The 47,548-nt window shown below is 63.4% G+C and carries 42 protein-coding genes (1 of these 42 cut by a window edge); 28 read left to right on the top strand and 14 right to left on the bottom strand.

Annotated features, from left to right (window positions below; genetic code table 11):
- Positions 1 to 304: 304 nt before the first annotated feature.
- Positions 305 to 1,522 carry an MFS transporter gene (locus PJL15_RS15025; RefSeq protein WP_281451948.1) on the top strand — a complete coding sequence of 406 codons (1,218 nt, stop codon included), beginning with the start codon at positions 305 to 307 and terminating at the stop codon, positions 1,520 to 1,522.
- Positions 1,523 to 1,619: 97 nt separating this feature from the next.
- On the opposite strand, the gene PJL15_RS15020 is transcribed toward PJL15_RS15025, so the two are convergent.
- On the bottom strand, positions 1,620 to 2,978 hold the full coding sequence (locus tag PJL15_RS15020) for an acyltransferase family protein (protein WP_281451947.1): 1,359 nt from the start codon (positions 2,976 to 2,978) through the stop codon (positions 1,620 to 1,622).
- A 224-nt stretch (positions 2,979 to 3,202) separates the two neighbouring features.
- Here PJL15_RS15020 and PJL15_RS15015 point away from each other — a divergent pair, with 224 nt between their 5' ends.
- Complete coding sequence (locus tag PJL15_RS15015; RefSeq protein WP_281451946.1) at positions 3,203 to 3,430, top strand: hypothetical protein; 228 nt, start codon at positions 3,203 to 3,205, stop codon at positions 3,428 to 3,430.
- 30 nt (positions 3,431 to 3,460) lie between these two features.
- Here the strand turns inward: PJL15_RS15015 and PJL15_RS15010 are convergent, their stop codons facing one another.
- Positions 3,461 to 4,372 carry a phosphatase PAP2 family protein gene (locus tag PJL15_RS15010; RefSeq protein ID WP_281451945.1) on the bottom strand — a complete coding sequence of 304 codons (912 nt, stop codon included), beginning with the start codon at positions 4,370 to 4,372 and terminating at the stop codon, positions 3,461 to 3,463.
- Positions 4,373 to 4,526: 154 nt separating this feature from the next.
- Between PJL15_RS15010 and PJL15_RS15005 the strand changes: the two genes are divergently transcribed.
- From PJL15_RS15005 to PJL15_RS14990, 4 genes are read left to right on the top strand one after another with little or no spacing between them, the layout of a single operon-like run.
- Complete coding sequence (locus PJL15_RS15005) at positions 4,527 to 5,945, top strand: ABC transporter substrate-binding protein (RefSeq protein WP_281451944.1); 1,419 nt, start codon at positions 4,527 to 4,529, stop codon at positions 5,943 to 5,945.
- The gene (locus tag PJL15_RS15000) at positions 5,942 to 6,907 is read left to right on the top strand and encodes a carbohydrate ABC transporter permease (RefSeq protein WP_281451943.1); all 966 of its coding nucleotides are present in this window, start codon (positions 5,942 to 5,944) and stop codon (positions 6,905 to 6,907) included. Before PJL15_RS15005 ends, PJL15_RS15000 begins: the two co-directional genes overlap by 4 nt.
- A gap of 8 nt (positions 6,908 to 6,915) precedes the next feature.
- Positions 6,916 to 7,788: a carbohydrate ABC transporter permease gene (locus PJL15_RS14995; RefSeq protein ID WP_281451942.1), complete on the top strand. Its 873-nt coding sequence runs from the start codon at positions 6,916 to 6,918 to the stop codon at positions 7,786 to 7,788.
- A gap of 24 nt (positions 7,789 to 7,812) precedes the next feature.
- Positions 7,813 to 9,210 carry a glycoside hydrolase family 32 protein gene (locus PJL15_RS14990; protein ID WP_281451941.1) on the top strand — a complete coding sequence of 466 codons (1,398 nt, stop codon included), beginning with the start codon at positions 7,813 to 7,815 and terminating at the stop codon, positions 9,208 to 9,210.
- Between the two features lie 96 nt (positions 9,211 to 9,306).
- Here the strand turns inward: PJL15_RS14990 and PJL15_RS14985 are convergent, their stop codons facing one another.
- Entirely contained in the window at positions 9,307 to 10,356 is a 1,050-nt protein-coding gene (locus PJL15_RS14985; RefSeq protein ID WP_281451940.1) for a LacI family DNA-binding transcriptional regulator, read from the bottom strand.
- 62 nt (positions 10,357 to 10,418) lie between these two features.
- Positions 10,419 to 11,039 (bottom strand): DUF2510 domain-containing protein, encoded by a 621-nt coding sequence (locus tag PJL15_RS14980; protein ID WP_281451939.1) that lies wholly within the window; start codon positions 11,037 to 11,039, stop codon positions 10,419 to 10,421.
- A 104-nt stretch (positions 11,040 to 11,143) separates the two neighbouring features.
- On the opposite strand from PJL15_RS14980, the gene PJL15_RS14975 reads away from it, so the two are divergent.
- From PJL15_RS14975 to menD, 5 genes are all read left to right on the top strand, one after another.
- Positions 11,144 to 11,737, top strand: coding sequence for a hypothetical protein (locus PJL15_RS14975; protein ID WP_281451938.1), 594 nt, complete (start codon positions 11,144 to 11,146; stop codon positions 11,735 to 11,737).
- Positions 11,738 to 11,797: 60 nt separating this feature from the next.
- The gene (locus PJL15_RS14970) at positions 11,798 to 12,817 is read left to right on the top strand and encodes an o-succinylbenzoate synthase (RefSeq protein ID WP_281451937.1); all 1,020 of its coding nucleotides are present in this window, start codon (positions 11,798 to 11,800) and stop codon (positions 12,815 to 12,817) included.
- 75 nt (positions 12,818 to 12,892) lie between these two features.
- Positions 12,893 to 14,983: a PhoX family protein gene (locus PJL15_RS14965; protein WP_281451936.1), complete on the top strand. Its 2,091-nt coding sequence runs from the start codon at positions 12,893 to 12,895 to the stop codon at positions 14,981 to 14,983.
- Positions 14,984 to 15,103: 120 nt separating this feature from the next.
- On the top strand, positions 15,104 to 15,679 hold the full coding sequence (locus PJL15_RS14960; RefSeq protein ID WP_281451935.1) for an SOUL family heme-binding protein: 576 nt from the start codon (positions 15,104 to 15,106) through the stop codon (positions 15,677 to 15,679).
- Between the two features lie 176 nt (positions 15,680 to 15,855).
- On the top strand, positions 15,856 to 17,565 hold the full coding sequence (gene menD, locus PJL15_RS14955; RefSeq protein ID WP_281451934.1) for a 2-succinyl-5-enolpyruvyl-6-hydroxy-3-cyclohexene-1-carboxylic-acid synthase: 1,710 nt from the start codon (positions 15,856 to 15,858) through the stop codon (positions 17,563 to 17,565).
- An 85-nt stretch (positions 17,566 to 17,650) separates the two neighbouring features.
- Here the strand turns inward: menD and PJL15_RS14950 are convergent, their stop codons facing one another.
- From PJL15_RS14950 to PJL15_RS14935, 4 genes are all read right to left on the bottom strand, one after another.
- Positions 17,651 to 18,445 carry an amino acid ABC transporter ATP-binding protein gene (locus PJL15_RS14950; RefSeq protein WP_281451933.1) on the bottom strand — a complete coding sequence of 265 codons (795 nt, stop codon included), beginning with the start codon at positions 18,443 to 18,445 and terminating at the stop codon, positions 17,651 to 17,653.
- 11 nt (positions 18,446 to 18,456) lie between these two features.
- On the bottom strand, positions 18,457 to 19,248 hold the full coding sequence (locus PJL15_RS14945; protein ID WP_018776841.1) for an amino acid ABC transporter permease: 792 nt from the start codon (positions 19,246 to 19,248) through the stop codon (positions 18,457 to 18,459).
- Positions 19,249 to 19,342: 94 nt separating this feature from the next.
- Complete coding sequence (locus tag PJL15_RS14940) at positions 19,343 to 20,140, bottom strand: ABC transporter substrate-binding protein (RefSeq protein ID WP_281451932.1); 798 nt, start codon at positions 20,138 to 20,140, stop codon at positions 19,343 to 19,345.
- A gap of 158 nt (positions 20,141 to 20,298) precedes the next feature.
- On the bottom strand, positions 20,299 to 21,654 hold the full coding sequence (locus PJL15_RS14935; RefSeq protein WP_281451931.1) for an isochorismate synthase: 1,356 nt from the start codon (positions 21,652 to 21,654) through the stop codon (positions 20,299 to 20,301).
- Between the two features lie 91 nt (positions 21,655 to 21,745).
- Between PJL15_RS14935 and PJL15_RS14930 the strand changes: the two genes are divergently transcribed.
- The 4 genes from PJL15_RS14930 to PJL15_RS14915 all read left to right on the top strand — a co-directional run bounded on the left by PJL15_RS14930 (position 21,746) and on the right by PJL15_RS14915 (position 26,417).
- Positions 21,746 to 22,507 carry a demethylmenaquinone methyltransferase gene (locus PJL15_RS14930; RefSeq protein WP_281451930.1) on the top strand — a complete coding sequence of 254 codons (762 nt, stop codon included), beginning with the start codon at positions 21,746 to 21,748 and terminating at the stop codon, positions 22,505 to 22,507.
- 29 nt (positions 22,508 to 22,536) lie between these two features.
- The gene (locus PJL15_RS14925; protein WP_281451929.1) at positions 22,537 to 23,880 is read left to right on the top strand and encodes a geranylgeranyl reductase family protein; all 1,344 of its coding nucleotides are present in this window, start codon (positions 22,537 to 22,539) and stop codon (positions 23,878 to 23,880) included.
- 9 nt (positions 23,881 to 23,889) lie between these two features.
- Positions 23,890 to 24,993: a polyprenyl synthetase family protein gene (locus PJL15_RS14920; protein ID WP_281451928.1), complete on the top strand. Its 1,104-nt coding sequence runs from the start codon at positions 23,890 to 23,892 to the stop codon at positions 24,991 to 24,993.
- A gap of 557 nt (positions 24,994 to 25,550) precedes the next feature.
- Positions 25,551 to 26,417, top strand: coding sequence for a type IV toxin-antitoxin system AbiEi family antitoxin domain-containing protein (locus tag PJL15_RS14915; protein ID WP_281451927.1), 867 nt, complete (start codon positions 25,551 to 25,553; stop codon positions 26,415 to 26,417).
- A 180-nt stretch (positions 26,418 to 26,597) separates the two neighbouring features.
- On the opposite strand, the gene PJL15_RS14910 is transcribed toward PJL15_RS14915, so the two are convergent.
- Together PJL15_RS14910 and PJL15_RS14905 are read right to left on the bottom strand one after the other, a co-directional pair.
- Positions 26,598 to 27,020 carry a hypothetical protein gene (locus tag PJL15_RS14910; RefSeq protein ID WP_281451926.1) on the bottom strand — a complete coding sequence of 141 codons (423 nt, stop codon included), beginning with the start codon at positions 27,018 to 27,020 and terminating at the stop codon, positions 26,598 to 26,600.
- Positions 27,021 to 27,033: 13 nt separating this feature from the next.
- On the bottom strand, positions 27,034 to 27,705 hold the full coding sequence (locus PJL15_RS14905) for a trimeric intracellular cation channel family protein (RefSeq protein ID WP_281451925.1): 672 nt from the start codon (positions 27,703 to 27,705) through the stop codon (positions 27,034 to 27,036).
- 63 nt (positions 27,706 to 27,768) lie between these two features.
- Here PJL15_RS14905 and PJL15_RS14900 point away from each other — a divergent pair, with 63 nt between their 5' ends.
- The 9 genes from PJL15_RS14900 (at position 27,769) to PJL15_RS14860 (ending at position 37,577) form a co-directional block, all read left to right on the top strand.
- A complete protein-coding gene (locus PJL15_RS14900) occupies positions 27,769 to 28,473 on the top strand; it encodes a sirohydrochlorin chelatase (RefSeq protein WP_281451924.1) in 705 nt (234 codons plus the stop codon).
- 153 nt (positions 28,474 to 28,626) lie between these two features.
- Entirely contained in the window at positions 28,627 to 30,369 is a 1,743-nt protein-coding gene (locus PJL15_RS14895; RefSeq protein ID WP_281451923.1) for a nitrite/sulfite reductase, read from the top strand.
- Entirely contained in the window at positions 30,366 to 31,100 is a 735-nt protein-coding gene (locus PJL15_RS14890) for a phosphoadenylyl-sulfate reductase (protein WP_281451922.1), read from the top strand. The genes PJL15_RS14895 and PJL15_RS14890 overlap by 4 nt, the downstream gene beginning before the upstream one ends.
- Positions 31,097 to 32,056: a sulfate adenylyltransferase subunit CysD gene (gene cysD, locus PJL15_RS14885; RefSeq protein WP_281451921.1), complete on the top strand. Its 960-nt coding sequence runs from the start codon at positions 31,097 to 31,099 to the stop codon at positions 32,054 to 32,056. The genes PJL15_RS14890 and cysD overlap by 4 nt, the downstream gene beginning before the upstream one ends.
- Complete coding sequence (locus PJL15_RS14880; RefSeq protein WP_281451920.1) at positions 32,057 to 33,460, top strand: sulfate adenylyltransferase subunit 1; 1,404 nt, start codon at positions 32,057 to 32,059, stop codon at positions 33,458 to 33,460.
- 99 nt (positions 33,461 to 33,559) lie between these two features.
- A complete protein-coding gene (gene mmuM, locus PJL15_RS14875) occupies positions 33,560 to 34,513 on the top strand; it encodes a homocysteine S-methyltransferase (protein WP_281451919.1) in 954 nt (317 codons plus the stop codon).
- A gap of 154 nt (positions 34,514 to 34,667) precedes the next feature.
- A complete protein-coding gene (locus tag PJL15_RS14870) occupies positions 34,668 to 35,816 on the top strand; it encodes an ABC transporter substrate-binding protein (RefSeq protein WP_281451918.1) in 1,149 nt (382 codons plus the stop codon).
- A gap of 95 nt (positions 35,817 to 35,911) precedes the next feature.
- A complete protein-coding gene (locus tag PJL15_RS14865; protein ID WP_281451917.1) occupies positions 35,912 to 36,643 on the top strand; it encodes an ABC transporter ATP-binding protein in 732 nt (243 codons plus the stop codon).
- Positions 36,633 to 37,577: an ABC transporter permease gene (locus PJL15_RS14860; protein ID WP_281451916.1), complete on the top strand. Its 945-nt coding sequence runs from the start codon at positions 36,633 to 36,635 to the stop codon at positions 37,575 to 37,577. The genes PJL15_RS14865 and PJL15_RS14860 overlap by 11 nt, the downstream gene beginning before the upstream one ends.
- Positions 37,578 to 37,705: 128 nt before the next feature.
- On the opposite strand, the gene PJL15_RS14855 is transcribed toward PJL15_RS14860, so the two are convergent.
- Positions 37,706 to 38,323, bottom strand: a complete 618-nt coding sequence (locus PJL15_RS14855) for a DUF305 domain-containing protein (protein WP_281451915.1) — start codon at positions 38,321 to 38,323, stop codon at positions 37,706 to 37,708.
- 130 nt (positions 38,324 to 38,453) lie between these two features.
- On the bottom strand, positions 38,454 to 38,885 hold the full coding sequence (locus tag PJL15_RS14850) for a DUF6153 family protein (RefSeq protein WP_281451914.1): 432 nt from the start codon (positions 38,883 to 38,885) through the stop codon (positions 38,454 to 38,456).
- 171 nt (positions 38,886 to 39,056) lie between these two features.
- Here PJL15_RS14850 and PJL15_RS14845 point away from each other — a divergent pair, with 171 nt between their 5' ends.
- Both PJL15_RS14845 and PJL15_RS14840 read left to right on the top strand, forming a co-directional pair.
- Complete coding sequence (locus tag PJL15_RS14845; RefSeq protein ID WP_281451913.1) at positions 39,057 to 39,614, top strand: dihydrofolate reductase family protein; 558 nt, start codon at positions 39,057 to 39,059, stop codon at positions 39,612 to 39,614.
- A 35-nt stretch (positions 39,615 to 39,649) separates the two neighbouring features.
- The gene (locus PJL15_RS14840) at positions 39,650 to 40,693 is read left to right on the top strand and encodes an LLM class flavin-dependent oxidoreductase (RefSeq protein WP_281451951.1); all 1,044 of its coding nucleotides are present in this window, start codon (positions 39,650 to 39,652) and stop codon (positions 40,691 to 40,693) included.
- Between the two features lie 16 nt (positions 40,694 to 40,709).
- Here PJL15_RS14840 and PJL15_RS14835 read toward each other — a convergent pair whose 3' ends face one another.
- Positions 40,710 to 43,430 (bottom strand): aminotransferase class I/II-fold pyridoxal phosphate-dependent enzyme, encoded by a 2,721-nt coding sequence (locus tag PJL15_RS14835; RefSeq protein ID WP_281451912.1) that lies wholly within the window; start codon positions 43,428 to 43,430, stop codon positions 40,710 to 40,712.
- A 27-nt stretch (positions 43,431 to 43,457) separates the two neighbouring features.
- Positions 43,458 to 44,945, bottom strand: coding sequence for an amino acid permease (locus tag PJL15_RS14830; RefSeq protein WP_281451911.1), 1,488 nt, complete (start codon positions 44,943 to 44,945; stop codon positions 43,458 to 43,460).
- A 312-nt stretch (positions 44,946 to 45,257) separates the two neighbouring features.
- On the opposite strand from PJL15_RS14830, the gene PJL15_RS14825 reads away from it, so the two are divergent.
- Both PJL15_RS14825 and PJL15_RS14820 read left to right on the top strand, forming a co-directional pair.
- A complete protein-coding gene (locus PJL15_RS14825; RefSeq protein ID WP_281451910.1) occupies positions 45,258 to 46,883 on the top strand; it encodes a PucR family transcriptional regulator in 1,626 nt (541 codons plus the stop codon).
- Positions 46,884 to 46,887: 4 nt separating this feature from the next.
- Positions 46,888 to 47,548 carry the 5' portion of a glutaminase gene (locus PJL15_RS14820; protein ID WP_281451909.1) on the top strand. 251 nt of this gene lie beyond the right edge of the window, so 661 of the gene's 912 nt are visible here — the first part of the coding sequence; it begins with the start codon at positions 46,888 to 46,890; its stop codon lies off the right edge, out of view.

The following is a 47,548-nucleotide window of genomic DNA, read 5'->3' as shown; positions in this document are numbered from 1 at the left end:
CGCCAGCCCCGCGCACCCGTTGCCGCCGATCGCGCCCGTAACCTCTGGTGCGTCGGGCGCGTAAGGGTGCGAACCAGCCCACGAAAGGGTGCGCCGGGCGCGTAGGGGCGCACGCCCCGACCCCACCCGAGGCGCCAGCCCCGCGCACCCGTTGCCGCCGATCGCGCCCGTAACCTCTGGTGCGTCGGGCGCGTACGGGTGCGAACCAGACCACGAAGGGGTGCGTCGGGCGCGTAAGGGTGCGAACCAGACCACGAAAGGGTGCGGTCAATCATCCACTTCACCGAGTTCTAGGATGAAAGGGATGACCACCACCCAAGCAGACAAAAACTTCAGCCTCCGCAGCGTCGCGCTCCCGGCCTTCGGGCCCGCCCTGCTGTTCTGTATTGGCGAGGGGGCGGTCCTTCCGGTCATTGCTCTCTCGGCCCGTGAGCTTGGGGCGTCGGTGGCGGTCTCGGCGTTGATCGTGACACTCATCGGGCTTGGATCGTGGGTCTTCAACATCCCCGCCTCGATCATCACCGAGAAGTTCGGTGAACGATGGTCGATTGTCGCAGCAGGTGCACTGGGGGCCATGGCCCTTGGCGCGGCGGCGTTTGCCCCACAGCTCGAGCACGGACTCTGGTTGCTGGCGGCTTCCATGACGTTGGTGGGTATGTCCGCCAGCGTCTTCAACCTTGCCCGGCAGAAGTTCCTTACCGAGGCCGTACCTGTCATCTTCCGCGCGCGTGCTCTGTCCACCTTGGGCGGTGTTACCAGGATCGGTATCTTCATTGGACCGTTCATTGGTGCCGCCGTGATGCAGTTTGCGGGCATCAGCGGGGCGTACTGGGTAGGTTTCGCGGGAATGATGGCGGCGGCTGCCTTGTCGCTCACCATCCCGGACCTGGTCGCCCCTGAAACGTCCGACGGCGGTCCGCGCCCTCCGGCGTCGACGTTGCGGAGCGTCGCGGTTTCGCATGCGGGAGTGTTCCTGAGCGTCGGCTTCGGGATCCTGCTGCTCAGTGCCCTGCGCGCGTCACGCCAAGTGGTGATCCCGCTGTGGGCCGAGAATCTGGGACTCGATGCCACCCACGCGTCCCTTCTCTTCGGGTTGTCCGGTGCCATCGACATGCTGGTCTTCTACCCGGCGGGAAAGCTCATGGACAGAAAAGGCCGGCAATGGGTGGCCATACCGTCCACAGTGATCATGGGAACGGCACTGATCCTGATCCCGTTCACGGCCGGCTTTGTCCCGTTGCTCCTGGTCGCGTTGCTGATCGGCTTCGGCAATGGCATCAGTTCGGGGCTGATCATGACGCTCGGGGCCGACTTCTCGCCGGACAACGGGCGGAGTCATTTCCTGGGGATCTGGCGCTTCATTGCGGACTCGGGCGCCACCGGGGGACCAGTGCTGCTCTCCGGGCTCACGGCTGCGGTCTCGCTCTCCGCCGGCATCTGGGCCACAGGCATCCTGGGCTTCGCAGCGGCGGTGGTGTTCGCCGTCGCCATTCCGCGTTTGAAGCACCGGCGCAACTACTGACACCGGGGCGCGTGCCTTCCCCACCCACTTCCACACCGAAACAGCCACAAAACAACCCCATCAGGTTCTCTTGTGGCTGTTGGCCATTCAAAGTAGGTCAGGAAGGCACGGGCCCAATGGGTACAGGACGCTTCCACACGCGGTCCGGGACCTTGCCTGTCACCAAGGCCACTGCAATGACCAGAAACAGCAGCCCCCACGTGGCATTGGCAGCGTCGAGAGCAGTCCGCATCACCACAAACGGAGGAATGATCGCCAGCACCGTCGCAGTGACGATCCTCCACACCGCCGGCCGCGACGCACCGGGAGCCAGTGCCGTGCTTGCAAGTTCCAGCCGGACCAGCGGCGTGGAGACCAGCAGCACCAAAGCCCATGCCGCCACGTAGAAGAGTGGCCGGCTGAGCCACCAGTCAACGCCCGCGGGCTCAGGGAACGGCAGCCGCACGACCAACGCGATCCCGAACATTGCGATGATCAAGGGCAGGTGCCAGAGGTAGATGGTCATGGCCCGGCTGCCCACAACGAACATCACCTTCTGGACCCAGCCGAGCCGCACGCACCGCTGCAGCGCTGGATAGGCCGTCTTGACCAGCAGCACGTGGGCCAGGCCCACCAGAATCAGAGGGAACATCGGCGGGTTTTGGTTGGTCAGCATGTCCACGGGGTAAGGACCCGAATGCGTCAACAGAGCCAACGCCGCATAGCAACCCACCGCAGCAAGAACCAGCTGCCAGCGCGCAAACCGGTCAAAGAAGCCATCGGCGTAGAAGAAGCCCAGCTGCTGCAACAGCCCCCAAACGAACACCATGTTCAGCAGTCCGATCGGGTTGGAGTCGAAGCCCCAGGGATTGTGCTCCAAGCCCAGGCGAAAGACATCCACGACGACGGCGCCCGCAGCCAACGCTGCGATGGTCCGGTAAGGCGCGGCCTGGTGGAGCTTGGCCATGGTGGGCACCATCGCCTGGCAGATCAGGTATGCGGCCAGGAACCACAACTGCACTCCGGCGCCCGCAGCGATCACGGCCAGCAGATCGCCTGGGACGCCGGCCGCCGTCGCACTCCACAGCGCAATGGCGAGGAAGGCGTACAACGCAACCGTGGGACGGACCAAGCGCAGCACCCGGTTTCTCATGTAATCGCCGGCGTCGCCTCCCTTGCGGCGCAGGCTCCGCCACGAGGTCAGTGAAGCAAAGCCGCCCACGATGAAGAAGAGCGGCATAACCTGGCCGAACCAAGTGCCTTGTGCGAACCAGCTAAGGGAGGTCAGCGGATTGCCAACGCCAATGCCGGATTCGTCCACGCTGATGCCCATCATGAGCAGGTGCACGGCCACTACTGCGAACATGCATGCAACCCGGATGAAGTCGACAACAAGGTCGCGGGATGCGGGGGCGGCTGGGGTGGTGACCCGAACGCCGGGTTTCAGTGTGGAAGACAGCTTCAGTGTGGAAGGCATGGGAGCTCCTGGAGTTATCCATTGATTATCCATCGAATGGAGTAACTCTAACGCATGCGATGAAGTCCGTCGACGTCATCCGCAGAAACGTTGGAAATCACGGGTCAGGATTGGCGCTTCCCGGCGTAGCCTAGAGAGGAGGACCCGGCCAATTTCCCGAGTTTGCGGCAGTGCATTGAGGGTCCCGCCCATCCCACCAATCAAGAACGGCAGCGCTGATCACTATGCACATCAGGGAATTTTGGAATCAGCTTTCACCCGAAACGCAGCAATGGCTCATCGACAATCCCGGCAGCGTGATCGTGCCGCGGACTGTAACAGCCATTATCAAAGGACAGACGGGCGAGGACAGTGCCGTAGACAGCCACGGCGGCACCGTGCTCACGGACGAGGACCGTGCTTTCATCCGGGAGCAGGCCCGCCGGGTTCGCACCGAGGCCACGGAGCGATAACCACGCGCGGCGGTGCGCCGCCGTCGTGCTTTAGCTCTTCCGTGCCGCCAAGCCGAACAGCCAGGTCCCGCCAAGGGCTGAGAGGTAACCGGCGACCGTTATGAAGGCCGTGCCTGCCCAGAAGTAATCGATGGTGCTGTCGGCGCTGAGTCCGGGCATCACCTGGAGCAATGAATATGCCGCCACCACTATGGCCGACAAAAGCGCAGCGACGGTCAGCCACACCCAGATCCGGGAGGCGGCCCAGTGTTCGCCGTAGCCCTTCCAGACATTCCAGCTGCTGCCTGTGCGCAGGACCAGCCAGCCGGCCGGGAGCATCACCGCGGCCACCACGAGGAAAGCGGCGATGACGTCGGCGGGACGGTGCCACTGGTTGATGAGGGTGGAGACGCCGGTGGCCACCGCGAAGGTGCTTCCCAGGAAGCCGGCCAGCGGACGCCAGCGTGGGGACACCATGAGGAAAACGGCTGCTGCGGCGGAGGCGGCAAGCGTGGTGTGCCCGGAGGGGAGCGAGTTCAGTTCCAGTGTCTGGACGCCGCGATCGGGCCGGTCGGGGATGAAGAATTTGAGCACCTGGGTAGCCAAGTTGGCGGTCACGCACGCCGCCACGGCGATACCGGCGGCCTTCCAACGGCGGCGTGCCACTGTCACGAAGAGCACCATGATGGTGGCGATCGCGAGGGAGAGCATGGGGAGCATGTCCAGGAATTCGGTGGAGGCCCGGCCGGCGGTTCCGCTGAGGGTTGTGGCCTCGACCAGTGCCGACTCGTCGATGAACTGACCGGCGGTGGTGCGCACGAAGAAGTAGTACGTTGCCGCGAGGCCCGCGATGCTGGCAATTGTGGCCAGGCAAAAGAGCAAGCCTGTGCCGGTACCTGCGGCGCGTGCTGGAAGCGGCCGTTTGCTCGACCTCCCGCTGGTGCGGAATTGCTGGGAACTCATTCTGACTAGACTGCCACAATTCGCTGGACGCCCCGTGTGAAGTGCTTCGGCGTGGTGAGGCCACCGTGAGGTGCGGGCAACATTTCTGTGACACTTGACACGTGTTAGGCGGCGGGCGTACTGTTCCTAACACGTGTTAGGGAAGGAAATCTACATGTCGGGAACCAATGGGGCTTTGCGCGAATTCACACGTAGAAGTGCCCTCACAGCCCTCGGCGCCGGAATTGTTGGAGTCACCGCGGCATCGTGGCCGCGCTTGACCGGGGCCGATATTCCAGGCAGGGGCGACAACAGCCTCAGCATCGCCATCATGGGCACCGCCGCAGATGCCGCAGCCCGTCAGAAGGTCATCGACGCCTTCGCAAAAGTCCACCCCGAGATCAAGGTCAAGGTCCAGGCCATTCAGGCAGTGGACTGGAAGGACTTCTTCACCAAGATCCTCACCATGGTGGCGGCAGGCACCCCGCCGGACGTCGTATACGTGGCAACTGAAGGCGCCCAGCTCTTCGCCGAGAAGCTTGCCCACCCGCTGGACGAGTACCTCCGCCGGGACGCCGAGCACATGAAGGAATACTTCGCGGACGTTCACCCCAGTTTGGTGGAAGCGTTCATGTACAAAGGCAGCCTGTTCCAGCTCCCCATCGACTGGAACGCCGCCAACATGTACTACAACACCACGGCGCTCCGGCAGGCCGGCCTGGAACGGCCCGCCGACAACTGGACCCACACCGACTTCCGCGCCACCCTGGCCGCCATGAAGAAGGCGAACCCCAAAGACTTCACGCCTTACTACTGGACAAACCGTCTCTTCGGCGGGGTGGTTCCGTGGCTCTACGCCAACGACACCAGCTTCCTCAAGGAAACCAAGTCCGCGGGCGGCGAATGGCTGTGGGACGGTTTCTACGCCAACGACCCCTCACGCAGCCTCCGCTCCGGCGGCTACCAGTGGCTTGAACCCAATGCCGACGATCCCCGGGTCTTCGAATCCTTCGACTACCTCCGCGGACTGGTGAAGGACGGATTGGGAGTCCGGCCCGAGGAAGGCGGCGGCAGTGCACTGATCGGCCTCTTCGCCTCCAACAGGATCGGTACGACGCCGGCAGGCGGCTATTGGGTGCAAGGCCTCCACGAGGCGGGGATGACTGAGGACGGTTTCGATGTCCAGTTCTTCCCCAAATGGCGGTCGCAACGGCACCAATTCGGCACCGCCGGGTACGCGATAATGAAGACCGCCAAGGACAAGGACGCCGCCTGGGAATGGGTGAAATTCAGCTCCAGCCTTGAGGCCATGCGGATCGTGTTCCCCACGCCAAACACCACCCCTGCGCGCCGGTCCATGGTCAACGAGCAGCTCTACGCCGGAACCGGTCCCCGCAACTGGAAGGTCTTCTACGACACCCTGGACAAGTTCCCCACCACAGGTCCCATTCCAGCGCCACCCCAGCAGGCCGCCGTCGAGACCGCACTCATGAAAAACGTATCCCTGGCTGTCAGCGGCGACGAGCGCCAACTCAAGGACGCTCTCAATTCCATGCAGCGCGATCTTGAACTGGCCCTGAGGAGGCAGCCATGAGTACCGCAACAAGTACGCCAACGGGGACCGGCAGCGAGCCTGGCCGTCGCCAAAGCGCCCATAAAACTGCGCCGGGCTCCAAGCGTGGCCGCGTTCAGCAGCGCTGGCTTCCGTGGGCATTCCTGGCGCCGACCATTGCCGGCATGGGCATCTTCACGCTGTTGCCCATCATCGCCTCCATCGCGCTCGCTTTCTTCCGCTGGGACATCATCTCCGCACCAACGTTCGTAGGCTTCGACAACTTCGCCGAGGTAGTCCAGGACCCCACGGTTCGCGTTTCATTCCTGAACACCATCGTGTTCGTGATTGTTGCCGTGGCGCTGCAGCTCGGGTTGGCCCTTGGACTGGCGATCATGGTGCAGGAAAAGCTGCCGGCTTGGCTCAGGGTGTTCTTCCGCTCGGCGTTCTTCTTCCCGCTCATCCTGTCTGCGGCATCGGTATCGATCTTCATGCGCTACCTCTTCAACGAGCAGTTCGGCGTCGTGAACTGGTTGCTGTCCATCGTCGGCATCCCCGCGGTTCCGTGGCTGACGACGCCAACCGGGTCTGCCGCCGTCGTGATCCTTGTGTATGTGTGGCAGAACTTCGGGTTCTCGTTCCTGCTGTTCATCGGCGGGTTGGCCTCCATTCCGGTGGAGACGTACGAGGCCGCGTCCATTGACGGCGCGACGGGTTGGCGCAAGCACTGGTTCGTCACCCTGCCGCTGCTGAGTCCCACCACCTTGGTGGCCTCGGTCATGGCGATCATCAACGCGCTGCAAGTGTTCGATCAGCCCTACGTCCTCACCCGTGGCGGACCCGGCGACTCGACCCGCACAGCGGTGATGGTGATCTTCGAGTCCGCGTTCCAACGCCTCGAATTCGGCCAGGCCTCGGCGATCGGCGTGATCCTGACGCTCATCATCATGGCCATCACCGCCGCGCAGTTCCGGCTCAGCAAACGATTCGTCTTCTACCAGTAAGGCCCGCCATGACCACCATTCAAGAACGTGTCACCACCACGGCGCCTGTTGTCACGCGGAAGAAACGCGACTGGTCAGTAGCCGTCCGCGTCGTCGTCTTGCTGATCGCGTCCGTCTTTGTCCTGGGCCCGGTGTTGTGGACGCTGTCCACCTCGCTGCGTCCGCCGTCGGAATCCTTCAAGCTGCCACCCGCGTTCCTTCCGCTGAATCCGGACCTCAGCTCCTACGAACAGGTGTTCAAGCAACTGAACATCGTGGCGCTGGTAGTCAACAGCGCGCTGGTGACAGGACTGATCGCCGTCGGCCAGATGATCACGGCGGCCCTGGCTGGCTACGCATTCGCGCACCTTCGCTTTCGCGGACGGGGCGCCCTGTTCTCGATCGTGTTGGCCACCATGATGGTGCCCGCACAAGTGACGATCGTGCCCGTGTTCATGCTCATCCGCGGCGTCGGACTCTCCGACACGCTGCTCGCGCTGATCATTCCGGCCATCCCGACGGCGTTCGGCACCTTCTTGATGCGCCAGTACTTCATGGGGCTGCCCGGTGAGCTCGCTGAAGCGGCCGCGATCGACGGCGCCTCGCCGTGGCGGACCTTCCGTTCCGTGTACGCGCCGCTGGCCATGCCGGGCCTGGCGATCGTGGGCATCCTGGCGTTCAACTTCCACTGGAACGAGTTCTTCCGGCCGCTGATCATGACCATTTCCGAGCAGAACTTCACCCTTCCGCTGGGCTTGGTTTCGCTCCAAGGCAACCTCGGCACAGGCAGCATCTCCGTTGTCCTGGCTGGCGTTGTCCTCTCCATGATTCCCGCATTGGTGGTGTTCATGTTCGGCCAGCGCGCGCTGCAGGATGGACTCACCGCCGGTACGGGTAAGTAGTTTCTCTCTTTGAAAGGGGCTCCGATGACGGACCTTGCACTCTCTTCCTCTCTGGCCATGGCGGCGACGCACCCGGATCCTGCGTTCCCTCGCTTCCATCCGCGCCCTGCACAGGGGTGGATCAACGATCCCAACGGCGTCAGCTACATCAACGGCCGTTACCACGTCTTCTTCCAGTACAACCCTTCGTCTGCGCGGCACACTCAGATCCAGTGGGGGCATGTGAGCTCAGCTGACCTGGTGCATTGGGACGAACACCCCGTGGCGCTTGTTCCGCAGGAGGGCGGGCCGGACTCCGCCGGGTGCTGGACCGGAGTTGTCACCTCTGATGATGGCGTGCCGACCGCGGCCTACTCCGGTATCCGCGATTACGACGGGCACTCCCAGGTAGTCATCGCGCGGGGTTCTTCGGACTTGGTGTCGTGGGAGCAGGACGGGCACGTTGCAGCCTCCATGCCCGAGGACCCGCTGGTCACCGCCGTTCGCGATCCCTTCATCTTCCGCTTCAACGGCGCCCGCTATGCCATGCAAGGGGCCGGTCTGGCTGACGGGCGTGCAGCGTTGCTGTTGTATTCCGTGTCCGACATGGATCACTGGGATTACAAGGGGATCTGGCTGACCACGGCCAACCCCATCGCTGCGAAGCACACGCCCGCCGAGATCTGGGAATGCCCGCAGCTGGTGGAGGTGCCCTCCAATTCGGGCGAGTCCACGTGGGTCATGATGTTCTCCCTCTGGCTCTCCGGCGACGACCACGAGCACGCCAACGGTGTTGGGCACCTGATCGGGTCGCTTTCGTTGGACCCGGATTCAGGGTTGCCCGTGTTCGCCCCTGTTGCCGGGGGCAAGTCCGATCTGGGACGCGACTTCTATGCCCCCCAGATCACCCAGCTTTCCCATGGTTCGACTGACGCTGCTCCCGCTGCGCTGCTGTGGGGTTGGGCCAACGAAGGTCCCGGTCGTGACGGCCGCCGGGGCCGCACTCAGGAAGAAATCGACGACGCCGGGTGGTCGGGTGTGCTGACGCATCCCCGCGTTTTGTCAGTGGTTGGGGATGCGCTGGTTGTTGCTCCGGCGCCCGAGGTTTCCGCTTACCGGGGGGCTTTGGTGGCTACGGGGGCTGCCGGCTCCGTGGCAGTTCCTGGGTTCGCTGAGGTGCTGGTACGTGGTTCCGGCAATGCGTCAGGCGCTGTTTCCTTGGTGCTGGGTTCGGACGCCGAGGCGCAGGTTGTCTACTCGGGTTCGCTGGATGCCGACGAGGAGCTCCGGATCTTTATCGATGCATCCCTGGTGGAGGTCTACCGTTCGGGCTCCGTTGCCACCACGCTCCGGGCGTACCCTGCCCCGGGGGAGACCTGGACCCTTGCTCTCCCCGATGGCGCGACTGCGGACGTCTGGGAGTTGAGCCTCCCGGCCGAATAACCCCTTGTTGTGGGGCCCGCTCTGCGTGCTAATTCCCGGATTTGGCGCGTAGAGCGGGCCTCACAACGTGCTCGTAGTGCTGCGAACGGTCCGGGATTAGTGTGGTGCGGGGCCTGTCGACTCACGCACCACCAAGCGGCAGGGGACCATCGTCTCCAAGGTGGGTGCCGGCGTCGTGCTTTCTGCGTCCTCAATGGTGTCCAACAGCGTGCTCATGGCGGCGCGGCCGATCTCGCGCAAGGGCAGGGCCATGGTGGTGAGGGCAGGGACCATGGTGTCGGCGATGCGGGTTTCGTCGTCGTAGCCCATGATGGACAAATCCTGCGGGACCCTCAGGCCCAGGCGGGCTGCGGCCAACGCCACGCCAATGGCCAAACGGTCGTTGGCGCACATGATGGCGGTGGGACGCTCGGCCGGGGACACGCCGTCGAGCAGTTTCATGGCACCGTGGTAGCCGGCATCAATGTCCCACCCAGCCATGAAGATTCGTTCATCCCGCATCGGGACTCCGGCCAAAGCGTGGGCATTGCGGTATCCCTGGACACGCAAGGGAGCTGCCGGCGAATCCTCCGAGCCGGCAAGCAGTGCGATGTCCCGGTGCCCCCACTGCAAAAGGTGCTCCGTGGCCTCCCTGCCGCCCGTCACTTCATCTGGAATGACGTGGTGAAGCTGCGGCTGGGGCTGTTGGTCGTAGCAGTTGGCCAGCACGGACGGGACACGCAGCATGCCCTGTGGAATTTCGATTGGCTTCAGACCGACGGTCACGTACATGAGTCCGTCCACACGCCTGTCGAGAAGGGTTTCGATGGCGCTCGCATCCCTGGCGGCATCGCGCTCAGTATCCATGACGACGGTGACGAAGCCGCGGCTGCGTGCGACGTCGTCGGCCCCGCCGATGATATTGCCGTCGAATGGGCTGACCACCACTTCGTCCGACAGGATTCCGATCACCCTTGAACGCTGGCTACGCAGGCTCAAGGCGATGGCGTTGGGTGTGTAGTTCAGCTCCTTGGCAGCCTGGCGGATACGGTCCTGGCTATCCTTGGCGACGTTTCCGTCACCCCGTCCGTTCAGCACCAGCGAGACCGCGCTTCTGGAAACCCCCGCCCTCTTGGCGACGTCCAATGCGGTGGCCTTGCGGTTCATGGGCTTCCTCTCATGGCGGTTAGTCAGCAGTCTACCTAACGCGTGTGAGGTTCCCAGGGTGCCTAGGCGTTTACGGAGTAGCCAACTTGGGAATAGATCTGGGACATGAAGTTGGCCATCCATATACCAAACACAATAAATGACACCACGATCGTTCCGATCATGGCCCAGATAGGTGCGAGACCACGCCCCAGGGCCACCTTGCGGACTATCACTGTCCTGCCAATGACATAGACAGTCGGGCTTAGGAAGCACCAAGCCCAGTGGAAGGGACGAATCACCCCGGAATTCGCAAGCCGCTGACGGTCCAGATACGCGAAGAAGACAGACAAACCGTAGATGACGAACCCAGCTGCTTGCATCAGGAAGTAACCGGGGGAGTAAATCGACGTCGGGTCGACGGTGGTGCCACCCTGACGCGTAGTGATGAACCGGAACTCGGGCTGCCATGTGAGCATCAATAGGGTAATCACGAGTGGCAGGAGGGTGATCGCCCAAATGAATGGGTTATATACCGGGGTCTGGTTGCTGATCAATACGCGCTGAAGCGGCATCAGCTGCGCCGAGGCTGGTGCCAGATGCGGTGTCCACTGCAAACCGTCCCACCATCGCATCCGCTGAGGGAACGATGGGTCCGGATACCAGCCGGGAGGTGTTGTTGAACCTGGCATTGCTTGCGTCATGATTTCCCCCGCATTGTGGTGTGACTTCGAGAATATCGCGGTTGCTGTCTCTCGGTTGCCAAGTGACCCTCCCCAGACGTTCAGTGGCGGTGTAAGGATGGAGCATGAGCTTCTTTGACGACCTCCCCGAGCCGCCCGCCCGTCTTCGTTCGGCGCAACCGGCCCTGCCCGAATGGGCGGGTCCGCCGTCGGACGAATTGCCTGGCATCGTGGCCGTGGGTGACTTCGTTCTTAGGGGCCCCAACGCCGTGGTCGCGCTGAAGATGGTGGAAGTTTTCTCCACGGGCTGTCTTTTGGACTTGGTGTGGTCCGTGCGGCGCTCGGACGAATCGGACCAGGAGTGGCGGGACGTCATGGAGCGGACCTTCCAGCGCCCTGACCGGCCGGGAATCATGATCGGGGCAGCGCTCCCCGACGGACGCAAGGCCTTCTCCGGGCGCTCCGCACCGTCCCCGTTCGACGACCCCGACGCCGTCACGGGGCCAGTCCTTGTGCACCGTGGAGGCGGTGGCGGGAGTGCTGGAGACGAACAAGCAGAGGGTTCCGCACGGTACTGGCTGTGGCCGCTGCCGGAAGGAGGGGACCTCCAACTCGTTGCAAAATGGGATGACCTCGGGCTGCCCGAAGGCACTGTGGTTATCCCCGGCGAGCCCCTTGCACGGGCGCGTTCGGAAGTGCGCGGATACTGGTCGGAGTAGTTTTCCACATAGCCCACTTGCCCTGCCCCTGGCCCGAAATGCCGCCGGTACAGTGGCAATATGCCTTCTCGCCTTCCTGACCTCGAAGAACTCCTCGATTCTGCCTACGTCGTATCGTTGCCCATGCGCGTGAAGTTCCGCGGCATCATGGAGCGCGAGACCCTGCTCCTGCGCGGGCCGCTTGGGTGGGGAGAGTTCTGTCCCTTCCCGGAGTACGACGACGACGAATCCTCCCGCTGGTTGGCGGCCGCCTTGGAGGCGGGCTGGCTTGGGTTCCCTGAACCATTGAGAGATAGCATCCCAGTGAACGCTACGGTCCCTGCAGTTTCCGCAGACCGCGTCCCCGATGTACTCGCCCGCTTCGGCCGCGTGGATGCAGTCAAGATCAAGGTCGCTGAAAGAGGGCAGGAACTGTCCGACGACCTTTCCCGGGTGGCAGCAGTCCGCAGTGCCCTTCCCGATGCAGCTATCAGGGTGGACGCCAACGGCGGGTGGGATGTTGATCAAGCGGTTGAGGCACTGGGAGCACTGTCGGTGCAGGGGCTCGAGTACGCCGAACAACCTGTTCCCACCATCGAAGGGTTGGCCGAAGTTCGGCGCCGACTCGTCGAGTCCGGCACCCCCGTTCGCATCGCGGCGGATGAAAGCGTGCGCAAGGAAGACGATCCCCTGCGCGTGGCAAAGGCGGGGGCCGCCGACCTCATCGTGGTCAAGGTAGCACCTCTGAGTGGGGTCCGGCGGGCGTTGGACATCGTCGAGCAAGCGGGGCTGCCGGCCGTCGTCAGCTCGGCCCTCGATACCTCGGTGGGGATCCGCGCTGGCCTGGCACTCGCGGCGGCCCTTCCCTCGCTGCCCTTTGCCTGTGGCCTGGGCACCGTTTCGCTCTTCGCATCAGACATCACACTGGATCCGCTCGTGGCCGACGACGGCGCCATCCGCTTGCGTGATGCGCACGCCGATTCCGGGCTGCTGGAGCAGTATGCGGCTTCGGGGGAGCGCCGGGATTGGTGGCTGGATCGATTGCGACGCGTCCACGCCGTCCTTGCCGACAACCAGCACCGTTTGTTCACCGGGTCTTAACCGGAGGGACCTCTCAGCTTCGGATTCCGCTGAAAAGCTCAGCGGGAACCTCGTACACACTCTGGAAGGTCCCCCATGTCTGAAACCACCGGACGCTCGTTTCCGCTGCTCCCCATGTTCGGCCACACCAAGGGCAAGCGCAGCGCTGTAACCTGCGCCCTCAAGTGTGACAATGCCTGTGCCGGCGATGTCTGCAACACCAGCGCCAACGGTTACTTCCGCGACATCGCCTCCACGGCCCTGTCCCGCCGCGCCGCCCTGGGCCTCGGCGCCGCAGGTGCGCTCGCCGTCGTTCTCGGTGGTGCCGTAACCGGTGCAGATTCTGCTGTCGCCGATTCGGGCAACGGGCTCTCCGACGCTGCGAAGAAGGGCTTCGACAAGTCCAAGCTCCAGTTCACCGCCATCAAACCCGTCGACGCCGCCGTCGACGCCTTTACGGTCCCTGAAGGCTTCGGCTGGAACCCCATCATCCGCTGGGGTGACCCGCTGTTCGCCGATTCGCCTGCCTTCGACATCACCATGCAGACGGCTGCCGCCCAGGCTCGCCAGTTCGGCTACAACAACGACTACACGGACATCCTCCCGATCCCCGACTCCAAGGATCGCCGGGCCGTCCTCTTCACGAACCACGAATACACCAACGAGAACATCATGCTTCCGGTCGGCTTCGACGCCGCAGAAGCCCGTGCCATCGGCCGGGCTGCGCATGGTCTGGCGGTAGTGGAACTGGAGCGCAAGAACAAGAACAAGCCGTGGAGCTACGTCCAGGGTGCTGCCCTGAACCGCCGCTTCCTCACCGACACGGTGTACGAACTGACGGGCCCCGCCGCCGGTACCAACCTGGTCAAGACCATCGACGACCCCGCCGGCCGTTGGATCAAGGGCACCCTGGGTAACTGCTCCGGTGGCACCACCCCCTGGGGCACCATCCTCTCGGGTGAGGAAAACTTCAACGGCTATTTCGCAACTCCCGGGACCAGCGACTCAGACAAGCGCTACGGACTGTCCTCGAAGGCAACGGCCCGCCAATGGGAACTCGACGAGCCACGCTTCGACACCCGTAACTCTGGATACGCCAACGAAAGCAACCGCTTTGGCTGGATCGTGGAAGTTGATCCTTTCGACCCCACCTCCACCCCCAGGAAGCACTCGGCCATGGGCCGCTTCAAGCACGAGGGCGCCAACGTCATTCTTGCGCCCGACGGTCGGGTTGTGGCCTACATGGGTGATGACGAGCGCTTCGACTACCTCTACAAGTTCGTCTCCAAGGGCAAGTACCAGGCCGGCGATTCAAAGGCAGCCCGTAAGAACAACATGAGCCTGCTCTCCGAAGGTGACCTGTACGTGGCCCGCTTCACTGGAGACTCGCCCACGGCCGAGATCGACGGCACCGGCAAGCTCCCGGCCGATGGTGCCTTTGACGGTTCGGGCGAATGGCTGCCGCTGGTTATCGGTGGGGCGTCAGCGGTTCCTGGCATGTCAGTCGCTGAAGTCCTGGTCTACACCCGCCTGGCTGCCGACAAGGTGGGTCCCACCAAGATGGACCGTTGCGAAGATGTCCAGCCCAGCCTGCTCACGGGCAAGATCTACGTGGCGTGCACCAACAACTCGGACCGCGGCAAGGCAGGCAAGGAAGGCGCCACGGAGGTTAACCCCCGTACGCTGAACCGTGACGGCCACATCGTTGAAATCACCGAGGCCCCGGGCCAGACAGGAACCAAGTTCAACTGGACCCTCCTGTTGGTTGCCGGCGATCCCGCCAAGAACAGCTCCACGTACTTCTCCGGGTTCCCGGCAGAGAAGGTCTCTCCGATCTCCTGCCCGGACAACGTGGCGTTCGACTCCGTGGGCAACCTCTGGATCTCCACCGATGGCGCCCCGTCCACCATCGGCTACAACGACGGCCTGTTCAAGGTCACGCTCGAAGGCCCTGAGCGCGGCAAGGTAGAGCAGTTCCTGGCCGTTCCCCGCGATGCTGAGACCTGTGGTCCGATTGTCCATGACGAAGAGCGAACAGTCTTCGTGGCTGTCCAGCACCCGGGTGAAGAAGGCACGTTCGACGCGCCGCACTCCTACTTCCCGGACTACGTGCCAGCCGGAACCACTCCCGCCGCTGGTGCGGTGCGGGCACCCCGACCTGCGATCGTGCAGGTGTTCCGCAAGTAACTGACGCACGGAAACGCTCCCTTGTCTCAATGAGATAGGGGAGCGTTTCCGTGTTCAATGCTCGTTCACGTTCGGACCCTCTGGCAGGTTGCGGGCCAGCAGCGTAGGGTCAGTCGCACCATGACTGAACAGCAGCCGTACGATCTGGTCCAACGCTATCCCCATTTCGAATTGCGCCGATATCCCACTCACGTTCTGGCCGAGGTGCAGGTGCACGCCGCTTTCGATAAGGCCGCGAACGAAGCCTTCCGACACCTTTTCAACTACATCAGCGGAAGCAACACGGCTCATCGGCAGCTGTCCATGACCGCGCCCGTCATCCAAGAGGACCTAACCTCCGAGGAGATGGTCATGACGGCGCCGGTTCTGCAGAGCGGTCCGGTCCCGGGAGCTGAGGATGAAGACTACATGGTGGCTTTCGTCCTCCCAGCCGAAGTGACAGCAGATAGTGCCCCTGTTCCTGATGACAAAACAGTCAAAATCCGTGAGGTGCCTGGGTCGTTGTCGGCTGTCGTGAGGTTCTCCGGAAACGGCTCGGCAGCGGCCTTTCAAAGCCACTGTGTCGCGTTGCTGGAGGCCCTCCAAGTGGCTGGTCTGGCACCTGTCGGTTCTGCCAGGTTCGCGCGTTTCGATCCCCCCTTCAAACCGGGGTTCCTTCGGCACAACGAGGTCGTGATCGACGTCGAGGAATCTTAGCGCCCCGAGAGAGGGTTTGGGGGAAGTGGGTGTGATGTGAGCGAGGGTTTGGGGGAAGTGGGTGTGATGTGAGCGAGGGTTTGGGGGAAGTGGGTGTGATGTGATTGAGGGTCTGGGGGAAGGGGGCCTGACCTGAAGGAGCGTTGGAGGCACGTGCGCGCCAATAGACTGGAACGGTGACTTTCCAGGACTCTCTGACATCCATCGCCGCCGCCCGGATCGCCGTGACTGCATTGCTCGAGGGCGGAGTCCGGCACGCGGTGGTGGCCCCGGGTTCCCGGTCGGCGCCCATGGCGTACGCCCTCGCGGAGGCGGAAGCAGCGGGTCGTCTCCGGCTCCACGTCCGAATCGACGAACGCGATGCCGGATTCACTGCCCTGGGCCTCGCGCTCTCTTCCGAGGCACCGGTCGCCGTCCTGACCACCTCCGGCACGGCGGTGGGGAACCTCCTGCCGTCCGTGATGGAGGCCAACCATTCAGCGGTCCCAATAATCGTCATCTCGGCGGACCGCCCCGAAGAACTCCACGGTACCGGGGCGAACCAAACCACCATCCAACTGGACCTGTTCGGCGATCACGTTCGCTTCGCCGTCGACGTCGCTGCCGGGGAGAATCCGCAGAAAGCCGTGGCAACGGCGCTCTATGCAGCCACCGGAGCCCTTGAAGACACGCCGCCGGGCCCCGTCCAGGTGAATCTCGCGTTCCGCGATCCGTTGGTTCCGGAGACAGGGGATGCCCTGCCGGACACGCAGGGACACGGCGTGTTCCATTACGACGCCGGTCCCCAGGCTTTGGACCTCCCGGCGGCATCCAGCGAGCTTCCGGAGCGGCGCACCGTGGTGCTCGCGGGCCACGACGCCGGTCCCGTTGCCGAAGCTTTTGCCCGCGCACACGGCCTGCCGTTGCTGGCAGAACCGTCCTCGAATGCACGCTTCGGCCCCAACGCCGTGGGCCCTTACCGGGTGTTGCTGGAGCATTTTGGTCCCGGCACTCCTGCGCCCATTGAACGGGTCGTCCTGTTCGGCCGGGCCACCCTGTCCAGGCCGGTGGCCTCGCTGCTGGCCCGCGAGTCGGTTGAATCCGCGATCTACCAGCCCGTTCCGGTCGCGTGGTATGAGCCCGGCCGACGCCGCGAGACACCCATCGAGACGCTCCCGGAACTTGCCGTCTTCGCCGGCCGTGGCTCCGCGGAATGGCTCGATTCCTGGCTTCTCGCTGCAGCAGCAGCCCAACATGCCTTGGATGGAGTCCTCTCGGGGGAGGGCCTGGCGAACGGTCCTGCCGTGGGTGCGACCGTCTGGGAACACGCCCGCGGCCAGCTGGTCCTTGGCTCCTCCAACGGGATCCGCGACGTGGATCTGGCCGGCCAGCCGCACCACGAGCCGATCGCCACCGTCTATGCAAACCGCGGCCTCGCGGGCATCGATGGCACCATTGCCACGGCCACGGGCATCGCACTGGGCGGCGGACGGGAAACCACTGTCCTGCTGGGCGATGTCACTTTCCTCCACGACGCCGGCGGCCTGCTCCTGGGACACGGCGAACCGGTGCCGGACCTCCGCATCGTGGTACTCAACGACTCCGGCGGAGCCATCTTCAGCCTTCTCGAACACGGTGCCGTTGAGGACACAGGCGCCTACGGCACCGCCGTCGAACGCCTCTTCGGTACCCCGCACTCAGTGGACATCGCGGCACTCGCGGCCGCATACGGCGTCGGGCACCAGGCGGTCAGTACGACGGCGGAACTCGCCGCTGCGCTCAAGGCGCCACTGAAGGGGCGAACCATAGTGGAAGTGCGGGTGGACCGGGCTGGCCTGCGTGCACTTCACGCCCGCATCAAGGAAGCCATCAACTCTGCAGTGGGCCAGGTCCTGACTGCCGGTTAACGAGCAGCGAGGGGTTAGCTCTCAGCGTTTTGGGGCTACCAAAACGCCGGGATCTAACCCCTCGCCGTAAAGGGTGAAGGCGAAGTTACGCTTCCTCGACGCCGATGTGTGTCGGGTCCAGGACACGGCGCAGGAATTCCTTGGTTCGCGGCTGCGTGGGGGCGCTGATGACGTGCTCGGCAGGCCCTTCTTCCACAACAACCCCGGCGTCCATGAAGACCACGCGGTCGGCCACTTCGCGGGCGAAGCCCATCTCGTGGGTGACCACCAGCATGGTCATGCCTTCCTGTGCCAGTTTGCGCATGACGGCGAGGACATCGCCAACGGTTTCAGGGTCCAGCGCGGAGGTGGGCTCATCGAAAAGCATGAGCTTGGGATCCATGGACAGAGCGCGGGCGATAGCCACACGCTGCTGCTGGCCACCGGAGAGCTGGTCGGGATAACGGTCGGCGAGGTGTCCCAGGCCAACGCGCTCAAGGTTGTGGCGTGCAACGTTGGCGGCCTCGGACTTGGAGCGCTTGAGTACCTTCATCTGCGAAATGGTGCAGTTGTCCAGCACGCTCAGGTGCGGGAACAGGTTGAAGTGCTGGAAAACCATTCCCACGCTCTGGCGCATCTTGTTGAGGTCGACGTCGGGATCGGTCGCCTCGAATTCGCCAACGTTGATGGTGCCCGCGTTGGGGTGTTCCAGCAGGTTGACGCAGCGCAGGAGAGTGGACTTACCCGAACCCGAGGGGCCAATAAGGCACACAACCTGGCCCGGTTCTACGGTCAGTGAAATGCCCTTGAGGACCTCATTGCTGCCGTAGGACTTGCGAAGATCCTTGATATTGACGCCGGCGGCACGAACGGTGGCCGTGCTCCCAGTGGAGTTGTTCATGACTGTCCTGCCTATCGCTTGGTCCGCGCGGAGCGGCTTTCGAACTTCCTGGCAAGGAGGCTCAAGGGGATGGTGATGACCAAGTAGAAAGCACCTGCCACGAGCAAGGGGGTAAGGCCCGCGCCCAGGCTGGAGATGCCGTCGCGGCCGAACTTGGTGAGCTCGTACTGGGATGCCGTGAGGCCCAGGACGTAGATCAGCGAGGAGTCCTTGGTGAGCAGGATGATCTCGTTGGTCAGCGGGGGAAGGACGATCTTGAAGGCCTGGGGAATGACGATGGAAACCATCGCGCGCCAGTGCGGCATGCCCAGCGAGCGGGCTGCTTCCATCTGGCCCTTGGGCACGGCCTGGAGACCGGCGCGGAGGGTTTCAGCGATGTAGGCCGAGGCCACCATGCCAAGCGAAACCATGACCACGATGTTGACGTCCCACTGCACACCGAAAGCCAGGGGAACACCGTAGCCGAAAGCGATGAAGACCAGCAGCGCAGGAACGCCGCGGAAGAACTCGATGTAGCCGGTGGCGATCCAGCGGTACAGCGGGAAGGAGGAGAGCTTCATGAGGGCGAGCAACAGGCCGCCCGACAGGCCCACTACGAAGGCCAGCGCCGTGTAGATGAGTGTGTTCTTGAGGCCCACCAGGAAAATGTCCGGGAACATCGGCCCGATCTTGGCGAAGTTGAAGACGCTGGTGCCGATTGTCTTCCAGTCCACAGCAAGGATCACTGCGGCCAGGACCACGACGAATATCCCGGCCTGGACGTACAAACTGACTTTGGCTCGTTGACGTGCAGTCATTGCCATGGTGTTCTCACATTCATGTTGCGCAGCCGGGCCCCGAAACAACGTGTCGTTTCGGGGCCCGCCTGCGTGGATCTCGGGAGAGCCGGGGCTCGGACTACTTGGTGGCTTCGCCGAACCAGGTGGTCTGGAACTTCTTCAGGGAGCCGTCGTCCGTGAGGCGCTTCAGGGTGCCGTTCACGGCATCCGCCATGGCGGTGTTGCCCTTCTTGATGGCGATGCCCAGCTTCTCGCCCGTCGCGTAATCCTCAACGCGCTTCAGGTTCGAATCGTCCTTGATGGCGTAGCCCAGGACTGACTGGTTGCCGATGGCGGCGTCGATGGTGCCGGCCTTGAGGGCCTGGACCAGAAGACCGGAGTCCTCGAACTGCTGCGCGTCGATGCCCTTGTCCTTGGCGTACTGGGCGCCGGTGGTTGCCTGCTGGACGCCCACCTTCTTGCCCTTGGCGCCGTCGATGTTGCTGATGCCCGAGGACGAGGTCGCCACCAGGGTCAAGTCGTCATCGAGGTAGGGGTTGGAGAAGTCCATGACGCTCTTGCGGACATCGGTGATGGAGATCGACGAGATGGAGACGTCGCAGCCCGTCAGGGCGGTGCCGGTCTCGATGGCTTCGAAGGAGCTGTCCACCACGTTGAGCTCTGCCTTGACGTCCTTGGCGACCTCGGCGGCGATGTCCATGTCGAAGCCGACGATCTTGCCGTCCTTCTGGAATTCGAAGGGCTCGTAGGGGACATCGGAGCAGACAGTCAGCTTGCCGGCGTTGATGAGCTTCAGGCCCGAGCCGTCAGAGGCTGCGGGGGTGGAGGAACCACCACAGGCGGTGAGGGCCATTGCGCCGGCTGCGAGCACGGCGGCAATCTTGGTGCCGGACAGAACCGAACGGGAGATCTGCATGTTGTTTACCTTTTGTTGCGGTGGATGCTGAACTGAGTCGGTTTTAGTGTAGCGCCGAACATGAGATGTGCATCACAGGAAACGAAGTTTCACTAGTAGATAACTAGTTTACGCACTTTTCAACCACCGAAACCTAAGCCCTGTCTGGAATCCCAGATTCAGCGCTTGATCCCCAAAGCCTCAAGCATGGGCCGGAACTTGGCCCACGTCTCAGCCAGTTCGGCCTCTGGCTGAGAGCCTTCCACGATGCCGCACCCGGCATAGAGGCGCACTGTGTTGGCGTCTTCAATGACGGCCCCGCGCAGCGCGATGCCCCACTCGCCATTACCTGCGGCGTCAAGCCAACCCACGGGACCGGCATACGGCCCGCGGTCCAGGTGTTCAAGTTTCCGGATCAAGGCACCGGCTACCAGGGTGGGCGTTCCGCAGACTGCGGCAGTGGGATGCAGGGCATTGATCAAGGCCAGGCAAGTAGGCACGTGGCCTTCGATATCAGCCAGCTCGGCCTTCACGTCCGAGGCCAAGTGCCACACATTGGGCAACTCCAGGATGAAGGGCTCGCTGTGGGAGTTCATGGCCTCGGAGAAGGGAGCCAGTTGCCGTGTCAGGGAATCGATGGCGATCTCGTGTTCGTGCCGCTGCTTCTCAGAGCCGGCCAAAACCCGCTCCGCGTATTCCATGGGTGAGCCATCCATGCCGTCGGCATCCCTGCGATCCAGCGTCCCGGCCAACACCCGCGCTTGTGCAGTGCGGCCCTCCACCTGGATCAGCATCTCGGGCGTAGCGCCTACCAGCCCATCGACGCCGTACGTCCAGCATTCGCGGTACCTGGCGGCCAGTTGGCGAAGAACCTCCGCAGCGTTGACGCCCTCGGGAAGGATAGCGACGACGTCGCGCGCCAGCACCAGCTTCTCGAGCTTGCCGGCACGGATCTCCTCGACGCCATCGGCGACGGCCTTCATCCAGTTGGCCTCGCTGAGGGAACCGTGGCTGAGGTAGCCCGCCGAACCATCGGCGGCAACAACCTCAGGTGACAGCCCGACGTCGGACCCTCCGCCCGTTGGATCGTCGCCGTTTGGCTCCGGCTGGCTGAGCCAGCGGTCCACGGAAGCGAGGACGCCCGCCTCGGTGAGGGGATCGCCGTCGAACGTTAATTGAGTGGCCCAGGCGCGGCCGTCGCGGATGCCGATAACCAGCTCCGGAAGGATCAGCCGCGATACGTGCGGGGAGGTCTTGGAGAAGGCGAACGAGCCAAAAGCCACGGGGCCGGTGCCGGGCAGTTCCACCTGGTCCGTGATTTCCGCCTCAAGAATGAGGTGCCGCCACCAGATATCGGCCTCAAGGAAACGGTCAGGGCCGGTCGCGTTAAAACGGGTCAGTTCGCCGTAGCCCACCAGGCCGGCTTCACGGCGCGACCAGCAAAGGACGTCGTCCCGCACCAGAAACGACGGCAGCCCCCCTGGGGATGATTCAACATCGAGGGGGACTGTCAAGGTGCGGAGCGTGCTCGTCATGATGGAACAACAGTACTCCCGCAGAAGAGCAGAACCTGAGCCGACTTCTACAGCGCAGCAAAGTCCACGGAATGTCTGAGACAATTACTGGGTGAACCGAGCATCCTTGGAAAAGCGTCCGGACGAAGTTGCGACGATGTTTGATGATGTCGCCCCAAAATACGACGTCGTCAACGACGTCCTGTCCATGGGACAGACCCGGCGTTGGCGCCGGATCGTGGTGGACGCCATGGATGTGAAGGCAGGCCAGAAGGTCCTTGACCTTGCCGCCGGAACGGGCACCTCCAGCGAACCCTATGCCGACGCCGGCGTGGACGTAGTGGCCTGCGACTTCTCCCTGGGCATGCTCAAAGTAGGCAAGCGCCGCCGCCCGGACATCGACTTCATCGCCGGTGATGCCACCAACCTGCCGTTCGCTGACAACAGCTTTGATGCGTCCACCATTTCCTTTGGCCTCCGCAACGTTGTGGAACCCCGCAAGGCCCTGGAGGAGATGCTGCGCGTCACCAAGCCCGGTGGCCGCCTTGTCATCGCCGAGTTCTCCCACCCCGTGGTTCCCTTGTGGCGCAACCTCTACACCGAATACCTGATGCGTGCGCTCCCGGCCATCGCCACCAAGGTGTCCTCAAACCCGGACGCCTACGTCTACCTCGCCGAATCCATCCGCGCCTGGCCGGACCAGGACCACTTGGCGCAGTGGCTCAGCGACGCCGGCTGGACGGACATCACGTATCGCAACCTCAGCGGTGGCATTGTTGCCGTGCACCGTGCGCAGAAGCCGGCAGAGCATCGCGAAAGTGTTCCCGTTGCCAAGCTGCGACGCCAAATCAAGCCGCGCCACCAGGCCGGCTAGCTCCGTACTGCCTGCTGACTTAGGACGACGTGAAAGTACTGATTGTTGGCGCTGGCCCTGCCGGGTCCACTGCCGCGTATTACCTCGCCCAGTCGGGCATCGACGTCACGGTGCTGGAAAAGACGTCGTTTCCCCGCGAGAAGGTCTGCGGAGACGGGCTTACCCCGCGCGCCGTCCGCGAGATCCAGAAACTCGGGCTGCCCCACGCTGTTGAGGAGGGGTGGCGGCGAAACAAGGGCCTCCGCCTGATCGCCGGTGGTCGCACCATTGAACTGCCCTGGCCCGAGGTCGCGGACTTTCCCACCTACGGACTCATCCGCACGCGCCTGGGTTTTGACGAGGAGTTGGCCCGTCACGCCCAGTCCACGGGCGCCGTCGTGCTTGAACGCCACAGCGTCACCTCCGCCCTTACCGCCGACGACGGCCGTGTGATCGGCGCCCGGGCCTCAATTCTTGACGAGTCCGGACGCAAGACGGGCGAAACGCGCGACTTCCTTGCCGACGTCGTGCTCGCCGCGGACGGAAACTCGACGCGGACTGCCGTGTCGCTGGGGATGCACAAACGCGACGACCGTCCGCTTGGCGTCGCCGTCCGCACCTACTTCACCTCGCCGCGCCACGAGGACGACTGGATGGAGGGCTGGTTGGAACTGCCCGGCAAGTCCGGCAAGCCCCTGCCCGGCTACGGCTGGGTGTTCGGAGTTGGCGACGGCACCTCCAACGTCGGCTTGGGCATCCTGAACTCCTCCAAGGAATTCGGCAAGCTCGACTACAAGCAGGTCCTGCGCGAATGGACCGCCGGAATGCCGTCCGAGTGGGGCTTCACGCCGGAGAACCAGGTAGGGGAGATCCGCGGCGCTGCGCTGCCTATGGGCTTCAACCGCACGCCGCACTACTCGCCGGGCCTGCTGTTGTTGGGCGACGCCGGCGGTATGGTGTCCCCGTTCAACGGCGAAGGCATTTCCTACGCGATGGAGTCGGCCCGGTTCGCCGCTGAGTTCCTTATTGACGCTTCTTCGCGCTCGGCCTCTGCCGGGTGGACAACGCACGACGCCGATACCCACCTTTCGCGGTACGCAGACTATGTGCGGGACCAGTGGGGATCGCACTTCACGCTGGGCCGGCTCTTCGCCTCCTTGATCGGGAAGCCTGCCGTGATGAAGCTTGCCCTGCGTACAGGCATGCCCATTCCGGTGCTGATGCGCTTTGTGGTGCGCATGCTCGCCAACCTTACGGACCCTTCCGCGAAGGGCTTCGAAGACCGGGTGATCCGCGTCCTCGAGATGCTGGTACCGGCAACGTCCAATACTTCTTCGCCGGGCTCTTTGAAGGCCGCCGGCTCCGACACCGCGGTTTCCGCAACAACTAGTTAGGGTTAACCCGTGACGAACTCTGCCGAACACAGCTGGACGCATGCCGGGCACGGCTTGCCGGACTCCAACGAGCCTTCCCTTAACACCACAGCCATCGCAACGGGCCTCCAGCTGCCCGCAGGTTTTGCTGCCATCGCAGGAGACCCCGAGCTCGGCCCGGCCATCACCAACAACCTGGCCCGGGTGGAGAAGAAGCTCCGCGAAGCCATCTCCAACTCGGACCCCCTGGCTGACGCGACGTCGCGCCACCTGGTGGAAGCCGGCGGCAAGCGGATCCGTCCGCTGCTGACCCTCCTGTGCGCACACCTGGGTGACGCCTCCCGCCCAGAGGTGGTCCAGGCCGCCGTCGTCTGCGAACTGACTCACCTGGCCACGCTGTACCACGATGACGTGATGGACTCCGCTCCCTTCCGCCGTGGAGCTCCGACCGCCCACGAGGTCTGGGGCAACTCGGTGGCGATCCTCACCGGTGACCTTATCTTCGCGCGCGCCTCCATCCTCGTTTCGGAACTCGGCGCACGTGCCCTCGGCATCCAGGCACGCACCTTCGAACGGCTGTGCCTGGGCCAGCTGCACGAAACCGTGGGACCACGCGAGGACGAAGATCCCGTGGAGCACTACCTCTCGGTGATTGCCGACAAGACGGGTTCGCTCGTTGCCGCATCCGGCCAGCTTGGTGCGATCTTTGCCGGCGCAGATGAAGCCTTCGAAGAGCTGCTGGTGGAGTACGGCGAAAAGGTCGGTGTGGCCTTCCAACTGGCCGATGACGTCATCGATGTCACCGGTGTCAAGGTCAAGTCCGGCAAGTCCCCGGGCACCGACCTCCGCGAGGGCGTTCCGACCCTTCCCGTTCTTTTGCTCCGCCGCGATGCCGCAGCCGGGGATACGTCCGCTGCGGATCTCCTGAAACTGATCGACGGCGACCTGTCCTCCGATGAGGCGCTTGCTGAGGCCGTGGCCGGCCTGCGCGAGCACCCCGTAACCAGTGAGTCCTGGAAGATCGCCCGCCAGTGGTCGGCCGAGGCCGTAGCTGCACTGGCTCCGCTGCCCGAGGGCGTGGTCAAGGACTCCCTGACCAACTTCGCCCACGCAGTGGTGGACCGCAGCAGCTAGCTTTTCCGCTTTCCCGCAGGCGTCCGGCTCTTCATGGGCTGGGCGCCTGTTTTTTGTGCCCGGGTCTGGGCCGCCGTGCGTCCACCACTGACTTTGAGCGCCTCGGCGGGGTGACACGCCGTGGGTCGCGGCGTGTTGGGGGCTTTCGGGAATCAAAGTTGGTGGTGGCGGTACGCGCCCCAACTGACTTCTCCGGAAAAACGGAATGGCCCCGGTCCGCTGCAACGTTACGAGTCATACGCTGCACCGAACCGGGACCACAATCTCCGTTCGCATCAGACCCACCGGAGGCATTTAGTGGATCCGTGAATAGTTTATGACAATCCTGTCATATTGGCAACTCTTAGAGTCAATGAATTTTCGATGGTGGTGCAGTGGTTTACAGGTTGACCTCGTGCCGTCAGCACCCACATTGATGTCGGGGAGCGGGTGACACGCCGGAATTGGCGGAGTTGTGGCCGGTGGTTGTAGCAAAGTCGGTGGCGGAGGCACGAAGGTTTTCCACATAGAGCTATTCACCCCAACCGAGCGGGCCGTCCTGGCTGGACTATTTCCATATGGACATCGTGGACTTTCTCCGCAGCCGTGAAGGCGCTGCAACTGCCCAAGCACTCTACGCAGCGGGTTTTACACGCCGGGCTCTGGCTAAGGCCGTCAGCGAAGGAATTGTCACCAGACTGCATCGCGGTGTCTACCTTTCACGGAAGGCAGCCCCGGACGTCGTAGCGGCGTTTCGCGCCAACGGAAAGCTGACCTGCGTTTCTGCTGCTCGCTTTTATCGGTTGTGGACCCTTGATAGCGCCAATGACCTGCATCTCAGCTGCGGAACGGGGTTGGCCCGTCACCAGGTTGTTCATCACGGTCAGTGCATACACCCGGATCACCCATTTCTGCCGGTGGCTGGTGTTGGTGACGTTTTGCTGCACGCCTTGAGATGTCTACCGGAGCTGGAATCACTCGTCATGGTGCAGAGTGCGGTCAGCCAAGCACTGTTGACCACCAAATTCCTGAAAAACAAGATGGGAGGAAACCGGAACGGCAAAGCGCGGGCAATTCTGGATCTTGTCCTTCCGCGAGCCGATTCACTCTTGGAAGTCCTCGCCCATACGCATTTCACAAGGGCAGGCCTCCGCGTCAAGATGCATGCAGACGTCCCCGGCGTGGGTGAAGTGGACTGCCTGATCGAGGGCTGCGTGATTGTTGAACTCGACGGCGGGACACACTTCAAGCCAAAGCAGGTGAAGAAGGATTGGTACCGAAGCAACTCTGGTTTGAGTGGCGGATTCATGAGCCTGCACTACTACTATGCAGACGTTGTGTATCAGCCACAGAAGATGGTGGACGAAGTCCTTGCGGTCCTGGCGAACAAGGAAGCTGGCCGCTACGGGCCCCTCCGCTATTTAGCGGGCCCGCCGCCGTCGTAATTATGGGCCCAAAGCCGTGCCGCCACCACCAACTTTGCGAGCAGAAGGTGGCCAGGGCCCCGGAAAACGGCGTGGCGCGGTGCTCAGAAACCCAATGTGGGTCGTGGCGGTACAGGGGCCAAACAAAAACAGCCCCCACACAACCAATCGGCTGCGCGGGGGCTGTAAAAGAAGGGGAACTTAGTCCTCGTCGTTGAAGGCCCACTCGAACATGTCGAACACGAACTCCGAGAAGGTGCCTTCTTCGCTCTTCCACTGGCCGCGGGCGTTGTTGCGGCGCCAGACGATGGGATCCGGGATGCTGAGGTCGGCCGTGCGGAAGCCCCAGGTAAATTGTTCTTCCTCGTCCTCCAAGAACATGAGGAAGCCTTCGTCATCGACCTCGAGTTCCTCGGGATCCCAGAAGTAGTGGTAGGCCTCCATGAGGTCCTCGCATCCGCCGATGGCAAGGTAGAACTCGCGCAGGACCAGCGGGATGGTGAAGGAGTGTTCAGCGAGGGCGTCGTCCAGCTCGTCGGGCGTGAGGCCGTCTTCTTCCTGCCATTCATCCTCGAGATACTTTGGGACCAGCGCGCGGAACTTCTCGAGGAACATGTCAGTCATGCTCTTATCCTAGCTAATCCCGGAGGCCTGAAATTGCGCCTCCACCGGTGCCGGCACGGTGCCAACCGCGCACAGCCAGGGGCACGTACCAGCCGCGGCGCCAGGCAGTGACCCGGAATGCGAAAACAACTCCCGCGATCACACATGCCGTGAGCCCGTTGAACACCCCGAGGTGCCACAGCAACGTGGTCAACCCAGCGCCGGCGAAGGCAGGAAGCGCATAGATATCGCGGTTGTTGAACAGCGTGGGAATTTCGTTGGCCGTAATGTCGCGGAGCAATCCGCCGCCCACACCTGTAGTGACCCCCAACAGGATCGCGGCCACGGGATTCATCCCCGCGCCGATCGCTTTCAGCGTGCCGGTGATGCAGAACAAGGCCAACCCGCCGGCGTCGAACAGCGTCAAAAGCGATGTGAAGCGCTGGACTGATGAGAACAGGTAGTAAACCAGCATCGCCGCCAGCAGCGGGGGAGCCAGATAAGCGGGATTCGTGAAGGCGATCGGGGGACCGGCATTGATCACGATGTCGCGGATCACCCCGCCGCCCAGCGCCGCGATGGACGCCAGGAGTATCGACCCGACAAAGTCGAACTGCTTCCGGGCAGCCAACAACGAGCCAGAAACCGCGAAAAAGAACACGCCGATGAGGTCAAGCCAGAGAAGAACAATGTCAAAGGAAATCAAGGGGACTGGTTCTTTCTTAACGTGCTTCACAACAGGTGCTGGCTCAACGTTACGCTAGCTCCCATGAACAGCCCCGTTTTGATCGCTTGCGCCCATGGAACCCGCAACGCGGAAGGCCAAGCTGCCATCCGACGCGTGATGGCGGAAATCGAGGAACTCCGCCCTGGGCTGCGCGTCCTCGAGGCCTACGTGGACGTCCAGGAACCCGAGCTGGGCGGCGTGGTGGAGGGCCTGCCCGAGGGGACTGCCGCCGTCGTCGTACCGCTTTTGCTCTCAACCGGCTTCCACATCAAGGTGGACGTGCCCAAAGCGATCAAGTCCCGCCCGGAGGTGGTAGCCGCCACGCCGCTCGGCCCGGATCCGCGGCTCGCGGAGCTGTTGGCCACGCACCTGCGTGCGGCCGGGCTGCAGGAGAACGACGGCGTGCTGCTGGCGGCCGCGGGATCGTCCCTTCCGGACGGCTCGGTTGACTCGGAAGAGCAGGCGCGACTCCTCGGCGAGCTGCTGCCCAACAAGGTGCGCGTCGCCTATGGTGCCAGTGCCCAACCAACAGTGCCCGACGGCGTCGCCTCCCTGCGTGCCGAGCTCGCCGCCGATGGTGGGACAGGCCGGGTCTTCATCGCCTCCTACCTCCTGGCGACCGGCTATTTCCACGACCAGCTGGCCAAGGCAGGCGCGGACGTGGTGGCGGCACCGTTGCTGCCGTCGACGGTGCTGGCGGAGATCGCGCTGGAACGGTACGACGCAGTGTTGGAAAGCCTCTCCTAACCTTTGTTTGCACGGAAAACCGGGCTTTGAGGACCTGCATATCACGGCTCCAGGAACAAGGCCGCTGGCGTGTTCGTGACGAAATGTTTCCCTAGGTGACTCAACATTTCCGGACCTTTGCTGGCGAAATCTGGCCAGACCTACAGTCGATGTATGACAGATACAGCTGTAGCCGGTGCGTCCGCTGACGCCGCAGTCCCTTCGCGCCCAGCACGCACCCGCCCGGCGGCCAAGCCCCACGGCCAGTGGAAGGTTGATGGCACCGCCCCGCTCAACGCCAACGAAACCTGGAAGCAGGAAGACAACGGCCTGAACGTCCGCGAGCGTATTGAGTCTGTCTACTCCAAAGAAGGCTTCGATTCGATCGATGGCACGGACCTGCACGGCCGTTTCCGCTGGTGGGGCCTCTACACGCAGCGCAAGCCCGGGATCGACGGCGGCAAGACCGCGACGCTTGAACCGCACGAGCTCGAAGACAAGTACTTCATGCTCCGCGTCCGCATCGACGGCGGTGCGCTCACCACCGAGCAGCTGCGCGTCATCGGCCAGATCTCCGTGGACTTCGCCCGCGGCTCCGCCGACCTCACGGACCGCCAGAACATCCAGCTGCACTGGATCCGAGTTGAGGACGTCCCCGAGATCTGGCGCCGCCTTGAAGGCATCGGCCTGTCCACCACCGAAGCGTGCGGCGACGTTCCCCGTGTCATCCTCGGCTCCCCGGTTGCGGGCATCGCCAAGGACGAGATCATCGATCCCACGCCGCTCATCCACGAGCTTGCCGAGCGCTTCATCGGCGATCCTGAGCTCGCCAACCTGCCCCGCAAGTACAAGACCGCGATCACCGGCCACCCGTCCCAGGACGTGGTGCACGAGATCAACGACTTCGCACTGGTTGGCGTGGTCCACCCCGAACTTGGCGCCGGTTACGACCTCTGGGTGGGTGGCGGCTTGTCCACCAACCCGCGCCTCGCCGAGCGCCTCGGCGTGTTCGTCTCCGCCGACGTCGCCGCCGAGGTGTGGCTGGGCGTCACCAGCATCTTCCGCGACTACGGCTACCGCCGCATGCGCACCAAGGCCCGCCTGAAGTTCCTCATGAACGACTGGGGCCCGGCGAAGTTCCGCCAGATCCTCGAGGACGAATACCTCGGCTTCAAGCTCCCGGACGGCCCAGCCGCTCCCAAGCCCACGGCTCCCGGTGACCACATTGGCGTGCACGAACAGAAGGACGGCAAGTTCTTCATCGGTGTGACCCCCACTGTTGGCCGTACCTCGGGCGAGGCACTCGTGAAGCTCGCGGACACCCTGGAGCAGCACGGTTCCTACCGCCTGCGGACCACCCCGCACCAGAAGCTCGTCATCCTGGATGTTGCCAAGGAACAGGTTGAGCCGCTGATCGCTGAGCTGGACACCTTGGGCCTCTCGGCTCGTCCGTCCGTGTTCCGCCGCGGCACCATTGCCTGCACGGGCATCGAGTTCTGCAAGCTGGCCATCGTGGAAACCAAGGTCACGGCAGCTACGGCCATCGCTGAGCTGGAACGCCGCCTGGCCGATCTCGTGGAGACCAAGCAGTTGCCGTCGGCACTGTCCCTCCACATCAACGGTTGCCCGAACTCCTGCGCCCGTATCCAGACGGCCGATATCGGCCTGAAGGGCATGATGCTGCCAACGCCCGACGGCGACCCCACCCCGGGTTTCCAGGTCCACCTTGGTGGCGGGCTGGCCAACAACGAGCGTGAGGAAGCCGGTTTGGGTCGTACCGTCCGCGGCCTCAAGGTCACGGTGGAAGACCTGCCCGATTACGTAGAGCGCGTGGTCCGAAAGTTCGTCGCCGTTGGCGCCGAGGGCCAGACCTTCGCTGAGTGGGCACACTCCGCAGATGAAGGAGACCTCCAATGACAGATCCCCAAACGCTCCCGGCTGTCCGCACGTTGAGGTCCCACGAAGAGCTCAAGGCACTGGCCGAGGCTGGCGCTGCTGAGCTCGGCTGGAATGCCACAGCTCAGGAAGCCATCGCGTGGGTGGCACGCAATTTCGAGCTGCCCGCTGTGACGGTTGCCTGCTCCATGGCCGACGCCGTCCTGCCGGCTTTGGTCGCGGACCAGCTTCCCGGCGTCGACGTTTTGTTCCTTGAAACCGGCTACCACTTCAAGGAAACGTACGAGACCCGCGACGAAGTCGCGGCCAACCTGCGTGTCAACGTGGTTGACGTCCTTCCCGAGAACACCGTGGAACAGCAGGACCGCCTTCTCGGCAAGGACCTGTTCGCCCGGGACGCCGCCCAGTGCTGCGCGCTGCGCAAGGTCCAGCCGCTGCGCCGCTCGCTGTCCGGCTACGAAGTCTGGTTCACCGGTGTCCGCCGCGACGAAGGCCCCACCCGCACCAACACGCCAGTGGTTACTTGGGACGAAGGCTTCGGCCTGGTCAAAGTGAACCCGATGGTGGACTGGTCCTTCGATCAGCTGCTGGAGTACTCCGAGGACAACATCCTCCCCGTCAACCCCCTCCTGAGCCAGGGCTACCCGTCCATTGGCTGCCAGCCCTGCACCCGCAAAGTGGCCCCGGGTGAAGACCCCCGAGCCGGCCGCTGGGCGGGTTCCGACAAGACAGAATGCGGACTACACACATGAGCACGTACACAACAGAGGAGCCCACGGTGGAAGTTGCAGCGGCAGTCGACGCCCCCTCGGTCGAGCGCCTGAGCTCACTGGACACCCTCGAGTCCGAAGCGATTCACATCATCCGTGAGGTAGTTGCCGAGTTCGAGAAGCCTGCGCTGCTGTTCTCCGGCGGCAAGGACTCCGTGGTGATGCTGCATCTGGCCACCAAGGCTTTCTGGCCCGGCAAGGTTCCTTTCCCGGTGCTGCACGTGGACACGGGCCACAACTTCCCTGAGGTCATCGACTTTCGTGACCGCACGGTCGAGCGCCTTGGCCTAAAGCTGGTTGTTGGTTCGGTCCAGGAGTTCATCGACCGCGGCGAGCTGGCTGAGCGTGCCGATGGCACCCGCAACCCACTGCAGACCGTCCCGCTGCTGGACGCTATCCAGCGCAACAAGTTCGACGCCGTGTTCGGCGGTGGCCGTCGCGACGAGGACAAGGCCCGTGCCAAGGAGCGCATCCTGAGCCTCCGCGACGAGTTCGGCCAGTGGGATCCGCGCAACCAGCGTCCCGAACTGTGGAACCTGTACAACGGCCGCCACACCGTGGGCCAGCATGTCCGTGCGTTCCCCATCAGCAACTGGACCGAGCTGGACATCTGGCGCTACATCGAGCGTGAGAACATCGAGCTGCCCGGCCTGTATTACGCCCACGAACGTGAAGTCTTTGCCCGCGACGGCATGTGGCGCGCAGTTGGCGAGGTCTCCCAGCCTCTGCCCCACGAGGACGTCATCACCAAACTGGTCCGTTACCGGACCGTCGGTGACATGTCCTGCACAGGTGCAGTCGAGTCCGACGCACGCACCGTGGCCGACGTCGTAGTTGAAGTCGCCGCCTCCACCCTGACCGAACGTGGCGCCACCCGAGCAGATGACCGCATCTCCGAGGCCGCCATGGAAGACCGCAAGAAGGACGGGTACTTCTAAATGAGCACCGACACATTGGCTGCCGGGCTGGAAACAGCCCTGCCCACCACCCTGTTCCGCTTCGCCACCGCTGGATCGGTCGACGACGGCAAGTCCACTTTGGTGGGCCGCCTCCTTCATGATTCCAAGGCGATTCTTGCCGACACGCTCGACGCCGTTGCCCGCACCTCCGCGGACCGTGGCTTCGGCGGTGAAAAGGGCGGAATCGACCTCGCCCTCCTCACCGACGGCCTGCGGGCTGAGCGGGAGCAGGGCATCACCATCGACGTGGCTTACCGCTACTTCGCAACGGACCGCCGCAGCTTCATCCTTGCCGACTGCCCCGGCCACGTTCAGTACACCAAGAACACGGTGACAGGCGCGTCCACTGCGGATGCCGTCGTCGTGCTTATTGACGCCCGCAAGGGTGTGCTGGAGCAGACCCGCCGTCACCTGTCCGTGCTGCAGTTGCTGCGCGTGGCCCACGTGATCGTTGCCGTGAACAAGATCGACCTTGTGGACTTCAGCGAGCAGGTGTTCCGCGACATCGAAGCAGACGTGCAGAAGGTTGCCCGTGAGCTTGGCCTGGGATCCGACGGAGTGGCTGACCTGCTGGTCGTCCCTGTTTCGGCTCTTGATGGCGATAACGTGGTTGACCGCTCCGAGCGAACCCCTTGGTACACGGGACCGGCTCTGCTGGAGGTCCTCGAAACCCTCCCGGCCGCTGACGAGCTCGAAGCCGAACTGGAGAGCTTCCGCTTCCCGGTCCAGCTGGTCATCCGCCCGCAGGGTGCCCTGGCTCCTGATGCCGTGGCCGCCGGACTCGATGTGGAGGCGTACCGCGATTACCGCGCCTACGCAGGCCAGATCACCGAAGGCTCCGTGAAGGTGGGCGACGAAGTTTCCGTCATCAGCCCGGGCCACGAGCCTCGCATCACGACCGTGATTGGCATCGACTTCGCCGGCCAGTCCTTGCAAGAAGCCGCAGCACCGCAATCCGTGGCCGTCCGGTTGGCTGACGAGATCGACATCGCCCGTGGCGACACCATCGCCGCCGCCGGGACGGTCCGCGAAAGCTCGGCCGATCTGTACGCGTCGTTGGCGTGGCTGTCACCGAAGCCCCTGCGCGAAGGCCAGAAGGTCCTGGTGAAGCACGGTACGCGCACGGTCCAGGCCCTGGTCCGGAACGTCACTGGCAAGCTGGACCTGGCGACGTTCGGTGTTGAGCCCACAAGCACGTTGGAACTGAACGACATCGGCCATGCGCAGCTCCGGCTCGCCGCCGCGTTGCCGCTGGAGAACTACCTGCACCACCGCCGCACGGGCGCTTTCCTGGTGATCGACCCGATTGACGGCAACACCCTTGCCGCCGGTCTGGTCAAGGACCACCCGGGCGACCACGAAGACGAACGTTACGTCATCTAGGGTCATACGTAGTCACAAACCGCAGCTTGTTCGCGACCCCTCACGTTATTCAGCGTGAGGGACGAACAAGCTGCGGTTTTCTTTTATTGGGAAGGACCCATGCCACAGAACACCACGCTCAGCACCCTTTTGGCCTCGGGAAAGGACCTGGTCCTGGACGGGGCGCTGGCCACGGAACTGGAAGCCCACGGCTGCGACCTGGAGGACGCGTTGTGGTCGGCCAAGGTCCTGCTGGAGCAGCCGCACCTGATCAAGCAGGTCCACCGTGACTACTTCGACGCCGGTGCGTCGGTAGCGATAACCGCCAGCTACCAGGCGACTCCCCAGGGGTTCGCGCGGCGTGGGCTGTCGGTTGAGGAGTCGCTGGAACTGGTGGCTTTGAGCGTCCGGCTGGCCGATGAGGCGCGCCGCGAACACGTTGCCGACAACCCGGATGCCGGGCCGTTGTTGGTGGCCGGCTCCGTTGGTCCCTACGGCGCCTACCTTGCCGATGGCTCGGAGTATCGGGGAGATTACACGCTTTCTGCCGCGGAATTCCAGGACTTCCACCGTTCCCGCATTGCTGCACTGGTGGAGGCCGGGGCGGACTTCCTGGCCTGTGAAACGCTGCCCTCTTTGGCCGAAGCAGAGGCGCTGCTGGCGCTCGTGGCAGAGTTCGACGTCGAATCCTGGTTTACGTTCACACTGCGGGACAGCGGGCACATCAGTGATGGCACGCCGCTCGCGCAGGTGGCTGCGCTGCTTGGCGCCGAACCGCGCGTTGCCGCCGTCGGGGTTAACTGTGTGCCGCTGGAATTGGTGACGGACGCGCTCGGCACCCTTCAAAGCTCCTCGGACAAGCCGCTGGTGGCGTATCCGAATTCGGGGGAGACCTACGATGCCGTAACAAAGACCTGGGGTCCGTCCGAAGGGATCCAGGGTGAGAGCACCCTTGCGGGCAACGCTGCTCTCTGGCGGGCGCGCGGGGCCCATCTCATAGGTGGCTGCTGCCGCACAACTCCGCGGGATATTGAAGAGCTTGCTGCGAATATGACGCCACGTGAACCTGCGTGAACCTTGGTTTCTACGGGATTGAAGCGGAAATATGACAGTCCCTACTGTGAAGGCATGAACTCTCCGGAATGGTCCTTGCTTGCCCTCGACGGGCGATGTCACGGGGCCTGATCTTCGCCCCCGCTCGCATCCCACATCTCCGAAGGACCAACCCATGGCTAACACACCCGAGTCACCGAAACCCGAATCCGGGACCACCCGCATCGTCGCTGGTGAGACCACCAAGCCCAAGCGCCGCCGCACTATCGAGATCGGCTTGGCTGTTGGCCTGGTGCTGCTGATCGGTGCTGGCGCCGCTGTGGCGTCCGCTGTCTCGCAGAGCAACCAGGCCGCACCGGCTCCCACTACCTCGCCGGCCGCTGAGTTGAAGCTCGGGTACTTCAGCAACGTCACGCATGGGCCGGCGCTGGTTGGTACCAGCAAGGGCATCTTCGCCAAGGACCTGGGCGATACCAAGCTGACCACGCAGATCTTCAACGCCGGCCCGGCCGCGATTGAAGCCCTGAACGCGGGCGCCATCGACGCGACCTACATTGGTCCGAACCCGGCCATCAACTCGTACGTCAAGAGCAACGGCGAGTCCATCAGCATCATCGCCGGTGCCGCTTCCGGTGGGGCCCAGCTGGTGGTCAAGCCGGAGATCAACTCGGCAGCCGATCTCAAGGGCAAGGTCCTCAGCACGCCCCAGCTCGGCGGAACCCAGGACGTCGCACTCCGGGCCTGGTTGGGTCACCAGGGCTTCACGACCAACACCGATGGCAGCGGCGACGTCAACATCAACCCCACCGAAAATGCCCAGTCGCTGAAGCTCTTCCAGGACGGAAAGCTCGACGGCGCGTGGTTGCCTGAGCCGTGGGCCTCCCGCCTGGTCCTCGAAGCCGGGGCGAAGGTCCTGGTTGATGAGAAAGACCTGTGGGAGAACGGTGACTTCACCACCACCATCCTGATCGTGAACAAGAAGTTCGCCGCAGAACACCCGGAAACGGTGAAGGCACTCCTGAAGGGCCACGTTGAATCCGTGAACTGGCTCAACAACGCCTCCGCTGCTGAGAAAGCCAGCACCATCAACGCTGTCCTGAAGGACACTGCCGGCAAACCGCTCCCGGCGAACGTGATCGATCGGGCGCTGCAGAACATCAAGTTCACCACCGACCCGCTGGCTGGAACCTACAAGAAGCTCCTCCAGGACGGCGTGGACGCAGGAACCACCAAGACCGCCGACATCAACGGCATCTTCGACCTCCGCACCTTGAACGAGGTAGAAGGCAAGAAAACTTCGGCCGCGGGCCTTGGCCAGGACTAAGCACTAACGGGCCGGTCCGTTCCCCTTGCATGTTGCAGGGGACGGACCGGCCTTTGGCCGCATCAGCTCTACCAATCAACACGAAGGACGGGACCATGCCAGTCGTACTCGAGAACCTGGGGAAGCGCTTTGGCGACGGCGCCCCGGTGCTGGACGACGTCAACGCCACCATCGCGAAAGGCGAGTTCGTCGCCCTCCTCGGTGCCTCCGGCTGCGGCAAGTCCACGCTGCTGAACATCATGGCGGGACTGGAGAAGCCGACGTCGGGCGCTCTTGAAGTACCCAGCGACGGCGCGGCCTTCATGTTCCAGGATGCGTCCCTGTTCCCGTGGTTGACCGCGCGCGGAAACATCGAGCTCGCGCTGCAGCTGGCCGATAAATCCAGCACCAAGGCCAGCCGACGGGAACGCGCCAACGAATTGCTGGAACTGGTCCATCTGGGTGGTGCCGGCGACAAGCGTCCCCACGAACTCTCAGGCGGTATGCGGCAGCGTGTTGCCTTGGCCCGTTCACTGGCCCAGGATCGGCAACTGCTGCTGATGGATGAGCCATTTGCCGCATTGGACGCCATCACGCGCGACCTCCTGCACGACGAGCTTGAGCGCATCTGGAAGGAAACCGGACGCACCATCGTGTTCGTAACCCACAATGTGCGCGAGGCCGTACGCCTCGGTCAACGCGTCCTCCTCCTGTCCTCCCGTCCCGGCCGTGTGGTGGCCGAATGGGATGTCACCGAGGAACACCGGACCGATGCCGGCAGGGCTGGGGAGCTGACCGGTGTTATTACCCGCCGCCTTCGCGAGGAGATCCGCCGCCATGCCAAGTAACCCCATCACCACCGAAGAGCGGACGCTGCCCGTGACTGAATCCAAAGAGCACATCACGTCGCCGTCGCTGAAAGGCAATGCCTCGGAACTGCGGGACCTCGAAGCGGGTCTGGACAACCTGCAGTCGGATGTTGGGCGCAAGCGCGGCATCGATTGGAAGCGGGTGCTGCTTCCCATCTTGGCTCTGGTGGTGCTCATTCTTGCGTGGCAGTTCTACGTTTCGCTGGGCCTCAAGCGGCGCGACCAGGTTCCCGGTCCCTTGGATGTGCTCAACCAGCTGGTTGTTCTGTGGGGCGAGGGCAAGGTCCAGGAATCCGTATGGACATCCTTGCAGCGTGGTTTGATCGGCTTCCTGATCTCCGTTGTAGTGGCGACGCCCGTGGGTTTGCTGCTTGCACAGGTGGCTCCTTTGCGTCGCGCCTTTGGCCCGCTGATTTCGGGACTGCAGGTGCTGCCGTCTGTGGCCTGGGTTCCTGCGGCCATCATCTGGTTCGGGCTGACGGACGCAACTGTGTACTTCGTGGTGCTCATGGGTGCCATCCCGTCGATCATCAACGGGCTCATTTCCGGCGTCGACCAGATCCCGCCGCAGTACCGCAGCGTTGGTACAGTCCTCGGCGCGAACCGGCTCCAGATGGCGCTGCAGATCATCCTGCCCGCGGCCCTTCCCGGTTACATTGGCGGCTTGAAGCAGGGCTGGGCGTTCTCCTGGCGCTCCCTGATGGCTGCGGAAATCATCGCCGTCGGCGGCACTATCGGCTTCGGCCTGGGTTCGCTGCTTGACCAGGGCCGCGCGTTGTCCGACATGGCGATCGTCATGTCCGCGATCCTGCTGATCCTGTTCGTGGGCATCCTGATCGAGCTCCTGGTGTTCGGCCCGATCGAGAAGCGCCTGCTCCAGCGGCGTGGTTTGCTGGCGGGCAGCAGCCGCTAATCCTAAGAGCAACGCGGGGTCACTTTTGGCCCATGTTGGGTATCAACATGGGCCAAAAGTGACCCCGCGTTGTTGTTCGAACGCCCGACGGCGGCCTCCCGCCGTCGGGCGTTTACGGAACCGTAGCGTCAGAGACCGGCGAGCAGGGCCTTCATGTCCTGGATCTCCTTCTCCTGTGCGGCCACGATGTCTTGGGCCAGTTGCACGGCTTCAGGAGACTTGCCTTGGCTGATTTCGGATTTGGCCATGGTCACGGCCCCTTCGTGGTGCGCGATCATCTGGGTGAGGTAGAGCTTGGCTGCTTCTGTGCCTTGGGCGTCGTTGAGTTTCCGTAGCTCGGCCTCGCTCAGCATGCCGTCCATACCGTGGCCTGCGTGCCCTGATGAGTCCGTCACAGGCTCATTCCAGCCCTTCAGCCAGGCCGTCATTTTCGCGATTTCGGGTGCCTGGGCCCCTTTGATCTGAGCTGCCAACGCTGTCACCGCGGACGGAATATCTTTCTTGGCCAGGATGGAGTCCGACATTTCGACTGCTTGGGCGTGGTGCGGAATCATCATTTGGGCGAACATCGTGTCCGCCTCGTTGTTAGCTGACCCGATGCTTTCTGCGGCGGGGCTGCCAGAGGCTGTGGGGGTGCCGTGATCCATGCCCGGCATCGAACCGGAGCCTGGATTCGAAGCGCAGCCGGCCAGCGCGATCAGGCCTGCGAGGGCAGTTCCGGTGACTATAAAGCGTGATTTGTTCATCAGTGAATGGTCCTTTGCCAATTCAGGCGGCGGGTGATGGGCCGCCAAGGGTAAGCAGATATGCGCCCCTATGCCTTTGGGCCGGGGCGTGGCTAAAACGGGCCTGCCTGTCGAAGGCCCGCTCCACTGCCTACGTCCTGCTGATGCTGAGTTGTACGGGTGTGGGCGCGACCGGGCGATAGGACCAGACCGGTGCGGCCTTGTGGGTTCCCCAGGGATCGGAAGTGATGGCAACGGCCGTGTCTGGAGGCGGTGCCGCCAAGGAGCCGGTTTTCAATGAAGGGATGCAGTTGGCACTTGAGGCTTCAGTGCAGGAACAGCTTCCAGAAGTGCACTTGTCCGCTTCAACAGGCGCAGTCTTATGCATTTGCTGCGAAGTCTCGTGGACGTGGTGGGGACTGGCAGTCCCCGAAGGAATCGCCGGGTTGGCCGAGTGCGTGTCGTGGGATCCGGTGACGACGTGCATTCCAAAAATGCCGGCAATGACCGCCGCCACCAGCAGCAGGAGCGAGGCCCGTCCAAGAAGGGAGGCGCGGGCGTCTTCGGATGGCGGCCTGTTCACGATCCTCCTCTTACTCTTCCTGGTGAGCGATACCCTCTCGACACTGGCAGTATACCCCTGGAGGGTATCCCGTCCTTTCTCAAGCAACGCGGGGTCAGATATGGCCCATGGTCCCCCCAAACATCGGCCATATCTGACCCCGCGTTGCATTTTGGCGCCTAGAATCACCGCATGGGCCTTCTTACGTTCAGCATCAATGTCACATTGGACGGTTGCGTCGACCACAGGGAGGGCATCGCCGACGACGAGACGCACGCCTACTTCACACGCCTCCTGGACCAGAGCGGCGCAATGCTCTGGGGCCGGACTACCTACGAAATGATGGAGGTCTACTGGCCCTTGGTGGCCCGGGGTGAAGTAGAAGCACCGCCCGCCCTTCGCGAGTGGGCGATCACCTTGGAGGGCAAACCCAAGTACGTCGTTTCCACAACCCGGAGCGACTTTCCCTGGACCAACAGCCACCGGCTGGTCGGCGAACTGGGGACGGCCGTGCAGCAACTCAAGGACCGGACCCCCGACGGGGTGCTTGTGGGCAGCGGCAAACTTGCCACCGAGTTGGACCGACTTGACCTGATTGACGAGTACAAGTTCCTGGTCCATCCCATGATTGCCGGCCACGGTCCCACCCTGTACCAAGGCGGACTGCCCAGCACCCGTCGTCTCGATCTCATCTCGGCACAGCCGCTCAGCAATGGTGCGGTGGCCATGCACTATCGAAGGGCTGGGTGAGGAATGCGCTGGCAGTCACCGGCGTTGTGACGGGCATGCACAACAAACGGATCGGCTTCCTCTCCTTTGGCCATTGGGCCCGCGTCCCGGGTTCCCTCGTGCAAACGGCCGGCGAGGCCCTGAAACAGGGGATCGAACTCGCTGCCGCCGCCGAGGAACTGGGCATCGACGGCGCCTTCTTCCGGGTGCACCACTTCGCCCGGCAGCAAGCCTCACCGTTCCCGCTCCTCGCAGCCATCGCAGCCAGGACCAGCCGCATCGAGATGGGCACAGGCGTGATCGACATGCGCTACGAGAACCCCCTCTATATGGCCGAGGAGGCCGCCGCCACGGACCTGATCAGTGATGGCAGACTCCAGCTTGGTGTGAGCCGTGGTTCACCCGAACCCGCAAAAAATGGTGCCGCCAATTTCGGCTACGTCCCCGAAAACGGTGAGGATGGCGGTGACATGGCCCGCCGCCACACCGCCCTGTTCCGCAAAGCGATTGCCGGGCACGGCGTGGCCGAAGCGGATCCACACTATTCCGGCGGTGCCACCGGAATGCTACCGATCCAGCCCCAGTCGCCCGGCCTTCCCCAACGGATCTGGTGGGGCGCCGGCACCCGCAAAACTGCCGTGTGGGCCGCGGAGCAAGGCATGAACCTCATGAGCTCCACCCTCCTCACCGAGGACACGGGTGTTCCCTTCGATGAACTGCAGGCCGAGCAGATCCGGATGTTCCGCGAAGCCTGGACCGCAGCCGGACACGACTTCGAACCACGAATCTCCGTGAGCCGCAGCGTGATCCCCATCGTGGACGACGTCGACAACCACTACTTCGGCCTCCGCGCCCAAGCGGATAGCCAGGACCAAGTAGGAATTCTCGACGGCGCGTTGTCCCGTTTCGGTAAAAGCTACATCGGGGAACCGGACCAGCTAGCCGAAGAACTGGCCAAGGACGCCGCAGTGCAATCCGCCGATACGGTCCTGCTGACCGTCCCCAACCAGCTTGGCGTCGAATACAACGCCAAGCTGTTGGGAAACGTGGCCCAGCACATCGCCCCGGCTTTCGGATGGAGCGCCAACCGGGTCAGCTGAGTATGCCGGGGTGACCCTAGGACGCGACTGCCACGAGCCCGCCGCCCGCCCGCGAAGCGGCCAGTCCATCCGTAAACACCCGGTATCCCCGCTCGTGGTCGAATCCGTGGATTTCCCGGGTGTCCAAGGCATCCATGAATTCCAAGGTCTCTGGAGTGACCACCTGGCCCGGCACCAGGATGGGAAAGCCTGGTGGGTAAGGTGTCACAAAACCAGCAGACACTACCTCCTGCCCCTTGGCCACTGCCGCCGTGACCTCAGCCGCCGACAGGTAAACCGTGGACCCGGGTTTGTAACTTTCAAAGTAGGCGGCCCGGATATCGCCGTCCTCGCAGGCATCGTCGGTGCGGAAACGCGATGCAAAGGTGCTGAAGTCCGGCAGCGGGGGAGTCCGGTGGGGGCCGGACGCTGCGGCAACTGTCCGGGGCCGGGCAGAGGGATGCGGGTTCTCGAATCCTTCGGCCAGTTTCACCAGGACCTCGATCAGGTAGGCCACCGAGCTGCGGGACGTACCGATGTTGGTCATGAACAAAACGGTGTTCCGTGACGTCTTGTTGACCTGGATGCCGTGATCGTCCATGAGGTAGCTGTGGCGGAAAGTGTCGCCGTCGATCCCTGTCCTGCTGATGTCCAGCGTCAGGCGGCTGGGGTCGATCACGAATTCGTCCCGTTGCCAGGCGTCCTCCAACTCGGCCAGCCCGTCCCTGAGCGGCATGGTGGACGTGGTTTCCCTGTATTGCGGACCAATGAGGTCGCGGGAGGACAGTACGCGGAAGTACTTCTTCAGCAGGGGATGCCGGGCAACGGCCTGGGCAACGGACACGGCAAGATCGGATTGCCGTTGAACCAGGCCGAACCCTTCCAGCTCCACCTGTCGCCTGCCAATGTCCAGGGACGCCAGGATCTGGTAGTTGGGCGAGGTGGACGTGTGGGTCATGTAGGCCTCGCGGAAGGACTCCTGGTTGGAATCCGCGAAGTCCTGGTCGTACACGTGGATCATGGAGCCCTGCCGCAGGGAAGTCAGGGTTTTGTGCGTGGACTGGGTTGCGTATACCCGGAGCCGTGCCTTCGCCGGGTCCGGGATCAAGCGGGTGTTGAGCCAGGCGTCGTCGTCGATCGGCTCTCCGGTGGCCGGGTCATGGAGGGCAGCGGCTTGTTCAGCATGCCGGGCGGCATAGGCCGGGCTGCTGAAGGCGGCTTCCAGCGCGGCTGCGGCTGCCATGCCAGTACGACGCCGGTACACCGGATGGGAGCGGGCGAAGGCAAACCAGGCCTCGTCCCAGAGGAAGACCAGGTCCGGCTTGATGGCCAGGCATTCCTCCATGACCCTCTCGACGTCGTAGACAACACCATCGAAGGTGCAGTTGGTCAGTGTCACCATCTTCACTTCATGGAGCCGTCCGGCACGGCGGTATTCCAGGAGCCTCCGCTTCAGGCTTGCCACGGGCACAGCGCCGTAGAAGGCGTATTTGTCCAGAGGGTAGGCGTCCAGGTAGGAAACACGGGCGCCCGCCAGCATGAAGGCATAGTGGTGGGACTTGTGGCAGTTCCTGTCAACCAGGACCACATCGCCGGGCGCCAGCAGCGACTGGTGCACGATCTTGTTGGCCGTGGAGGTGCCGTTGGTAACAAAGTAGCTCCGTTGCGCTCCAAAGGCCCGGGCGGCGAGGTCCTGTGCGCGCTTGATGGAACCATGCGGATCCAGCAAGGAGTCCAGGCCGCCGGATGTGGCTGAGGTTTCCGCGAGCAACAGATTGGTCCCATAGAAATCAGCCATGTCGCGGATCCACGGCGAGCTCCCTACTGAGGCACCGCGGGAAATCGGCAGCGCATGGAAGACGCTGGCGGGCCGGCGGCTGTACTCCTGCAGGGCCGTGAAGAACGGAGTTTCATAACGCTCGGTCACCCCGGACAACAGGGACAGATGCAGGTCCAGGTGGTCCTGCCTGCGGAAGATGCGCCGGAACTTCCGGGTGAGTGAGCCTGCGAGTGATTCGATGGAAACTCCGGCCACCAAATAGACATCCAACTCGGGGCGGAGTCCGGAGATGGCCTCCGCCAAACCGAGGATCCGACGGACGGGACGGGATTCCTGGAGCCCGGCGGATGTGTGCCGGACAAGGAATCGCCGCAGGTCGCTGCCCAGTTGTTGGGAGCTTGGGATGGAGAATCCCGGCCGAAGTACCACGGCCTGGATGTCCGGGTTCAACAGGACAGCAACAAGGGCGTCTTCATAACTCGGGACCACATTGACCGTGTAGGTAAAAGCATCCGAGGGCCGGCGTTGCGCGGCCATGGTGGTTTTCAGCGCTTCGGCCTCTTCGATCGACAACGCGTCGACCACCAGTACCTCGAAACGCGGACGCTCGGCCTGGTCCGGTTGTTCAACGGTGTCCTCTTCCGCAGCCTCACCGCGGGGAGCCGACGTCGGTTCTCCGGAGGAGGCGAGCGGGAGGTTGGGCAGGCCGCCCAGAAGATGCAGCGCGGCCTGGGGTTCGCCGTCGTCGTGCAGTTGTCGCAACTGGGCCACCGCCCCGACCCCCGGTTCGGCCCAATACGGTTCCACGGCTTCCAACAGGGCAAACGTCCGGTCCACCTGGGACAGCAATCCGGACTCCTGGTGCCGGTCGGCGGCCAGCTGCTTGAGGGCATATCCCAGGAACTCCCAGGCGTCGGCACGGGACCGCCACGCCCGGCTGGGAGTGCCGATGGCTGGGGACGGGGAGGGGGTGTTCATGTGTTTCGCTTTCGAACTGAGGGGAGTCTAGGAATTGGAGTTGGTGCGGATCCGGCCGCGGTACGCGTACCAGCCGGCTATCAGCATCGGCGCCAGGACCAGTAGGGATGCCAACACCCAACGGCCCGTTTCGGAGAAGCCCATGGTGACCAGGACGAAAGCCAGGAAACCGAGCGTGAGGTAGGAGGTGAACGGCGCTCCGAAGAGCCGGAACGCTGGACGCACCACTTTGCCGCTGCGCACCCAGGACTGCAGCTTGATATGGCACAGCATGATGGTGGCCCAGCCGCCAATGATGCCCACTGCCGAGACTTCCAGCACGATTTCGAAGACCTGCGAGGGCACAATGGCGTTCAGGCCCACGCCTGCCAGGGTGATGACCGCGGTCAGCAGGATTCCGCCGTACGGCACTCCGGAGGCGCTGATCCGCCCGGTGAACTGCGGTGCAGAGCCGTTGACAGCCATGGAGCGAAGGATCCGGCCGGTGGAGTAAAGACCGGCATTCAGGCTGGACAGGGCCGCCGTGAGGACCACGAAGTTCATCACCGAGGCGGAAATGGCTCCGGCCTGCGGATCCCCGAGGTGCGAGAAGAACGTGACGAACGGTGATTCGCCGGCCTTGTAGGACGTGAAGGGGAGCAGGAGGGAGAGCAGCAGGACCGAACCGACGTAGAAGATTCCGATGCGGATGACCACCGTGTTCACCGCTTTGGGCATCACCTTGTGCGGGTTGGCCGTTTCGCCGGCCGCCGTGCCTACCAGTTCCACGGCGGCATAGGCAAAGACGACGCCACTGATGGCCAGCAGGGGTGCCACAGCGCCCGTGGGGAAGATGCCGCCGTTCTCGGCGATGACGTTCAAACCCGGAACACCAACATCCGTCCGGCCACCGAACACGATGAAGCAGATCCCCACCACCAGGAACGCCACCAGGGCACCCACCTTGATCAGGGCGAACCAGAACTCCATCTCACCGAAGATCTTTACCGACAGCAGGTTCAGCGCAAGCACCACAACCAGGGCCACGAGCGCGATCAGCCACTGCGGAATGTCATTGATCGGGGCCCAGAACTGTCCCCAGAACTTCACGTAAAGTGCCACGGCCGTGACGTCCACAATGGAGGTCATGGCCCAGTTGAGGAAGTAGAGCCAACCGGCTGTGTAGGCCATTTTCTCGCCGTAGAACTCCCGGGCATAGGACACAAAGGAACCGGACGTAGGGCGGTACAGCACCAGCTCACCCAGTGCCCGGAGAATCAGGAAGGCGAAGAAGCCGCAGACGGCGTAAACAAGGATGAGCGCCGGACCCGATCCGTTCAACCGGCCACCCGCACCCATGAAAAGGCCGGTTCCGATCGCGCCGCCGATGGCGATCATCTGGATCTGCCGGGGCTTGAGGGTTTTCCGGTAGCCGGCTTCTTCCCGGGAGAAGTCTCCCGACGACGGACCGACCGCCGGTTTCTCTTCGGTCCGGACGGGTGTCAGGGTCTCTGTGGACGCGGGGGTGGGTATCACTGTGGGGGTCTCCTTTGACTCCGGCGCCACCGCAGGTGGCTGAATACTCCGAAACTGGACTGCTGGAGGGCTCGGCAGCAGTCTTTGTGGCGTTTGGGACAGTCACCAACTCTAGGTCGCAACCGTCGTCGGCAAATTGGCTGGCGAACCAAATTCAAGGTCCGGCTCTTGTGCCGGGACCACAACACTGCTGTTCTGAAGGGCCGGTAATGTTTCTCGCTGTGCGTGCATACGTACATGTACCGGCAGGCCCCTCAATGGCGAGGGCGTGCTGCTGAATGGACCTGATGATGAAAGGAAGCGAAAGCTTCGTTGAAAGCCCTGGAAATAGACGACGACGGCGTCGTCACCTTATTGAGCGATGTCCTGGAAGACCTGGGTGTCGACAACGCACGCTTGCTGCTGGCCCCCGCAGAGGACAACCGGGCCGTTCGTGAAACGGTCATTGTCGATGCCGAGGACGAAGACGCGATCCGGCCCGGGGCCCTGGTGATGCTCATCGGCGTCCGCGGGCGTGCAGCATTCCCGGCACTCCGACGGATTGTTGCCGGCCGGCCCACCGCAGTGGCGGTCAAGGGCAGCGAACGGGAGTTGGAAGCCGCAGCCGAGCTGTTGCAGCCAACCGGTATAGGGCTGGTGGCAGTCGCCCCCGGGTTGCGGTGGGACAAGTTCGAAAGCATCGCCCAGGACCGTGTCCACGAAAACCACGACGGCGAGCTGCCGGGGGAGGGCTCAACATCGGTTCACCGTGACTTGTTTGCGATAGCCCAAACCACGGCAACCCTCACGAACGGGCATGTGGTTATCGAGGATCCGGGCAACAGGGTGCTCGCGTACTCACCGGCTTCCAACGACGTTGACGAACTTCGGCGCCTGTCCATCCTGGCGCGGCGGGGGCCGGAAAAATACCAGAAGCTGCTGAAGGAATCCGGCGTTTACAAGCACCTCCAAGCCACGGAGGCGCCGGTCCATGTGGAGGCCAACCCCGAGGCCGGGCTAAGGGAACGCGTGGCTATTGGCATCCATGCCGGCAGCCGCGTGATGGGCTACATCTGGTTGCAGGAGGGCGCAGAACCCTTGGCTGCCAACACGGACAGGATCATGGTGGGTGCTGCCCGCCACGCCGCGATCGAACTGGTCCGGCACCGCAACGAGCAATCCCAATCCATGCGCGAAGACCGGGTATCCAGTCTGCTCAGTGGTACGGCCCAAGTACATTCGCAGGCGCAGTCCGCAGGAATTGATCCGTCAAAGCCTGCCGCGTTGGTCCTGATCTCCGCGGGTGGCCTGAGCCAGAGCGCGGCGGGCCTTCAGCTCCGCAGGGGAGAGCTCTCCAAAGTGGCATCCATCCACGCAGCAGCGTACCGGCCGGGCGCCGTGGTGGGCGCGTTGGGGATGGAAACGGCCGTCATCCTCCCGGACCTGGACCCGCTGAAATCCCTGCCCGCTATCAACAGGCTGGTCAACACGATTGTTCGTGACGTCACAACACACCTGCACTTCCAAGTGCAGGCGGCCGTGGGCCCGATCGTTCCGCGCTTGGATGCACTCCAGGCAACGCTCGACCACGTCCGCAGTGTCCTCAAGGTCATGGAAGCGACCCCTTCGGTCCGGGTGGCTTCCTACAGCGATGTGGAAACGACGGTTCTGACCAGGGATCTGTTGGAACTGCTCGAGTCAAGGACCACGCTCCGCCATGCGGGCATCACGCGTCTATGCACCCGGTACCCCGAATTCGCCATGACATTGCTGACGTACCTGGAGTTCTTCGGCGACGTGAACCGCTGCGCCGAGGAATTGGCAGTCCATCGCAATACCGTCCACTACAGACTCCGCCGGGCGTGCGAAGTTGCAGGACTCGACCTGCAATCCGCGGATGAACGCTTGCTGGCACACCTCCAGATCAGGCTCTGGACCTACGCAAAAACCAAAGGCTAGAACCGTGGATATCCAAAACCTCCTCGACGACATCGTCGGGGCCGTTCAGCTGCAGGTTGGCCAGGGAAACGTGGCCGACTACATCCCCCAACTGGGGGCCGTGGACCCGTACCAATTCGGGATATCGCTGGTCACCCGGGACGGCGAGGTCTACTCGGCCGGGGATGCCCACGTGGAATTTTCCATCCAAAGCATCTCCAAGGTTTTCGCGCTGGCCTTGGTGCTGGCGTACGACGGAGATGGCATCTGGAAGCGCGTTTTCCGGGAGCCCTCGGGCAATCCGTTCAATTCCCTGGTCCAGTTGGAAAGCGAGGACGGGATTCCCCGGAACCCCTTCATCAACGCCGGAGCCATTGTGGTGACGGACAGGCTCCTCAGTATCACCGGCAACGCAGCGCATGCTGTCCGGGACCTGATGCGGCAGGAAACGTCCAACGCCGGCGTCGACACCGACCACCGGGTGGCGTCCTCGGAGTTGGACAACAGCCACCGCAATGCCTCCTTGGCGCACTTCCTGGCAAGCTGCGGCAATCTGGAGAACCCGGTGGAGGACGTCCTGGATTCCTATGCCAAGCAATGCGCCCTGGCCATGACCTGCGAAGACCTGGCGCTCGCAACCCGGTTCCTTGCTTCCAATGGTTTGGGGGCGGACGGCAACCTGCTGT

The sequence above is a fragment of the Paenarthrobacter nitroguajacolicus genome, from assembly GCF_029952445.1.
Lineage (GTDB): Bacteria > Actinomycetota > Actinomycetes > Actinomycetales > Micrococcaceae > Arthrobacter > Arthrobacter nitroguajacolicus_B.
This window is presented reverse-complemented; position numbering and strand designations above follow the sequence as displayed.

What these genes read in the sequence shown, in the direction of transcription:
- PJL15_RS15000 (WP_281451943.1), top strand. Translation starts at nt 5,942, where the DNA reads ATGAGTACCGCAACAAGTACGCCAACGGGGACCGGCAGCGAGCCTGGC.
- PJL15_RS14995 (WP_281451942.1), top strand. Translation starts at nt 6,916, where the DNA reads ATGACCACCATTCAAGAACGTGTCACCACCACGGCGCCTGTTGTCACG.
- PJL15_RS14870 (WP_281451918.1), top strand. Translation starts at nt 34,668, where the DNA reads ATGGCTAACACACCCGAGTCACCGAAACCCGAATCCGGGACCACCCGC.
- PJL15_RS14970 (WP_281451937.1), top strand. Translation starts at nt 11,798, where the DNA reads ATGCCTTCTCGCCTTCCTGACCTCGAAGAACTCCTCGATTCTGCCTAC.
- PJL15_RS15025 (WP_281451948.1), top strand. Translation starts at nt 305, where the DNA reads ATGACCACCACCCAAGCAGACAAAAACTTCAGCCTCCGCAGCGTCGCG.
- PJL15_RS14950 (WP_281451933.1), bottom strand. Translation starts at nt 18,445, where the DNA reads ATGAACAACTCCACTGGGAGCACGGCCACCGTTCGTGCCGCCGGCGTC.
- cysD (WP_281451921.1), top strand. Translation starts at nt 31,097, where the DNA reads ATGAGCACGTACACAACAGAGGAGCCCACGGTGGAAGTTGCAGCGGCA.
- PJL15_RS14915 (WP_281451927.1), top strand. Translation starts at nt 25,551, where the DNA reads ATGGACATCGTGGACTTTCTCCGCAGCCGTGAAGGCGCTGCAACTGCC.
- mmuM (WP_281451919.1), top strand. Translation starts at nt 33,560, where the DNA reads ATGCCACAGAACACCACGCTCAGCACCCTTTTGGCCTCGGGAAAGGAC.
- PJL15_RS14965 (WP_281451936.1), top strand. Translation starts at nt 12,893, where the DNA reads ATGTCTGAAACCACCGGACGCTCGTTTCCGCTGCTCCCCATGTTCGGC.
- PJL15_RS14960 (WP_281451935.1), top strand. Translation starts at nt 15,104, where the DNA reads ATGACTGAACAGCAGCCGTACGATCTGGTCCAACGCTATCCCCATTTC.
- PJL15_RS14900 (WP_281451924.1), top strand. Translation starts at nt 27,769, where the DNA reads ATGAACAGCCCCGTTTTGATCGCTTGCGCCCATGGAACCCGCAACGCG.
- PJL15_RS15010 (WP_281451945.1), bottom strand. Translation starts at nt 4,372, where the DNA reads ATGAGTTCCCAGCAATTCCGCACCAGCGGGAGGTCGAGCAAACGGCCG.
- PJL15_RS14860 (WP_281451916.1), top strand. Translation starts at nt 36,633, where the DNA reads ATGCCAAGTAACCCCATCACCACCGAAGAGCGGACGCTGCCCGTGACT.
- PJL15_RS14940 (WP_281451932.1), bottom strand. Translation starts at nt 20,140, where the DNA reads ATGCAGATCTCCCGTTCGGTTCTGTCCGGCACCAAGATTGCCGCCGTG.
- PJL15_RS14840 (WP_281451951.1), top strand. Translation starts at nt 39,650, where the DNA reads ATGCACAACAAACGGATCGGCTTCCTCTCCTTTGGCCATTGGGCCCGC.
- PJL15_RS14910 (WP_281451926.1), bottom strand. Translation starts at nt 27,020, where the DNA reads ATGACTGACATGTTCCTCGAGAAGTTCCGCGCGCTGGTCCCAAAGTAT.
- PJL15_RS14975 (WP_281451938.1), top strand. Translation starts at nt 11,144, where the DNA reads ATGAGCTTCTTTGACGACCTCCCCGAGCCGCCCGCCCGTCTTCGTTCG.
- PJL15_RS15015 (WP_281451946.1), top strand. Translation starts at nt 3,203, where the DNA reads ATGCACATCAGGGAATTTTGGAATCAGCTTTCACCCGAAACGCAGCAA.
- PJL15_RS14865 (WP_281451917.1), top strand. Translation starts at nt 35,912, where the DNA reads ATGCCAGTCGTACTCGAGAACCTGGGGAAGCGCTTTGGCGACGGCGCC.
- PJL15_RS14890 (WP_281451922.1), top strand. Translation starts at nt 30,366, where the DNA reads ATGACAGATCCCCAAACGCTCCCGGCTGTCCGCACGTTGAGGTCCCAC.
- PJL15_RS14845 (WP_281451913.1), top strand. Translation starts at nt 39,057, where the DNA reads ATGGGCCTTCTTACGTTCAGCATCAATGTCACATTGGACGGTTGCGTC.
- PJL15_RS14935 (WP_281451931.1), bottom strand. Translation starts at nt 21,654, where the DNA reads ATGACGAGCACGCTCCGCACCTTGACAGTCCCCCTCGATGTTGAATCA.
- PJL15_RS14945 (WP_018776841.1), bottom strand. Translation starts at nt 19,248, where the DNA reads ATGGCAATGACTGCACGTCAACGAGCCAAAGTCAGTTTGTACGTCCAG.
- PJL15_RS14835 (WP_281451912.1), bottom strand. Translation starts at nt 43,430, where the DNA reads ATGAACACCCCCTCCCCGTCCCCAGCCATCGGCACTCCCAGCCGGGCG.
- PJL15_RS14880 (WP_281451920.1), top strand. Translation starts at nt 32,057, where the DNA reads ATGAGCACCGACACATTGGCTGCCGGGCTGGAAACAGCCCTGCCCACC.
- PJL15_RS14980 (WP_281451939.1), bottom strand. Translation starts at nt 11,039, where the DNA reads ATGACGCAAGCAATGCCAGGTTCAACAACACCTCCCGGCTGGTATCCG.
- PJL15_RS14985 (WP_281451940.1), bottom strand. Translation starts at nt 10,356, where the DNA reads ATGAACCGCAAGGCCACCGCATTGGACGTCGCCAAGAGGGCGGGGGTT.
- PJL15_RS14895 (WP_281451923.1), top strand. Translation starts at nt 28,627, where the DNA reads ATGACAGATACAGCTGTAGCCGGTGCGTCCGCTGACGCCGCAGTCCCT.
- PJL15_RS14990 (WP_281451941.1), top strand. Translation starts at nt 7,813, where the DNA reads ATGACGGACCTTGCACTCTCTTCCTCTCTGGCCATGGCGGCGACGCAC.
- PJL15_RS15005 (WP_281451944.1), top strand. Translation starts at nt 4,527, where the DNA reads ATGTCGGGAACCAATGGGGCTTTGCGCGAATTCACACGTAGAAGTGCC.
- PJL15_RS14855 (WP_281451915.1), bottom strand. Translation starts at nt 38,323, where the DNA reads ATGAACAAATCACGCTTTATAGTCACCGGAACTGCCCTCGCAGGCCTG.
- PJL15_RS15020 (WP_281451947.1), bottom strand. Translation starts at nt 2,978, where the DNA reads ATGCCTTCCACACTGAAGCTGTCTTCCACACTGAAACCCGGCGTTCGG.